Annotated in this window: 48 protein-coding genes; 17 read left to right on the top strand and 31 right to left on the bottom strand. The window is 72.3% G+C overall.

From position 1 onward, the window contains the following. The coding region (locus VMV22_02615) for a CPBP family intramembrane glutamic endopeptidase (protein HUY21213.1) at positions 1-348 on the top strand (348 nt) is incomplete at its 5' end. Here the strand turns inward: VMV22_02615 and VMV22_02610 are convergent. The 14 genes from VMV22_02610 to VMV22_02545 all read right to left on the bottom strand — a co-directional run bounded on the left by VMV22_02610 (position 309) and on the right by VMV22_02545 (position 14,032). Continuing rightward, positions 309-1,613 (bottom strand): hypothetical protein, encoded by a 1,305-nt coding sequence (locus tag VMV22_02610; protein ID HUY21212.1) that lies wholly within the window; start codon positions 1,611-1,613, stop codon positions 309-311. The two genes, VMV22_02615 and VMV22_02610, sit on opposite strands and share 40 nt — an antisense overlap. 590 nt (positions 1,614-2,203) lie before the next feature. After that, positions 2,204-3,910, bottom strand: coding sequence for a hypothetical protein (locus VMV22_02605; protein HUY21211.1), 1,707 nt, complete (start codon positions 3,908-3,910; stop codon positions 2,204-2,206). A gap of 328 nt (positions 3,911-4,238) precedes the next feature. Beyond that, the gene (locus VMV22_02600) at positions 4,239-5,039 is read right to left on the bottom strand and encodes a hypothetical protein (GenBank protein ID HUY21210.1); all 801 of its coding nucleotides are present in this window, start codon (positions 5,037-5,039) and stop codon (positions 4,239-4,241) included. Next, complete coding sequence (locus tag VMV22_02595; GenBank protein ID HUY21209.1) at positions 5,036-5,560, bottom strand: cytochrome c-type biogenesis protein; 525 nt, start codon at positions 5,558-5,560, stop codon at positions 5,036-5,038. Before VMV22_02595 ends, VMV22_02600 begins: the two co-directional genes overlap by 4 nt. Continuing rightward, positions 5,557-6,126: a TlpA disulfide reductase family protein gene (locus tag VMV22_02590; GenBank protein ID HUY21208.1), complete on the bottom strand. Its 570-nt coding sequence runs from the start codon at positions 6,124-6,126 to the stop codon at positions 5,557-5,559. Before VMV22_02590 ends, VMV22_02595 begins: the two co-directional genes overlap by 4 nt. A 107-nt stretch (positions 6,127-6,233) precedes the next feature. Next, positions 6,234-8,351 (bottom strand): cytochrome c-type biogenesis CcmF C-terminal domain-containing protein, encoded by a 2,118-nt coding sequence (locus tag VMV22_02585; GenBank protein HUY21207.1) that lies wholly within the window; start codon positions 8,349-8,351, stop codon positions 6,234-6,236. Next, on the bottom strand, positions 8,348-8,896 hold the full coding sequence (locus tag VMV22_02580) for a cytochrome c maturation protein CcmE (GenBank protein HUY21206.1): 549 nt from the start codon (positions 8,894-8,896) through the stop codon (positions 8,348-8,350). The genes VMV22_02585 and VMV22_02580 overlap by 4 nt, the downstream gene beginning before the upstream one ends. Next, a complete protein-coding gene (locus VMV22_02575) occupies positions 8,893-9,021 on the bottom strand; it encodes a hypothetical protein (protein HUY21205.1) in 129 nt (42 codons plus the stop codon). Before VMV22_02575 ends, VMV22_02580 begins: the two co-directional genes overlap by 4 nt. Positions 9,022-9,055: 34 nt before the next feature. Next, the gene (gene ccsA / locus VMV22_02570) at positions 9,056-9,862 is read right to left on the bottom strand and encodes a cytochrome c biogenesis protein CcsA (GenBank protein ID HUY21204.1); all 807 of its coding nucleotides are present in this window, start codon (positions 9,860-9,862) and stop codon (positions 9,056-9,058) included. After that, a complete protein-coding gene (locus VMV22_02565) occupies positions 9,859-10,530 on the bottom strand; it encodes a heme exporter protein CcmB (GenBank protein HUY21203.1) in 672 nt (223 codons plus the stop codon). The genes ccsA and VMV22_02565 overlap by 4 nt, the downstream gene beginning before the upstream one ends. Further along, positions 10,520-11,287 carry a heme ABC exporter ATP-binding protein CcmA gene (ccmA, locus tag VMV22_02560; GenBank protein HUY21202.1) on the bottom strand — a complete coding sequence of 256 codons (768 nt, stop codon included), beginning with the start codon at positions 11,285-11,287 and terminating at the stop codon, positions 10,520-10,522. The genes VMV22_02565 and ccmA overlap by 11 nt, the downstream gene beginning before the upstream one ends. A gap of 82 nt (positions 11,288-11,369) precedes the next feature. Next, a complete protein-coding gene (locus tag VMV22_02555; protein HUY21201.1) occupies positions 11,370-12,155 on the bottom strand; it encodes a cytochrome c biogenesis protein CcdA in 786 nt (261 codons plus the stop codon). A gap of 6 nt (positions 12,156-12,161) precedes the next feature. Next, positions 12,162-13,133 carry a GDP-mannose 4,6-dehydratase gene (gene gmd / locus VMV22_02550; protein HUY21200.1) on the bottom strand — a complete coding sequence of 324 codons (972 nt, stop codon included), beginning with the start codon at positions 13,131-13,133 and terminating at the stop codon, positions 12,162-12,164. A gap of 101 nt (positions 13,134-13,234) precedes the next feature. After that, positions 13,235-14,032 (bottom strand): enoyl-CoA hydratase-related protein, encoded by a 798-nt coding sequence (locus VMV22_02545; protein ID HUY21199.1) that lies wholly within the window; start codon positions 14,030-14,032, stop codon positions 13,235-13,237. Positions 14,033-14,144: 112 nt separating this feature from the next. Here VMV22_02545 and VMV22_02540 point away from each other — a divergent pair, with 112 nt between their 5' ends. From VMV22_02540 to VMV22_02530, 3 genes are all read left to right on the top strand, one after another. Continuing rightward, positions 14,145-15,194: a hypothetical protein gene (locus VMV22_02540; protein HUY21198.1), complete on the top strand. Its 1,050-nt coding sequence runs from the start codon at positions 14,145-14,147 to the stop codon at positions 15,192-15,194. 72 nt (positions 15,195-15,266) lie between these two features. After that, a complete protein-coding gene (locus tag VMV22_02535; protein ID HUY21197.1) occupies positions 15,267-15,914 on the top strand; it encodes a TetR/AcrR family transcriptional regulator in 648 nt (215 codons plus the stop codon). A gap of 106 nt (positions 15,915-16,020) precedes the next feature. Beyond that, a complete protein-coding gene (locus VMV22_02530; protein ID HUY21196.1) occupies positions 16,021-16,542 on the top strand; it encodes a DUF4395 domain-containing protein in 522 nt (173 codons plus the stop codon). Between the two features lie 297 nt (positions 16,543-16,839). Here the strand turns inward: VMV22_02530 and VMV22_02525 are convergent, their stop codons facing one another. The 5 genes from VMV22_02525 to cysS all read right to left on the bottom strand — a co-directional run bounded on the left by VMV22_02525 (position 16,840) and on the right by cysS (position 21,870). Beyond that, the gene (locus VMV22_02525; protein ID HUY21195.1) at positions 16,840-17,352 is read right to left on the bottom strand and encodes a hypothetical protein; all 513 of its coding nucleotides are present in this window, start codon (positions 17,350-17,352) and stop codon (positions 16,840-16,842) included. A gap of 40 nt (positions 17,353-17,392) precedes the next feature. After that, entirely contained in the window at positions 17,393-18,607 is a 1,215-nt protein-coding gene (locus tag VMV22_02520) for an acyl-CoA dehydrogenase family protein (protein ID HUY21194.1), read from the bottom strand. A gap of 187 nt (positions 18,608-18,794) precedes the next feature. Further along, positions 18,795-20,042, bottom strand: a complete 1,248-nt coding sequence (locus VMV22_02515) for an MFS transporter (protein ID HUY21193.1) — start codon at positions 20,040-20,042, stop codon at positions 18,795-18,797. 116 nt (positions 20,043-20,158) lie between these two features. Then, a complete protein-coding gene (locus VMV22_02510; protein ID HUY21192.1) occupies positions 20,159-20,365 on the bottom strand; it encodes a cold shock domain-containing protein in 207 nt (68 codons plus the stop codon). A 104-nt stretch (positions 20,366-20,469) separates the two neighbouring features. After that, on the bottom strand, positions 20,470-21,870 hold the full coding sequence (cysS, locus tag VMV22_02505; protein HUY21191.1) for a cysteine--tRNA ligase: 1,401 nt from the start codon (positions 21,868-21,870) through the stop codon (positions 20,470-20,472). A 21-nt stretch (positions 21,871-21,891) separates the two neighbouring features. Here cysS and valS point away from each other — a divergent pair, with 21 nt between their 5' ends. Beyond that, positions 21,892-24,507, top strand: a complete 2,616-nt coding sequence (gene valS / locus VMV22_02500; protein ID HUY21190.1) for a valine--tRNA ligase — start codon at positions 21,892-21,894, stop codon at positions 24,505-24,507. Between the two features lie 40 nt (positions 24,508-24,547). Beyond that, positions 24,548-25,225, top strand: a complete 678-nt coding sequence (locus VMV22_02495) for a maleylpyruvate isomerase N-terminal domain-containing protein (GenBank protein ID HUY21189.1) — start codon at positions 24,548-24,550, stop codon at positions 25,223-25,225. Between the two features lie 74 nt (positions 25,226-25,299). Here the strand turns inward: VMV22_02495 and VMV22_02490 are convergent, their stop codons facing one another. Continuing rightward, the gene (locus VMV22_02490) at positions 25,300-25,476 is read right to left on the bottom strand and encodes a hypothetical protein (GenBank protein HUY21188.1); all 177 of its coding nucleotides are present in this window, start codon (positions 25,474-25,476) and stop codon (positions 25,300-25,302) included. 233 nt (positions 25,477-25,709) lie between these two features. Here VMV22_02490 and VMV22_02485 point away from each other — a divergent pair, with 233 nt between their 5' ends. Further along, positions 25,710-26,672 carry a hypothetical protein gene (locus tag VMV22_02485; protein ID HUY21187.1) on the top strand — a complete coding sequence of 321 codons (963 nt, stop codon included), beginning with the start codon at positions 25,710-25,712 and terminating at the stop codon, positions 26,670-26,672. 72 nt (positions 26,673-26,744) lie between these two features. Here the strand turns inward: VMV22_02485 and VMV22_02480 are convergent, their stop codons facing one another. Next, positions 26,745-27,608 (bottom strand): amidohydrolase family protein, encoded by an 864-nt coding sequence (locus VMV22_02480; GenBank protein HUY21186.1) that lies wholly within the window; start codon positions 27,606-27,608, stop codon positions 26,745-26,747. Between the two features lie 165 nt (positions 27,609-27,773). Between VMV22_02480 and VMV22_02475 the strand changes: the two genes are divergently transcribed. Beyond that, entirely contained in the window at positions 27,774-28,643 is an 870-nt protein-coding gene (locus tag VMV22_02475) for an SDR family oxidoreductase (protein HUY21185.1), read from the top strand. A 51-nt stretch (positions 28,644-28,694) separates the two neighbouring features. On the opposite strand, the gene VMV22_02470 is transcribed toward VMV22_02475, so the two are convergent. The 4 genes from VMV22_02470 to VMV22_02455 all read right to left on the bottom strand — a co-directional run bounded on the left by VMV22_02470 (position 28,695) and on the right by VMV22_02455 (position 35,205). Next, the gene (locus VMV22_02470) at positions 28,695-30,275 is read right to left on the bottom strand and encodes an ATP-binding cassette domain-containing protein (GenBank protein ID HUY21184.1); all 1,581 of its coding nucleotides are present in this window, start codon (positions 30,273-30,275) and stop codon (positions 28,695-28,697) included. Beyond that, a complete protein-coding gene (locus VMV22_02465; protein ID HUY21183.1) occupies positions 30,268-32,193 on the bottom strand; it encodes an ABC transporter permease in 1,926 nt (641 codons plus the stop codon). Before VMV22_02465 ends, VMV22_02470 begins: the two co-directional genes overlap by 8 nt. 61 nt (positions 32,194-32,254) lie before the next feature. Beyond that, positions 32,255-33,409, bottom strand: coding sequence for an ABC transporter substrate-binding protein (locus VMV22_02460; protein HUY21182.1), 1,155 nt, complete (start codon positions 33,407-33,409; stop codon positions 32,255-32,257). A 521-nt stretch (positions 33,410-33,930) separates the two neighbouring features. Next, a complete protein-coding gene (locus tag VMV22_02455) occupies positions 33,931-35,205 on the bottom strand; it encodes an alpha/beta hydrolase (protein HUY21181.1) in 1,275 nt (424 codons plus the stop codon). Positions 35,206-35,312: 107 nt separating this feature from the next. On the opposite strand from VMV22_02455, the gene VMV22_02450 reads away from it, so the two are divergent. Beyond that, positions 35,313-36,839: a wax ester/triacylglycerol synthase family O-acyltransferase gene (locus VMV22_02450; GenBank protein ID HUY21180.1), complete on the top strand. Its 1,527-nt coding sequence runs from the start codon at positions 35,313-35,315 to the stop codon at positions 36,837-36,839. Then, positions 36,749-37,912: a Gfo/Idh/MocA family oxidoreductase gene (locus VMV22_02445; protein ID HUY21179.1), complete on the top strand. Its 1,164-nt coding sequence runs from the start codon at positions 36,749-36,751 to the stop codon at positions 37,910-37,912. Before VMV22_02450 ends, VMV22_02445 begins: the two co-directional genes overlap by 91 nt. 234 nt (positions 37,913-38,146) lie before the next feature. Here VMV22_02445 and VMV22_02440 read toward each other — a convergent pair whose 3' ends face one another. Beyond that, positions 38,147-38,584: a pyridoxamine 5'-phosphate oxidase family protein gene (locus VMV22_02440; protein HUY21178.1), complete on the bottom strand. Its 438-nt coding sequence runs from the start codon at positions 38,582-38,584 to the stop codon at positions 38,147-38,149. Between the two features lie 111 nt (positions 38,585-38,695). Here VMV22_02440 and VMV22_02435 point away from each other — a divergent pair, with 111 nt between their 5' ends. Next, the gene (locus VMV22_02435) at positions 38,696-39,250 is read left to right on the top strand and encodes a hypothetical protein (protein HUY21177.1); all 555 of its coding nucleotides are present in this window, start codon (positions 38,696-38,698) and stop codon (positions 39,248-39,250) included. Positions 39,251-39,345: 95 nt separating this feature from the next. Here VMV22_02435 and VMV22_02430 read toward each other — a convergent pair whose 3' ends face one another. From VMV22_02430 to VMV22_02420, 3 genes are all read right to left on the bottom strand, one after another. Beyond that, the gene (locus tag VMV22_02430; GenBank protein HUY21176.1) at positions 39,346-39,648 is read right to left on the bottom strand and encodes a chorismate mutase; all 303 of its coding nucleotides are present in this window, start codon (positions 39,646-39,648) and stop codon (positions 39,346-39,348) included. 84 nt (positions 39,649-39,732) lie between these two features. Next, complete coding sequence (locus VMV22_02425) at positions 39,733-42,057, bottom strand: heavy metal translocating P-type ATPase (protein HUY21175.1); 2,325 nt, start codon at positions 42,055-42,057, stop codon at positions 39,733-39,735. Continuing rightward, positions 42,054-44,528, bottom strand: a complete 2,475-nt coding sequence (locus VMV22_02420) for an HAD-IC family P-type ATPase (GenBank protein ID HUY21174.1) — start codon at positions 44,526-44,528, stop codon at positions 42,054-42,056. Before VMV22_02420 ends, VMV22_02425 begins: the two co-directional genes overlap by 4 nt. Positions 44,529-44,644: 116 nt before the next feature. Here VMV22_02420 and VMV22_02415 point away from each other — a divergent pair, with 116 nt between their 5' ends. Continuing rightward, positions 44,645-45,100 (top strand): universal stress protein, encoded by a 456-nt coding sequence (locus VMV22_02415; protein HUY21173.1) that lies wholly within the window; start codon positions 44,645-44,647, stop codon positions 45,098-45,100. Here the strand turns inward: VMV22_02415 and VMV22_02410 are convergent. Continuing rightward, positions 45,097-45,324, bottom strand: coding sequence for a hypothetical protein (locus tag VMV22_02410; protein HUY21172.1), 228 nt, complete (start codon positions 45,322-45,324; stop codon positions 45,097-45,099). The two genes, VMV22_02415 and VMV22_02410, sit on opposite strands and share 4 nt — an antisense overlap. Before the next feature lie 192 nt (positions 45,325-45,516). Here VMV22_02410 and VMV22_02405 point away from each other — a divergent pair, with 192 nt between their 5' ends. The 4 genes from VMV22_02405 (at position 45,517) to trxA (ending at position 49,088) form a co-directional block, all read left to right on the top strand. Then, positions 45,517-46,029, top strand: coding sequence for a MarR family transcriptional regulator (locus tag VMV22_02405; protein ID HUY21171.1), 513 nt, complete (start codon positions 45,517-45,519; stop codon positions 46,027-46,029). Further along, positions 46,019-47,629: an MDR family MFS transporter gene (locus VMV22_02400; protein ID HUY21170.1), complete on the top strand. Its 1,611-nt coding sequence runs from the start codon at positions 46,019-46,021 to the stop codon at positions 47,627-47,629. The genes VMV22_02405 and VMV22_02400 overlap by 11 nt, the downstream gene beginning before the upstream one ends. A 175-nt stretch (positions 47,630-47,804) precedes the next feature. Next, positions 47,805-48,548, top strand: a complete 744-nt coding sequence (locus VMV22_02395; protein HUY21169.1) for a DUF4389 domain-containing protein — start codon at positions 47,805-47,807, stop codon at positions 48,546-48,548. A 171-nt stretch (positions 48,549-48,719) separates the two neighbouring features. Further along, the gene (gene trxA / locus VMV22_02390; protein HUY21168.1) at positions 48,720-49,088 is read left to right on the top strand and encodes a thioredoxin; all 369 of its coding nucleotides are present in this window, start codon (positions 48,720-48,722) and stop codon (positions 49,086-49,088) included. Between the two features lie 19 nt (positions 49,089-49,107). Here trxA and VMV22_02385 read toward each other — a convergent pair whose 3' ends face one another. Further along, a complete protein-coding gene (locus tag VMV22_02385) occupies positions 49,108-49,815 on the bottom strand; it encodes a TetR/AcrR family transcriptional regulator (protein ID HUY21167.1) in 708 nt (235 codons plus the stop codon). Positions 49,816-50,081: 266 nt separating this feature from the next. On the opposite strand from VMV22_02385, the gene VMV22_02380 reads away from it, so the two are divergent. After that, entirely contained in the window at positions 50,082-52,049 is a 1,968-nt protein-coding gene (locus VMV22_02380; GenBank protein ID HUY21166.1) for a chloride channel protein, read from the top strand. Positions 52,050-52,693 lie beyond the last annotated feature (644 nt).

Genomic DNA, 52,693 nt, shown 5'->3' with positions numbered 1-52,693 from the left:
ACCAGTCTGCCGGCGGTGTGGTGGCGCATCCCCGTTCTCGTCCTCGTCGCCGTGGAGAACGGGGTGCTGGAGGAAGTGGTCGTGTGCGGCTTCCTGCTCCACCGGCTGCGCCAACTGCACTGGGGAGACGACCGCTCGCTGGTGGTCAGCGCCGCGCTCCGCGGCGCGTACCACCTCTACCAGGGCTTCGGTGGCTTCCTCGGCAACGCCGCCATGGGTCTGTTGTTCGGCCGTCTCTACCAGCGCCAGGGTCGCCTGGCGCGGCTGGTGCTGGCGCACAGCCTCATCGACGCCGGTGCCTTCCTCGGCTACGTGCTGCTGCGCAGCCGGGTGTCGTGGCTACCCTGAGACGACGTGACCGCCAGAGGCCGCGGCGTTTCGAGCGCCGACGTGCCCCACCGGGGCGTGCTCCGGCCTGGCGCACCGCGTGCGACGGCGAGGGTCAGGACCAACCCCCCGACCATCGCTCCCCACCAGGTCCATCGACCGTGCCACGATGCCTGTAGGAGGAATGTGAGCGCCGACGCGGCGACTGCGGTGGGGACGAGGCGGGACCAATGGCGAGTCGCGGCCGACATGGCCACAGCGAGGGTCGGCCACACGTAGTACGCGTTCATCACCGACTCGAAGACACAACGAAGTGACAGAGTGACCCCCACCCACCACAGCAGTTCCTCGAGTGCAAGGGGCGACCATTCGACAAGGCACCGTGCGGCTCGCCACCGACGCTCCAGCACGACAGCGCACCCGCACGCCAGGAGGATGGCGATCCCCCTGGCGGGGCCGGCCGCGATCGCGCCGTGGCCCATGTGCGGGGCGAGCGAGGTCCACGGAGTCGGGTGGTCGACCGCAGGCCAGTTGGGCTGGTTCGCCACCGCGGACAATGTGGCGCTCCAGTTCGCCGCAAGCGCGAAGCCGAGCAGCAGCGTGGCCGGCGCCGCCGCTCTTGTCAGGTATCCCGCCAGCCGCCGCGGTTCTACGACGACCAACAGGACCGGCATGGCGAGAAGGACCAGCGGTTGAACGGCGACTGCCGCACCAACGAACCATGCCGAGTGCTCAACCCTGGAGCCTGTCAGCGCCAGGATCCCGTACAGGAGCAGGGCCACCGCCAGCGCGTCCTCGGGATGACCCCAGCGCGCCGAGACACTCCAAAGCGCGATCGCCCCTGCAGCCGCGAGCAGAGCTCGCTTCGGTCGCGAAACTCCGAGACGTTCGGCTGTCGCATCGCCCGCAAACAGAGCAGTGGCGGAGAGGACGACCTCAGATGGCCCGGCGACGAGCCACGCCGCCGGATGAGCATTGTGAACGCCGGGTACAGCGAGCCCCATTCGCGCTGCGTCGATGACCGCGACGATCGGAGTGAGGATGACGGCTGCGCCCGGAAGCGATACCAGCCCGGTGGGCGCCGTGTAGAGCCCGCCCGGGTCCAGATGCAGAAGCCGTCGGGCGGCGACGAGCGTCCCCCAAAGGTCGTCGGGGAGTTGCCACGCAGGCTTGCCGACGAGATGGGGGCCCCACCACATCGAAGAGGCCATTGTCACGGCGACGAGAACCACCGTGGCCAGGAGCGGGAAGATCCTCCTCGCGAGCCACACCCTCAGGCCATTCACACCACGACGTTACGGCCCTGAGCACGCTGTCGCGGCTCGGAGGGCGGGAGGTGATGCCGAGGTGGAGGGAACCGGATGCCAACTCCGGCGAGCGGGATCACTAGCCGGCTTGCGGTGCCGGCCCACATCTCAGATCGTGGGTGATCGACCTTCCCGAATGGATCGTCACCGGCTGGACGCAGTCTCGGATCCCAACGGCGTCCAGGTCGTAGGTGCCGGACGGCTCGCGAAAATGGAACTGGTGATGCGGCTTCACTTGCGCGGTCGCCACGACACGGTCACCCGACCTCAGGTCCACTGTCAGCGTTACACCTGGGACGAGCCATCCGGCCACCGGATCCTCGACCAGAACCGACCCCACGAGAGAACCCGATCCGTTCCCGCATGCCGACATGAACAGTCCCCCGCACCCCACCGTCAGAACACTGGTCGCCACCGCGCCGAGACGCATGCGTCGGTATATGTGCCACTGCACTGGTCACGGCCTGCGTATCGCACGTTGACAGCCACAGCGCATCGTCCCGCATACGACCAAACGCGGGTGGGATGCTCGGGATTCGTGCGACGGTTGGACCTGTCCTTACCTGTTCCTACCCTGTCACCTTTGCCGCCGGGAAGCCGCCCGGGCACCACAGGTTCGCCGGCACGTTGGCACACGGGTTGGGCATCGAAGGCAGGCTGGGCAGAGGGTGCATGACGACGGCCGTCGGCTGTGGGTAGTGCGTCGACGCGCAGCCCGCCCCGCTGAGGACGCCGGTATCGCACTCCACCTGGCCGAGCAGGGTCAGATCAGTGTTGCTCCCGAGCAGTCCCGCCTTGGTCGAGCGCGCCCCACAGGTGGAGGGCGTCTGCCCCTGATAGGAGTCCGCGACGTTCGCATTCGTCGCCGGTCCCAGCTGGTTGGTGAACGTGGAGTCCCATTCGGTGTTCCCCGAGAAGCAGTTCACCGGCTCGTGCCCGGAGATGAGCAGGTTGCCGAAGTCGGCATTGCTCGGGTTGCCGAACGTCCCATTGCCGGAGAACTTGTTGTTCACCAGGTGGTCACCCTGCGGGTCGAAGAGGCAGGAAACACCCGCGATGCCCAGGCCCGTAGCCACGATGCCCTTCTGGCTCTTGCAGGTCTTGCCGTTCGAGGTGGTGTTGGCGTCCGGATAAGGAAGGAACAGGATGCCCCAGGCGCCATTGTTGAGGAACTCGTTGTTGGCGATGACGTCGTTGCGTCCACCCGAGACCGTCATGCCGGTGCCCGTCGGCCCGAGGCCGGCGGTGCCGGCGATGGGCACGTTCGGGTTGTTGTTGTTCTCGACAAGGTTGTTCTCGAAGATCCAGCACGATTTGGTCCCCGGATACGGTGTCGCGGACTTACCGGCGCAGCGGCCGTCCTGGGGCGGGGGCGGGTCGCCCGTGAGAGCGGTGTTGGTGTCGAAGCCATCCTTGTTGTTGTTGAAGGTCGAGTTCTGGACGATGATCTGTCCGCCGGAGTTCGTGCCCGAGTAACCGAGGGCGTTGTTCTCCATCGTCGCCTTGTCGATGGTCACGTTGCATGCTCGCTTGCACGCGCCCACGTAGATACCCGAATCGGAGAAGTTGTTGGCGTAGAGCTGAGTCAGGGTCGCCGGCCCCTGCGACGCCGACGAGAAGATGCCGTAGAGGGCGCACGTGGCGCAGACGCTGGGGTTGCTCTGGGAACTGCCGGAGAAGTACGTGGACGTCGCCGTCAGGTAGCTGCCGGAGTATCCCTTGATGCCCATCTTGCCCTTCGCATTGGCCTCGCCGTTCCACCAGATCTCATTGCCGGAGTCGCCGGAACCGGCGAGGAAGTTGCACACGGTGAGGTTGTCGATGCTGACGCCGTTGGCCTTCCACACGAGGATGCCGTTCCGCCCGTCGCCGCCGAGGAAGTTCTGGTCGGCGGGAGACGAGCTGCACGGTGTAGCTGCCGAGGACAGCGTGCCGTCGACGATCACCGAATTCCGGTCCATGCCGCGAAGGTGGATCCCCGGCGTTTCGACGTCGACGCCCCCGTACCATCCGGTGGAGAGGTCCGAGGGGCTTGGCGCGTTGGCGCCCATGTCGCCGGCCTCGTGGTAGTCGCCCGGTGCGATCAGGATCCAGTCACCCTTCTGGGCGGCCTTGACCGCATCCTGGATCGTCGAGAACGTCACCGACGCTGGGGTGACGATACCGTGGAACGAACCCACATAGAGGGCCTCGGGGATGTGCGCCTTGGCCGAAGCGGCCGGTGCACCGACGCCGGCCAAGCCCGCGCACAGCAACGCGCCGGCGATGCCGGCCACCCCGAAACGGTGGCCCCGCAGCAGTCCTGAACGCATGTCCTACATCCCTTCAGAGAAGAAAGTTCCCCTGCCCCGCGACCCGTGACGTCGGGTGGTAGCCAATCAGAATGTCAACGGTCGCAGCATCCTCACAATTGACGATCTCGAGCTGACGCCTCGGATCGTCAGATCTACCCGGGGATGAGGCTTGTCCCATCCTCAGGCGGCGTCCGGCAAAGCTGTTGCCTCTCTCTATTGTCCTATTGTCACGAGGGAAATCGATGACTGCACCTGCCGGCGCACCGATCGTACGGCCGAGCCCGGCCCGGCCGGTGGGGAGGGCTGCGCCCTATGAGCCCGAGCCCCCGGTGGGCATGGCCGGGACGGGCTGGCCGACCTGTGTGAACGCCCGAGCGATGAACGGCTTCGCCGCCACAACCTTGTCCTGGGGCGGTCCGTCCGCCAGGAACTGGCGGTACTGCGTCACTGCTCCCGGCGCGTTCCCTTCCGCCAGGAGCATCGAGCCCAGGTAGAGGTGGGGTGCGTAGGCGCCGGGGTCCGACCGTTGCGCCCGCTGCTCGAGTTGGAGCGCTTCGGTGAGCACGGCCGAGCTCTGCGCCTGGGCACCCGCCTCGAACTCCAACCACCCGGACTCGGCCAGCGCGTCGACCTGGTCGGGCTCCTGGGCGAGCACCTGGTGGTAGAGGTGCAGCGCACCGGCGGCATCACCCGAGGTCTCGAGCGTCTCGGCCTGCGCCAGAGTCCGGCGGATCTGCTCCGGCTTGCTCAGGCTGACCGAGCCCGTGGCCGTCTGGCCCGGGAGCCGCGACCCGGTCTGCGTCTCGACCACCACGGCCGACACGGCCACGAGCACCGCAAGCCCGCCCACCACGGCCAGGAGGTGCCGTCGCCGTGCGCGGGTCGACGACGGCTGAGGAGCCCCGGCCTCACGTGCAGGAACCGGTGCTTCAGGCTCGGCGGTGGTGGCGGCGTCGAGCTCGCGCAGGACGTCGGCGGCGCGCCGCGTGTACCGGTCGCGCAGGGCCTCGTAGTCGGCGTCGGAGAGGTCGCCCGCGGCATGCTCGCGCTCCAGGTCCTCGAGCGAGGCCAACAGGAAGCCACGTTCGTCGTCGAGGTCGGTGCGCGTCACCGGTCGCCGGCCATTTCGTGGTCGGCTCCGCCTCCGCCGCCGGATCGTGACGAGCGCGCCGCCAGCGCCTGCGCCACCAGGGCGCGGTCCTCCTCGGTCACCGTCACCCGCGCCGGGTGCCGGCGGCGCCAGAACACCACGGCGAGCCCCACCAGCCCCAGGGCCAGCGCCGCAGGCGGGAGCACCCACACCCACGCCGTCCCCCCGCGCACCGGTGGCCGGAGGAGGATGCTCGGGCCGTAGCGGCTCACCAGGAAGGCGTCGATCTGCGCGTCGCTCTGCCCGGCCCGGACGCGGGCGGTCACCGCCTCCCGGATGGCGACGGCCGTCGACGCCGAGGAGTCGGCGACCGAGATGCCTTCGCAGCTCGGGCACCGCACCAGCGCGTCGATGGCCACGACCCGCTGGGCCACGCCGGGAGGCGGTACGCCGGGTGACGCCCCCACGCCCAGGGCGACGCCGACGACGAGCACGAGGACCACCCACGTCCAGCGTCCCCGACGAGCGGGCATGGAGCTCATGCACCACCGGCCGAGGCCCGCCCGAGCCAGTAGTCGAGGGCTGCGCTGGTCATGGGCCCGTCGAAATGCGCGACCACGACGCCGCGCGGCGAGACCAGGAACGTCTCGGGCGGCCCCCGGACGCCGTAGTCGAGCCCGAGTTGGCCACCGGGATCGACCACCGCCGGCCACGTGGCGCCGGTCGACCGCATGAAAGCGCGCGCCGTCGAGGCCGAGTCGTCGAAGACGACACCGACGAGCGCGGGATCAGTCGGCAGCCGGTGCGCGTAGGCAAACGCCACCAGCTCGGGCTGCTCCTGCTGGCACGGGGTGCACCAGCTGGCGAAGAAGTTGACGACGACCCAGCGGCCCCGCAGCGCGGACAAGTCGAACGTACCGCCGGCGAGCGTCGTGCCGGCGATGCGCGGCGCGGCCTGGCCCACCAGGGGCGTGGCCACCTCGGTTGCGGTCTGGGGCGGGCGCGTGGCGAGCAGCAGCACCAGGCCTGCGCCCACCACCAACGCGGCAGCGGCCGCCCACCTCGCCGTGTGCCGGCGGCGCGGTGCGGATGCCTGCGGGTCGGGCACGGCATCCGGATCGACACCTGCCGGGCCCGCGGTGCGGGGAGCTCCGGCGCGACCGCCGGTGCCGGGGGCTCCGGCGCGGCCGGCTCCGGCGGCCGTCGTCGTCCCGGTCACGGCGAACCGGCCGGCACGGGCTCGTCGGCGCGCTCGTGGCCGTCGGATGGCGCCGCCCCGGTCGGTGGCGTCGTCGAGGTGGGGGGAACCCCGTCGGGTCGGGCGCCGACCGGCACCCCCGTGTCCGGAGGCCGGGCGTCACCGCCGTCGGCGGCGCGCGCCGGCACCGGCGCCGAGACCGGATCGGTGGGACGGCGCCTCCTGCCGGGCACGGCGGCCAGTGCCGCCCCGACCACGAGCAGCGCACCGCCACCCCACAGCCAGGCCACCAGGGGCTGGATGGTGACGCCGATGGTCACGGGCCCCCCCGCCTTCACCGGCAGGGCGTCGACGGTGAGGTAGACGTCGTCTTCGAAACCCGACCTGATGGCGGGCGTGCCCACGGCCTCCGTGCCCTGGCCGAACTGGCTCACCGCCGGGCGCAGCGGGCCGTGCCCGTCCACCAGCACGAGGGCTTCGGTGGCGGTGCGCGCCGGCGTACGGAGGTGGACGATGCCCACGAACTCGATGCGGTGGCCGTCGAAGGTGGCCGCCGCGCCCGGGCGCAGCTGGACCTCCCCACGGTGGCCGAACGACGTTGTCGCCGCCAACGCCACCGCCACCACGACGACACCGAGGTGCACCACCATGCCCCCGTTGGCGCGCCCCACCAGACCGCGCCACGCGCCGGCGCCGCTCGCGTGCGCCCGGCGCGACGACAGGACGAGCTGGCGGGCGTTGGCGGCGGCGGCGAAGGCGCCCAGGCCGAAGGCGGTGAGCGGTGCGAGCCCGCGCACGCCACCGGCCACGCAGCCCACGATGACGAGCGCCCCGACCCAGGCGGGGACGGTCAGCCGGTCGCGCAGGGCGCCGGCGGTCGTCTTGCGCCACGGCAGCGCCGGCCCGATCGCCATCAGGAACAGCAATGCCAGGCCGATGGGCATGGTCATGACGTTGAAGTACGGCGCCCCGACGGTGACCTGCTGGCCGCGGAACGCCTCGTAGAGCAATGGGAAGACCGTCCCGAGCAGCACCACGAAGGCGAAGCCCACGAACAGGAGGTTGTTGAGCAGGAACGCGCCTTCGCGGCTCACCGCCGAGTCGATCCCGCCGGGCGACCGCAAGCGGTCGCCGCGCCAGGCGATGAGGCCCACGCCCGTGGCGAGGACGGCACCGAAGAACCCGAGCAGCAGCGGCCCGATGTCGGAGTCCGAGAAGGCGTGCACGGACGCGATGACCCCGGACCTCGTGAGGAAGGTGCCCAGGATGGTGAGGCTGAAGGTCGCGATCACGAGCGACAGGTTCCACACCCGCAACAGGCCACGGCGCTCCTGCACGAGCACCGAGTGCAGGTAGGCGGTGGCGCACAGCCACGGGAGGAACGAGGCGTTCTCGACCGGGTCCCACGCCCAGAAGCCGCCCCACCCGAGGACCTGGTACGACCACCACGCGCCGAGGACGATCCCCACCGTCAGGAATCCCCACGCGAACAACGCCCACCGCCGGGTGGCGAGCTGCCAGCCCTCACCCACCCTCCCGGTGACGAGCGACGCCACCGCGAAGGCGAACGGGATCGTGAACCCGACGAACCCGAGGTAGAGGATCGGCGGGTGGAAGGCCACGAGCGGGTTGTCCTGCAACAGCACGTTCGGCCCGAGCCCGTTGGCGGGAACGGGCCCGGCGACCGTACGGAACGGGTCGGCCGGCCCTGCCATCAGGGCGAAGAAGAAGGCGGCCACGGCGAAGGTGACCAGGGTCGCCCAGGCGACGAGCGGGTCGGCCGCCTGCCGGCGGAAGCGCCACACCATCGCCGCGATGTAGCCGGCGAGGATGAGCCCCCACAGCAGGATCGACCCGGCGAGCGCCGACCACATCCCGGTGATGGCGTAGAGCAGCGGCGTCGACCGGCTGTTGTTGGCGGCCACGAAGGCGAGCGAGAAGTCGTGGGTCACGAGCGCGCGTTCCATCGCCACGGTCCCGACGACCGCGCCCAACAGCACCAGCCCGGCGTACATGCGACCGGCGCGCGCCGTGTCGGCGCGCCCGCGCGCCAGCCCGTAACCGATCACCGCCACCCCGACGAGCGAGGCGACCAGGCTGAGCAGGACGCCGGCGTGCCCGAGGGCGGCGTTCACCGAGTGGTCCCGTTCGGCGCCCTGACTCGGTCGGGATGCTGCTGGACGTACTGGGCGCTGTGGTCGACGATCACCTGGTCCGAGACGAAGGTGCTCCCCGAGAAGTGGCCGACGACCACGACCGGGATGTTCGGCTGGAACAGCTGGGGCGGGTTGCCGTGGTTGACCACCGCCACGCGGTGCCGGGTGCCGGCGGCCACGAAGCGGACACCGCCGGAGTCGCGGTGCACCGTCCCGGGGACGACGACGCCTTCGAGCCGGAAGGTGCGCGCCCCGAGCGCGGTCTTGTGCGCGACGGCCTGGTCCACCGTCTCGAAATAGTTCAGGGAGCTGCCGAGCCCCTTGACGAGCAGGAACGCGAACGCCGCCACCAGCACGGTGCCGACGACCCACAGGCGGGTGTTCCTCCGGCGCGGGCGTACCGGCCCGCCGGGCGCGGCACCCGGTGCGGCACCGGGCGCGCCGGGCGCCGCCTCCACCCCCGCGACGACGGCCGTGGCGCCGGCGACGCCCGACGGGGACGCCGCCGTGAACGGCTCGCTCATGGCGAGGGCTGCTCGGGCGAGCGCTCCACCCACCGCTGTAGGCGCCTCCGGCGACGCACGAGAACGGCGGCGTACGCGGCGAGGACGGACAGGGCGACGGCGTAGCCCGCGTCGATGTACCTCACCGCGTGCTCCTCACGGCGCTCCTCACGGTGCTCCTCACGTCAGGACCCCATCGGGCTCGCGCGTCACGTGCTCGGCGCCTTCCGCCCACCGCTCGTGCAGCGCCACGTCGAGCTCGGACTCCTGGACGAGCTCCGACAGCACCTCGATCCGGTAGCGCACGGCCAGCATCCAGGCGAACAGCAGGGTGAACGCCACGAACCCGACCAGCAGCGTCCACGCCATCGACCCGTGGATGGTCGGCGACAGGTTGGCGTTGAGCACGGTGGCGTCCTGGTGCAGCGTCCGCCACCAGTTGACCGAGAAGTGCACGATGGGGACGTCGGCGGCGGCCACGAGCGCGACCGCCGCGCAGCGCCGGGCCCGGGCGTCCGGGTCGGCGGGAACACGGCGCATGGCCAGGTATCCGAGGAGGAGCACGAACAGCAGCGCCGTCGAGGTGAGGCGCGCGTCCCACACCCACCACACCCCCCAGGTCGGCCGGCCCCAGATCGAGCCGGTGACGAGCGTGAGCGCGGTGAAGACGGCCCCCACCTCCACGGAGGACGCCGCCAGGCGGTCCCAGAACGGGCTGCGCGTCCGGGGCCACAGCCACAGCAGGCTCGACACCGCGGCGACACCGAACGCGAGGTAGAGCGACACCCACGCGATGGGCGGGTGCACGTAGACGAGGCGGACCAGGTCGTGCTGCGTCTGGTCGGGTGGCGTGATCCACAGCCCGAGCCACACGGTGACGGCCACGGCGACCGCCGCCGTCAGGCCGAGGCCGCGCACGACCCACGTGGCGGCCGGTCCCCACCCGGGAACAGCCGGGCGCGCCGCGCCGGGGCGGGGTGCGTTCACGGGGCCTCCTGCAGCGGCCCGAAGATGACGACGCCGAGCGCGAGGTAGACAGCGGCGAACACGAGCAGCAACCGGAGCCAGGGGTCCCCCGCGCTGCCGGCTCCGATGCCCATGGCCGCCTGCCATGCCCGGGTGCCGGCCAGCAGCACGGGCGCGGCCACCGGCAGGAAGAGGAAGGGCAGCAGGGTCTCGCGGACGCGCAACCCGGCGGCGAGGGCGCCGTAGAGCGTGCCCGCGGCGGCGAGGCCGGCGGTGCCGGCGACGCTCGCCACCACGATGTCCCCGAACGAGCGGACGTGGGCGCCGTAGAGCACCACGACCCCAGCGGTCAGCACGACCTCGACCACCACGAGCTGTACCGCCACCGCGGCCGCCTTGCCGAGGAAGACCCCGGCCGGGTCGAGACCCGACAGGCGCAGCCCGTCGCGAGCACCCTCGGCGGACTCGACGGCGAAGCTGCGCTGCACGGCGAGCACGCTGGCGAAGAGCACGGCCACCCAGAACAGCCCCGGAGCGGCGCGCACCATCGGCGCCCGGTCGGGCCCCAGCGCGAAGGCGAACAGGACCAGGACGAGGACGGCGACCGGCGCGACCTGGTGCAGCACCACCCGCGACCGGAGCTCGATGCGGAGGTCCTTGCCGGCCACGAGGACGGTGTCACGCCACATGGACACCTCCGGGCACCACGTCGCGCCGCACGCCGCCGTCCGGCGCGCCCGCGGCCGGCGCGCCCGCGTCCGGCGCGTCCGCCGCGCCCGGGCCTTGCGGCATGGCGCGCAGGGCGCGTTCCCCCACCACGCGCCCCCCGGCCAGCGAGACCACCCGGTCGGCGAGCGGCAGCGACTCCTCGGGCTCGTGCGACGCCAGCAGCACCGTGGCCCCCGACGCCGCCACGTCGGCGACGATCTCCCCGAGGACGGCCCGGGCACCGGCGTCGAGCCCGGCGTGGGGCTCGTCGAGCAGCCAGAGCTCGGGCCGACGGGCCACCAGGACGGCCAGGGCCACCCGGCGGCGCTGCCCGGCCGACAGCCGGCCCACGGGGGTGCGCCGCAGGCGCCCTCCCAGCTCGAGCCGGTCGAGGGCGGCGTCGGTCCCCGAGGCGGTGCCCCCGGCGGCGCGCACCGCGAATCGCACGTTCTCGGCCACCGTCAGGTCGTCGTAGAGGGCGGCGGCGTGGCCCAGCATGCCGACCCGGCGCCGGACGGCGGCGCGGTCGCGCCCCAGGTCGCACCCGAGAATGCTGGCCTGCCCCCCGGTCAGGGACAGCAGACCGGCGCACACCCGCAGCAGGCTGGTCTTGCCGGCCCCGTTGGGCCCTTCGAGCACGACCACGTGGCCCTGGGCGACGACGAGATCGACGCCGGCCAGGGCCGGGAACCGCCCGGTCACGCAGACGGCGGCACGGAGGAGGACTGCGGGGGCCATGGCCTGCGCCCCATGCTACGGGGGACCCCGTCCCCGGTTCCAAGCGGCCCCCGTCCCCGGCGGGGCCGGGGCGGCGGCGGGGTCAGCTGACCGACAGCCGGCCGAGGCCGAGGGCGCGCAGCGCGTCGGAGGCGACCGACGACACCCAGTGGAGGTTGTTGCTGAGCAGCAGCACGCCGAAGGCCACGAGGGCCACCCCCGAGACGAGGTCGACCACGAACAGCCGCCGCCGCACCCGGGCCAGCAGGGACGTGAGCCGTCCGAACGCCAGCCCCGTGGCGAGGAAGGGCACCCCCAGGCCGAGCGAGTACGCCACCAGCAGCATGACGCCGGACCCCAGCGTGGCCCGCGTGGCGGCCAGGCCGAGCACGCCGCCGAGGACGGGCCCGACACAGGGCGTCCAGCCGAAGGCGAACGCCATCCCGAGGATGGGCGGCGCCCACGCGCCGAGGCGCGACGGACGCGGGTGGAACCGGCGCTCGCGCAGGAACGACGTCGGCGCCCCCATCCCCGCCAACCACACGCCGAAGAGGACGATGAGCGCCCCCGCCACGATGTCGAGCGTCCGCTGGTGCCCGAGCAGGACGCGGCCCAGGCTCGACGCCGCCGCGCCCAGCGCGGTGAAGACGACGGTGAAGCCGGCGATGAAGCCGAGGACGCCGCGCAGCAGCGGCACCACCTGCTGGGGCCGGCCCTCCTCGATCTCCGCCACCGACAGCCCCGACACCATGGAGACGTAGCCCGGCACCAGGGGCAGGACGCACGGCGACAGGAACGACAGCATGCCGGCGCCGAACGCCACCAGCAGGCCCAGCGGGTCGGCGGAGATGGTGGCGTGCACCCCGAGCACCGCCGGGGACGTCACCATCGGGGATCAGTGGGCCCGGCCACGCAGGAGCTCGACGTCGGCGTCGACCATCATGGCGATGAGCTGGGCGAAGTCGACGGTCTGCTCCCACTTGAGCTCTGTCCGGGCCTTGGTGGCGTCTCCCACCAGCAGGTCCACCTCGGCGGGCCGCAGGAATGCGTCGTCCACCACCACGTGGTTCTGCCAGTCGAGGCCGGCGTGGGAGAAGGCGATCTCGCACAACTGGCGCACCGAGTGGGTCGTGCCCGTAGCCACCACGAAGTCCTCGGGCTCGTCGCGCTGGAGCATGGCCCACATGGCGCGCACGTAGTCGCCGGCGAAGCCCCAGTCGCGCTGCGAGTCGAGGTTGCCGAGAGCGAGCTTGTCGTCCATGCCGCACGCGATGCGCGCCACGCCGTGGCTGACCTTGCGGGTGACGAACTCGAGCCCGCGCCGCGGGCTCTCGTGGTTGAACAGCATCCCCGACGACGCGTGCAGCCCGTAGCTCTCGCGGTAGTTGACGGTGATCCAGTGGCCGTAGACCTTGGCCACCCCGTAGGGGCTGCGCGGGTAGAAGGGCGTCGTCTCGTTCTGCGGGACCTCGTGGACCTTCCCGAACATCTCGGAGGACGACGCCTGGTAGAAGCGGATCTCGGGGTCGACGATGCGGATGGCGTCGAGCACGCGGGTGACGCCCAGCGCCGTGGTCTCGCCCGTGAGCACCGGTTGGGTCCACGACGTCTGCACGAAGGACTGGGCGGCGAGGTTGTAGACCTCGGCCGGCCGGTGCTCGCGCAGGATGCCGATGAGCGAGACCTCGTCGAGCAGGTCCCCGGCCACGAGCGTGACGCGGTCCTGGATGTGGGCGATGCGCTCGAAGTTCAGCGTCGAGGATCGCCGCACCATGCCGATCACCTCGTATCCCTCCTCGAGGAGGAACTCGGCCAGGTAGGAGCCGTCCTGGCCGGTGATGCCGGTGATCAGTGCCCGTTTGCGCATCGTGTCTGCTCGCTTCGTCCGTCGCTAGGTCGGTGGCCCGGTCTTGGCCTCGTCGCCTCCCCCGGCGCGCGACCGCCGCGGTACGGGTCGGCGCCGATCGCTCAGCGCCCCCGCCATCGGGGCGGGCGCTTCTCCAGGAAGGCGGCGATGCCCTCGGCGGCGTCCTCGGTCTGCGCCGTGAGCGTGAGCATGGCCTGCAGGTGGGCGAGGGCCTCGGGCGCCGCCATGTCCCACACAGCGTAGAACGCGTCGCGCCCCAGCTTCATCACGGCCGGGGACTTGGCCGCCAGCGTGGCCGCCAGCTCCTCCACGGCGGCGTCGAGGTCCTCGGGGGGTACCACCCGCGTCACGAAGCCCAGGCGCTCGGCCTCGGGGGCGCCGACCACGCGCCCGGTCAGCATCAGCTCGAGCGCCTGCTTGGGAGGCATGGACCGCACGAGGGGCACCGTGATCATGTACGGCCACAGGCCGACGTTGACCTCGGGGGCGCCGAAGCGGGCACGCTCGGACGCCACCACCAGGTCACACGCCAGGGCCAGCCCGAAGCCACCGGCCAGCGCGAACCCCTGCACGCGGGCGACGGTCGGCTTGCCGAGCTTCCAGAGGGCCTCGAACACCTGCGCCAGGACGCCACGGGACTCGTGGACCGAGAGCAGGTCCGACTCCGGGTCGTCGTGGCCCGTCATCGACCCGAGGTCGGCCCCCGCGCAGAAGGCCTCGTCACCGGCGCCGGCGAGCACCACCACCCGGACCGCGGCGTCCGCGCGGGCCGCCGCCAGTGCCTGGTGCAGGCCGCGCATGGCGTCCCAGGACAGGGCGTTGCGGCGCTCGGGCCGGTTGATGGTGACGCGGGCGATCCCGTCGGCGACCTCGTACCGCACGGTCGGGGTCCCGGTCACGCCATCCTCGGTGGTCGACGGGCCCGGCACCGGGCCGACGGTAGCGCCCGCCCCCCGCCGCCGCCCAGCCCGGGGGTCGTGACGGCGGCGCCGGCAGTAGCCTGGCTGGCCCGTGGCCCGGCCGGTCGTCGCCATCGTGTCGTTCCGCCTCGGCGGCTCCGACGGCGTGGCCGTCGAGGCCCGGAAGTGGGCGGGGGCCCTGTCGACGCTCGGGTTCGACATCCGGACGGTAGCGGGCGAGGGCCCCGTGGACCGCATCGTCCCAGGCCTGGGCATCGCCGCCCCGGAGCCGCCCGCTCCCGACGCGGTCCGCGCCGCGCTCGACGACGCCGACATCGTCGTGGTCGAGAACCTGTGCTCGCTCCCGCTCAACGAGGCGGCCGCGGCCGTCGTGGCGCACGCCCTGCGCGGTCGGCCGGCGCTGCTCCACCACCACGACCTGCCGTGGCAGCGCCCGCAGTACGCAAGCCACCCGCCGCCGCCCGACGACCCCACCTGGGTGCACGTCACCGTGAACGACCTCAGCCGCCGCCAGCTGGCGCACCACGGCATCGCCGCCACCGTCGTGCGCAACGCCTTCGACGTCGACGGCCCCGCCGGCGACCGGGCCGCCACGCGGCGGTCGCTCGGCCTCGGCCCCGGCGACCGGCTCGTGCTCCAACCCACCCGGGCCATCCCCCGCAAGAACGTGGCCGGCGGGATGGCGCTGGCCCAGGCGCTGGGGGCGACCTTCTGGCTGCTGGGGCCGGCCGAGGACGGTTTCGGGCCCGAGCTCGAGCGGCTGGTGGCGGCGGCAGGCCCGCCGTGCATCCTGGGGCCCGGGGCGACCGCCGCCGCCACCGGGGTCGAGCATGCCTACGCCGCCTGCGACGTGGTCGTGCTCCCCTCGACGTGGGAGGGCTTCGGCAATCCGGCGCTCGAGTCCGCCGTCCACCGGCGACCCCTCGCCGTCGGCCCGTACCCCGTGGCCGCCGAGTTGGCGGCCTTCGGCTTCCGGTGGTTCGCCCACGACGACGCACCCGGCGTCGGGGCATTCCTCGACGCGCCCGACGCGTCGTTGCTGGAGCACAACCACGGCACGGCGCGCCGGCACTTCGCCCTGGACGACCTCCCCCACCGGCTGGCCCGGGTCCTCGACGCGGCGGGGTGGGCCCTGCCCTGACTGTGAGGATCACGGACCGGGCTCGCGCCGGGTCCTCCTGGGCGGGAGGGCGGCGCCCGGTACGATTCGGGCATGGCGACCCGTCCGACCGCAGCCACCGTGAGCGGCGGCGGCACCGCCAAGCGGTTGACCGCCGACCGGCGTCGCCAGCAGCTCCTCGACGTCTCCCTGACGCTCTTCGCCGAGCGCGGCTTCAACGCCACCACCATGGACGACATCGCCGAGGCCGCCGGCGTCACCAAGCCCCTGCTCTACCAGCACTTCGTCTCCAAGCGTGCCCTGTACCTGGAGCTCGTGGACTCGGTGGCGGGCACCATGCTCGACGCCATCGGCAAGGCCGTGGCCGCCGCCGGGGGCCCGCGCCAGCAGGTCGAGGGCGGGTTCGCCGCCTACTTCCACCTCGTGGTGACCAACGCGGACGCCTTCCACCTCCTCTTCGGCAGCAACGTCCCCAACGACCCCGAGCTGTCGCGGGCGGTGCGCCACGTCGAGGAACGACTGGCCGGGGCCATCGACGTCCTCATCGACGCCGGCCTCGACGAGGACCACCGCCGGCTCCTGGCCTACGCCATGGTGGGCATGGCCGAGGGGGCCAGCCGGCACTTCCTCGCCACCCGCGACCCGAACGGGAGCGACCCGCACGAGTCGGAGGCCGTGCGCCTGGCCCGGCGCCTCGCCGACCTCGCCTGGGCCGGGCTGCGCTCCGTGCACCGCGACTGACCCCGGTTCGTGCCGGCCGGGGGCCCGGAGCGAAAACCCGACCTGAGAGGTAAGCTTTCGGGCGTCTCCGGGCACCGGGCCCGGCCACCACGACGAGGTGCACGCCATGCAGGCACGGATCAGCTCGGTGTTCGGCTTCCCCAACCCCGTGAACGAGGTCGCCGCCCGGGTGGTGGCCGGCGGGGTCGTCCTGCTGTGTGCCCTCGCCATCGCCCTCGGCCAGCCGTGGCTGCTCGTCCCCCTCGCCTACGGCTTCTGGGCCCGGATGCTCACCGGGCCCAGGCTCAGCCCCCTGGGCCAGCTGGCGACGCGGGTGGTCGCCCCGCACCTGGCGGCCCCCCGTCACGTGAGCGGGCCACCCAAGCGCTTCGCGCAGGCGATCGGGGTGGTGTTCTCGTCGACGGCGATCGTGCTCTGGTTCGGCGCCGGGGCCCGCACGGCGGCGTGGGTGGTCGTCGGGCTCCTGGCGTGCGCGGCGTTCCTGGAGTCGGCGTTCGGGATCTGCCTGGGATGCCGGGCCTTCGCGCTGCTCATGCGCGCCGGGCTCGTCCCCGAGCACGTGTGCGAGGCCTGCAACGACATCACCCTGCGCCATCCCGAGCTGCGCAAGGAGCCCGTCCCGGTCTGACGGTCGCCGACCCGGGGTCCCCGGGGCTCTGCACGCCGACCCGGAGTGGCCGGAACGCACTCTTCGGGCATCACGGGCTCTCTTCGGGCAGTCCGGAGTTGCTCTCGCGTATAACCCCAATGGACCCCCATCGCGGAGGGACCCCGGGACGGGAGCGCCCATGCCCGGCTGGCGTCGATGACGGCGCCTGCGCCGGTGCCGGCCTGCCCGTTCGTGCCGCCTGCCGGTTCGTGCCGGGCCGCGCCCACGCACGCGCCCTGGGCCGGGGCCGGACCGGAGCCGAGGGTCAGCCGAGGGTCAGCCGAGGCGGGGCGCCAACTCGCCGACCAGCGCGGCGACCTCCCGGGCACAGGCCAGGTAGTCCTCGTCGCCGCCCCCGGCGGGGTCGGCGACGTCGCCCTGGACGGCGGGATCGACTGTCGCCAGCCCGAGAGTGCCGACGCGCTGCGCCAGCGGCCCGATGCCGGGCGGCAGGCGGGGCGCAAGGTACGGGAGCGTGGCCGTCCGGTCCGCGCCCGCACCATGGCGCCGGCGGACGTAGAGGACGTGCTCGGCGGCCATGGCGACCACCAGGTCGGCGGCCCCGACCTCGTCGTCGGTCAACTGGCGGCTGCGGTGCCTCGGCGCCTCGAGGCCGAGGGACCGCAACGCATCACGCGTCCGGACGCTGATGGGCTGGTGCTCGACCACGTGGGTGCCGGCGGTGGTGACGCGCACCGTCGCGCCCTGGGCCTCGAGCATCGCTCCCGCCATCACCGAGCGCGCCGCGTTGCCCGTGCACAGGAACAGGACGCGCGGGGTCACGGGCATGGCGGGGTGGCACCGCGCTCGGCGCGGCTGCGCAGCGCGATCAGGGGATGTGGATGCCGGAGATGGCCCGGGCGATGATGAGGCGCTGGATCTCCGAGGTCCCCTCGAAGATCGTGTAGATCTTGGAGTCCCGGTGCCAGCGCTCGACGGGGTGCTCGCGGATGTAGCCATAGCCGCCCATGATCTGGATGGCCTGCTCGGTCACCCACACCGCCGTCTCGCCCGCGTAGAGCTTCGACATCGAGCCCTCGCCTGCCGAGAACGTCTTGCCCGTGCGCCCCATCCATGCGGCGCGCCACACGAGCATCCGGGACGCGTCGATGCGCGTCTTCATGTCGGCGAGCTTGAAGGCGATCCCCTGGTTCTCGATGATGCGGCGGCCGAAGGCCTTGCGCTCTTTGGCGTACTCCAGGGAGTACTCGTAGGCGGCGCGGGCGATGCCGAGCGCCTGCGCGCCCACCGACGGGCGCGAGGCCTCGAAGGTGGCCATGGCGGCCTGCGAGTTGGACCGCTTCCCCTCCCGGGCGCGGGCCAGCTTCTCGTCGAGCTTCTCCTTGCCGCCGAGCAGGCACGACCCCGGGACGCGCACGTCGTCGAGGATCACCTCGCCGGTGTGCGACGCCCGGATGCCCATCTTCTGGAACTTCTGGCCGGCCGACAGGCCGGGCGTCCCGGGGGGCACGATGAAGCTCGCCTGGCCGCGCGACCTGAGGTCCGGGTCCACGGCGGCGACCACCACGTGCACGTCGGCGATCCCCCCGTTGGTGATCCACGTCTTGGTGCCGTTGATCACCCATTCGTCCTTGGCCTCGTCGTAGACGGCCCGGGTGCGCAGCGAGCTCACGTCCGACCCGGCGTCGGGCTCCGACACGGCGAAGGCGGCCATCTGGATCTTGTCGGGCGTGCCGAAGCACTGCGGCCCCCACTCGAGCAGCTGCTCGGGCGTGCCGTTGGCGACGATGCCGGCCAGGCCGAGGGCGCTGCCGAAGATGGCGAGGCCGATCCCGGCGTCACCCCACGCCAGCTCCTCGTTGGCGATGGGGAGCAACAGGCCCGCCGGGTCGAAGAAGCACTGGGTCATGAAGTCGAACGAATAGAGGCCGACGCGCGACGCCTCCTCGATGATGGGCCAGGGAGTCTCCTCGCGCTCGTCCCACTCGCGCGCGGCCGGGCGGATCACCTGTTCCGCGAAGTCGTGCACCCATTTCTGGATCTGCACCTGGTCTTCGCTGAGGTCGAGCGAGAACTCCGACATGTCCTCCCCTTGGTCGAGGTCCGGATCCGGGCCCCAGGGTCCCGGTCGGCATTGCCCGTGGGTGGCGGGCGGCGGCACCGAGCCCCCGCGCTGCGTGCGGGCCGCCGCTCCCCGTCCCCCGTTGTTACTCAACGGTAACCTATGGCCGGCCGATTCGACAACCGATCCGGGCCGATTCGACAGCCAATTAGGCGATCGGCGCCATCGCCCTCCGCCTGACCAGGGACAACGCCAGGGCGGCGGCCACGACGGCCGCCCCGCCGACGAAGGCGGCGCCCGTCCCCAGCAGGCCGTAGGCGAGCCCGCCCAAGGTGGGGCCGAGCACGCGGGCCAGAGCCGAGCACCCTTGCTGGGCGCCGAGCGCCGAGCCCCGGTCGGCGTCGCCCACCCGGGCCACCACCAGGGCGTTCAGGGCGGGCGTGCACAGCCCCTGCCCGGCGGTGACGAGGGCCAGCGGCACCACCAGCTCGGGCCGGGTGTGGACGACGGCCAGCGACGCCAGCCCGAGCCCCTCGGCCACGAGCCCGGCGCGCAGGCAGCCGGCGTCCCCGATGCGCGCCGCCAGCGGGCGCACCACCCCCCCCTGCACGATCGCGGCCACCACGCCGACCATGGCGAACACCGCCCCGATGCCGGCCAGGCCGAAACCGAGCCGGCGCTGGCCGAAGAGGGGGAAGGTCACCTCGAAAGCGCTGAAGGCGCCGACGAGGAGCACGGTCACGCCCGCCGGCACGGCGATGGCCCGCAGGGCCGCGACGATCCCGCGGCCCGGGCGGCCGGCGGCGCCGGCCGGGGCGGCGCCGGCCGGGGCGGCGCGGGCCGCGGCCGGCCGGGTCTCGGGGAGCCGCCGGAGGGCCACGGCGGCGTTGAGCCCGGCGATCCCGGCGGCCACGAAGAACGGCAGGCGGGTCCCGCCCAGGGCGGCCAGGCCGCCGATGGCGGGGCCGATCACGAAGCCGACCCCGTACGCCGCGCCGAGCAGGCCGAACACCCGAGTCCGCTCGGTCGGGCCCACGAGGTCGGTGGCCGATGCCTGCGCCACGGCCACGCTGCCCCCCGAGGCGCCGTCGAGCACGCGTGCCACGAACAGCAGCCACAGCGAGCCGGCGAGGCCGGTCAGGAGGCTGCCGGCCGCCGTGCCGACGAGCGACACGACGAGGACGGGCTTGCGCCCGACGCGGTCCGACAACCGTCCGAGCAGGGGCGCGCACAGGAACTGCGCGGCCGAGAAGGCCGCCAGGAGGAGGCCGATCGACGCCGGGCCCGCCCCCAGATGCCGTGCGTACAGGGGCAGGAGGGGGACGACGATCCCGAAGCCGAGCAGGTCGACGGCCACCGTGGTCCACAGGACGCCGAAGCCGGCGGGCAGGCCGTGCCCGACCGACGCCAGGGGTCCGGCCCGTGCGCCACGCCCTGGCACCGGGGCGTCGGACATGGTCAAAGCAGAGGGCAGGGCCTCCGCGGCGTCAAGTCAGGCGCGCCCGGCCGCCGACCGGGGAGGTCGGGAACGGACAGCGCGAGGGCTGTGCGGGGAACGGTGGAGCGGAAGCGTCAGGCGGTGACGGGCCGCACCTCGACGGCCTGGAGGCCCTTCGGGCCCTCCTTCAACTCGAACTCCACCGACTGCCCCTCCTCGAGGCTGCGGTAGCCGTTCATCTGGATGGCGGAGTGGTGGACGAAGACGTCCTCGCCGTCCGTCTGTGCGATGAAGCCGTACCCCTTCTCCGAGTTGAACCACTTGACCGTTCCCGCCGGCACGTTGTTCTCCCCTCTGGTCCGCTGCACCCCCTGCGAAAAAAACGTAGCAGCGGCGCCGCCGCGGCCCGCGGTTCCGCCCGGGGTGGGGAGCCGGGGACCGAGGGCTACATCCCCGGTCGGCGGTGCAGGCGGGTGCCGGCGGGCGTGTCCTCCACCGTCCAGCCCTCGGCCCACAGCTCGTCGCGGATGGCGTCGGCCCGGGCCCAGTCCCGGGCCGCCCTGGCCTCGTCGCGCCGGGCCGCCCTGGCCATGGTGTCGGCGTCGGCGTCGGCGTCGGCCGAGGCGTCGGTGAGCCGCAGCCCGAGCGCGCCGCACAGCACCGCCACCGTGACCGCGGCGCGCCGGCTGTCGTCCTCGTCGCCGGCGTCGGCGGCGGAGTGGGCCCGGCGGGCGAGCTCGAAGACCTCGGCCAGGGCGCCGGGCGTGTCGAGGTCGTCGTCCATGTGGCGCCCGAACGACGCCACCGCGTCGGCGTCGGCGCCGGCGGCGACGGCGCCGGCGGCGGTCACCTCCGCCAGCGCCGGAGCCAGTGCGAAGCGCCGCGCCAGGTCATCGAGCCGGGCGAGACCGCTCTCGGCCTGCTCGACGGTGGACGGCGTGACCTCGATCGGCGAGCGGTAGTGGGCCCGCAGCACGAGCAGGCGATAGGCGCGGGCGTCGGCCCGGGCGAGCAGGTCCGTCAGCGACGTGTAGTTGCCGAGCGACTTCGACATCTTCTCGCCACCGACCATGACCCATCCGTTGTGGACCCAGTGGCGGGCGAAGGGGCGGTCGAGCCCGACGGCCTGGGCACGCTCGTTCTCGTGGTGGGGGAAGGCGAGGTCGATGCCGCCCCCGTGCAGGTCGAAGCCCTCCCCCAGCAGGTCGAGGGACATCACGACGCATTCGGTGTGCCACCCCGGGCGGCCCGGTCCCCAGGGCGAGGGCCACGTCGGCTCACCGGGCTTCGCCTTCTTCCAGAGCACGAAGTCGAGCGGGGAGCGCTTCTCCTCGCCCGGCTCGACACGCGCCCCCGAGCGCAGGGAGTCGAGGCTCTGGCGCGCCAGGAGCCCGTAGCCGTCGATCCTGTCCACCGCCAGGTAGACGCCGTCGGAGGTCTCGTAGGCGACGCCCCGGTCGACCAGGGCGCCCACCAGCGCCACCATCCCGGCCACGTACTCCGTGGCGTGGGGGGTGGCCGTCGGCCGGCGCACCCCCAAGGCGTCCATGGCGTCCCACCACACCGCCTCGTACTGCGACGACACCTCGGACTCGCTGCGGTGCTCCTCGGAGGCCCGCGTGATGATGTGGTCGTCGATGTCGGTGATGTTCGACACGTAGCGGACCTCGAGGCCCGTGAACTCCAGGTAGCGGCGCAGGACGTCGAACACGAGGGCGAACCGGCCGTGGCCGAGGTGCGGCACGTCGTAGACGGTGGGCCCGCAGACGTACATGGAGACCCGGCCCGGGTCGCGCAGCTCGACCGGCCGTACCGTGCCCGTCGCCGTGTCGTGGAGCCGCAACACTCGGAGTACGGTAACCGGACCGTGGACGCCACCGGGACGACCACCGTGCACCCGCCCGACCTCGAGCCGTCGCGGCCGCCGGTCGTGCCCGACCGGCCCTCGCTCGAAGGCCTCGAGGCCAAGTGGTCGGCCCGCTGGGAGGAGGCCGGGACCTACCGCTTCGACCGGTTCGCGCCCCGCGCCCGCGTCTTCGCCGTCGACACACCGCCCCCCACGGTGTCGGGGTCGCTGCACATCGGCCACGTCTTCTCGTACACCCACACCGACGCCGTGGCCCGGTACCGGCGCATGCGCGGTGCCGAGGTCTTCTACCCCATGGGCTGGGACGACAACGGCCTGCCCACCGAGCGTCGGGTGCAGAACTACTACGGCGTGCGCTGCGACCCGAGCCTGCGCCACGACCCCGACTTCGAGCCCCCGGAGACGCCGGGCCGCCACCCCGTGGCCATCTCGCGGCCCAACTTCATCGAGTTGTGCGACCAGCTGGTGGCCGAGGACGAAAAGGCCTTCGAGCACTTGTGGCGGACCCTGGGCCTGTCGGTCGACTGGAGCCAGACCTACGCCACCATCGACACCACGGCGCGGCGTGTCTCCCAGCGCGCCTTCCTCCGGATGCTGCGGGGGGGCCACGCGTACTCGTCCGAGGCCCCCACCCAGTGGGACGTGGACTTCCAGACGGCGGTGTCGCAGGCCGAGATGGAGGACCGCGACCTGCCCGGGGCCTACCACCGCGTGCGCTTCGCACGCGGTGGGGCGGACGGCGCGGTGGAGATCGAGACCACCCGCCCCGAGCTGCTGCCCGCCTGCGTGGCCCTGGTCGCCCACCCCGACGACGACCGCTACCGCCCCCTCTTCGGCCACGAGGTGGTGACCCCGTTGTTCGCCGTGCGCGTCCCGGTCCTCGCCCACGAGCTGGCCGACCCCGACAAGGGTTCGGGCGTCGCCATGATCTGCACCTTCGGCGACTCGACCGACGTCACCTGGTGGCGCGAGCTGTCGCTGCCGACCCGCACGGTGGTGGGGCGCGACGGGCGCCTGCGCCCGGTGCCGTGGGGCGAAGAGGGCTGGGCATCGGAGGACCCGGCCGCGGCTGCGGCCGCCTACGACGAGCTCGTCGGGCGCACCGCCGCCCAGGCCCGGGCGCGGGTCGTGGAGCTCCTGGCCGAGGCGGGTGCGCTCGTCGGCGAGCCGAAGACGATCACCCATCCCGTGAAGTTCTACGAGCGCGGGGAACGACCGCTCGAGATCGTTTCGAGCCGCCAGTGGTACGTCCGGACCCTGGTGCTGCGCGACCGCTTGCTGGCGAGGGGGCGCGAGCTGCGCTGGCACCCGCCGCACATGGTCCACCGCTACGAGGCATGGGTGGAGGGCCTCAACGGCGACTGGAACATCAGCCGGCAGCGCTTCTTCGGCGTGCCCTTCCCCGTCTGGTACCCGGTGGGCGACGACGGCGCCGCCGACTACGACCACCCGATCGTCGCCGAGGAGGACCGCCTGCCCGTGGACCCCTCCAGCGACGCCCCCACGGGGTACACCGAGGAGATGCGGGGCGTTCCCGGCGGCTTCGCCGGCGACCCCGACGTCATGGACACCTGGGCCACGTCGTCGCTCACCCCCCAGATCGCCGGGCGCTGGGAAGACGACCCCGACCTGTTCGGCCGCGTCTTCCCCATGGACCTGCGGCCACAGGCCCACGAGATCATCCGGACGTGGCTGTTCTCGACCATCGTGCGCGCCGAGCTCGAGCACGGCTGCCTGCCGTGGACCGACACCGCCATCTCGGGCTGGGTCCTCGACCCCGAGCGCAAGAAGATGTCGAAGTCGCGCGGCAACGTCGTCACCCCGTTGCCGCTGCTGGAGGCCCACGGCGCCGACGGGGTGCGGTACTGGGCGGCGAGCGGCCGGCCGGGTGTCGACACGGCGGTGGACGAGGGCCAGATGAAGGTGGGGCGGCGCCTCGCCATCAAGGTCCTGAACGCTTCGCGCTTCGCGCTGTCGCGGCTCGGCGAGCAGGGGGCGTCGGGCGCCGAGGCCGTGAGCGCGCCCCTCGACCTCGCCATGCTCCGGCGGCTGGGCGACGTGCTCGCCGAGGCCACCGCCGCGTTCGACGCCTACGACTATGCGCGGGCCCTCGAACGGACCGAGGCGTTCTTCTGGTCGTTCTGCGACGACTACCTCGAGCTGGTGAAGGCGCGCGCCTACGAGGATTCGACCGCGGCGGGCCCTGCCTCGGCGCGCGCCGCCCTGGCGACCGCCCTGTCGGTGCAGCTGCGGCTGCTGGCGCCGTTCCTCCCCTTCGTCACCGAGGAAGTGTGGTCGTGGTGGCACGCGGGCTCGGTGCATCGCTCCCCCTGGCCCGACACGGCCGAGCTCCCGGCGGCGACCCGGCAGGGCGACGCCGCCGTGCTCGACATGGCGGCCTACGTCCTCGGGGAGGTCCGCCGGGCGAAGACGGCGGCCAAGACGTCGATGCGGGCGACGGTGGCGCGGCTCGTGGTGGTCGACGACCCCGAGCGCCTGGCCCTGCTGGCCGAGGCGGAGGGCGACCTGCGCGAGGCGGGCGGGGTCCTGGAGCTGGCGACTCGCCCGGGACCGCCCGAGGTCGTCGTCGAGCTGGCGGTCGACGAGGCCGGCTGACCGTGGCCGACCGGCTGACCGTGGCCGAGGCTGGTTGACGGTGGCCGAGGGCCCGGCGCGCCCCGACGACGAGCTGGCGTTCACCGTCACCGGCTGCCGCGCCTCGCACGGCCGGCTGCTCGCGACGTTGGCGGGGCTCGACGAGGAACTGGCACGCCGCCCGAGCCGGCTGGAGGGCTGGACGATCGGGCACGTCGCCACCCACCTCGCCCGCAACGCCGACTCCCACACCCGCATGCTCGGCGCCGCCCTCGCCGGCGACACCGTGGAGCAGTACGCCGGGGGGCGCGAGGAGCGGGTGGCGGCCATCGCCGCCGGTGCGGATCGCGGTGCCGGCGAGCTGCTCGACGACGTGCGGCGCTCCACGGCCGCGCTCGAGTCGGCCTGGGCGGCGATGACGCCCGAGGCCTGGGACGGCCACGGGCTGGCGAGGGGCCGCCCGTGGCCGTGCCGGTCGCTCCCGTACTCCCGCTGGCGCGAGGTCGAGATCCATCACGTCGACCTGGGCCTCGGCTACGAGGTCGATGACTGGCCCGACGGCTACGTCCGCCGGGAGCTCTTCCGGGCGCTCGCCACCGTCCCCGATCGCCTGGCTGCGCCGGGCGAGCGCAGCCGGCTCCTGGCCTGGCTCGTCGGGCGGGCGGCGTCACCGGGCGAGCTGCACCTCGACCACTGGGAGTCGCGTCCGTCGCACTACTTCAGCGGCATGTCGGACTGACCGAACACGGCCGCCGGCATTCATAGCCGGCTCCCAGCCCGTGCCGACGTCGGCCACAGGTCGGCGGTCGAGGATCAGGGTATGAGCATGAGCGGCATGAGCGGCATGAGCGGCATGAGCGGCATGAGTGGCATGAGTGGCATGAGCGGCATGAGCGGCATGCGCGGCACGAGCGCCACGAGCGGGCACCGGCGCAGCCGGATGGCGACGATCGTCCTCGGTGTCGCGCTCGTGGGCGGAGTCATCGGCATGGACGGCGTCGCCGCCCATCTCTCGAGTGATCGGGCCACGTCACACCGAGCCACTGCCGCGACCACACCCGCCGTGGCAGGCACGGGCATCGGGTCCGCGCCCGGGGCCCGGTGACCGGATCTGCGCCCGGGGCGCGGTGACCGGATCTGCGCCCGGGGCCCGGGGGCGGGCCGAGCTTCCACGGGGATCTTCATGCCACGGTAAGGGGTGGGAGTAGACCATTGCCCCGACGGTGACCAGCGACGCCCACCCCCACTCCCGCAAGGCGGCCGCCGTCCTCGTCGCACTGGCGTTGGCCGCATGTGCCGCGACACCGGCGGCTCGTCGGCAGGAGCCCGGCAGCGCACCCCGGCCCACGGCGTCTTCGCCGCACACCGCGCTGCTTCGGCCCGTGGCGACGACCGCCGTCCCGGCCGAGCCCGGGTGGACGCCGGTGAGCACGGTGGCGACCGGGGTGGCCATCGACGAGCAGTCCACGACCACCGCCGACGGCGCCCGGGTGACCCTGATCAGGTTCCGCGCCGGGCAGGTCGGATTCGCGCTCCACGCCGGGAGCCAGGACCCTCCGACGTCCGGTGTCCCGTTGGGCCCCGACGCCCAACCTCAGGTCTCGGCGCCGGAACGCACGGTGCTGCTCGCTGCCTTCAACGGCGGGTTCAAGGTGTCGGGCCACGCCGGAGGCTCGGAGATCGACGGCCACGTCCTGTCACCGCTCGTCGCCGGCATGGCCAGCCTCGTGATCGACGCCGACGGCTCGGCGCACATCGGCGTGTGGGGACAGACGGTGCCGCTCCCGGGCGAAGTCGTGACGAGCGTCCGGCAGAACCTCCCGCCCCTGGTGGTCGGCTCGCAGCCGAGCCCGGCGGTCTCGTCACCGTTCGCGTGGGGCGATCCCCTGCACGAGGTCGCCCTGACGGCCCGCAGTGCCCTGGGCCAGGACGCCGCCGGCGACCTGATCTACGCCGCCAGCATGCACGCGCTCCCGCTCGACGTGGCCACCGCCCTCCTCGGGGCCGGGGCCACCGTGGCCATGGAGCTCGACATCAACCCGGAATGGGTCCAGGCCGACGTCGCCCCGTCTCCGGGGGGGCCCTTGGCGGCGGCGATCGCCGGTCAGAACCAGCCCGCCGACCGCTACCTGCAGGGGTGGACGCGCGATTTCGTCACCGTGGATGTCGGCCGACGATTCCCGTGACCGTGGGCGAACGGTCACCGTGCGGGGACGTCGACCATCCCCGAGTGCCCCCCGGACGCGCCATGCCGACCGTCAGGCGTCGAGCTTGAAGACCCGCATGGCGTTCTCCCGGAGGAACTTCGGCCACACGTGGTCGCGCAGGGGAACGCCGGGCAGCTCCGCGAAGATGCGCTCCAGGGTGAGCCCCATGGGGTAGTAGCCCGCGTACATGATCTTGTCCGCTCCGCGGGTGTTGGCGTAGTCGATGATCGCCCGCGGGTAGTACTTCGGGGCGAAGGCGCTCGTCATGTAATGCAGGCCCGGCCACTTGAGCATGAGCTTCACGGCCAGCTCCTCCCAGGGCTCGGCCCCGTGCCGCATGACGATGCGCAGCTCCGGGAAGTCGTAGCAGACCTGGTCGAAGTGCATGACGTCCTGACAGGCGGAGGGGACGCGCGGCCCGGCGATCCCGGCGTTGACGACGATCGGGAGGTCGAGGTCGATACAGGTCTGGTAGATCGGGTAATAGCGGCGGTCGCTGACCGGCACCTGAGGGTTGCACCCCGCCGGGAACGTCGTGACGGCCTTGATGGCGCGCCCGGCGTGCGCCTGGCGGATGGCGCGCACCGTGCCGGTGATGTCGTTGGGGTCGACGGCCTCGAGGTTCGCCTTGAAGCGCTCCGGGTGCTCGGCGAGGGCGCGGTCCACGAGCGAGCCCGCCAGGCCGACGAGGCCGATCTCCACGCCGAAGCGGTCCATCTCCCCGAGGGTGACCGCCACCGGGTCGTCCTCCTCCCCGACGCGGTTGGGATCCTCCTTGAACATGTAGGAGATCGGGGACCGCGACGACGCGCTCTCCTCGTCGTGCAGCTGGGGCTTCAGGAAGTCGAATTTGCGGGCGGGCTTCGTGCTCGGGAACCCGATCATGCAGTCGACCACCCCGACGTCGCTTGGCATCGGCACGGCCCGCCACCGTACAGGCGCTGGCGTGGTGTCGCCGAGCCGGTCAGAATCCCCGGGCGGGCCCCGGTCGCACGGTCGGGCCCGGCGGGCAGGCCGGGGCGGCCCGGCGCGGCGAGGCGAGGCCAGGGCGGCCCCGGCATCGACACTGGAGGTAGACCTGTGGACGTCCCCGACATGACGGGCAAGACCGTCGTCGTCACCGGTGGCAACTCGGGGATCGGGCTCGAGACGGCGGTCGCCCTGGCCCGGGCGGGGGCGACCACGCTCATCACCGCCCGGGACCCCGCCCGAGGCGCCGCCGCCGTCGCCGACATCCGGGCGCGTGCGGGGAACGACGCCGTCGACGTCGTCCTGTTCGATCTCGGCAGCATCGCCTCGATCCGTCAGGGCGCCGCCGACATCCTGGGTCGCTGCCGCCGGATCGACGTGCTCGTGAACAACGCCGGCCTCGTCCTGTCGGACCGCCGCGAGACCGAGGACGGGTTTGAGGCCACCTTCGGGGTCAATCACCTCGGGCCCTTCGTGCTCACCCGGCTCCTGCTCGACCGGATCACCGAGAGCGCTCCGGCGCGCATCGTCAACGTCGCCTCGACCGCCCACAAGGGTGCCCGGCACGGGCTCGACTTCGACGACCTGCAGACGACGCGCGGGTACGGGGGGATGCGGGTCTATTCGAAGTCCAAGCTGGCCAACATCTACTTCACGACCGAGCTGGCCCGCCGGCTCGAGGGCACGGGCGTCACCGTGAATTGCCTCCACCCCGGGACCGTGTCCACCGGCTACGGCCGCGACGGTGACGCGTCGGGATTCCTCGCCTTCGGGGTCAAGGTGATCAGACCCTTCATCCTTTCGCCCGAGCAGGGGGCCCGGACGTCGGTCTACCTGGCGTCGTCGCCCGAGGTGGCCGGCGTCAGCGGTGGCTACTTCGTGAAATGCAAGGCCCACACCCCTTCGGCGGCGGCCCGCGACGACCAGGCGGCGCGTCGGCTGTGGGAGGCGAGCGAGGCGCTGACCGGCCAGAACGGTTGATCGCCCAGAACGGTTGATCGCCCCGAAGGGCCGATCAACCGGAAGGGCCGATCAGCCCACCTCGCCCATGTAGGCGCCGAGCAGGTGGTCGCCGACCTCCTCGGGCGTGCCCGAGCGCACGATGCGGCCGTTCACCATCACGGCGGCACGGTCGGCGATGGCCAGGGCGGTCTGGGCGAACTGCTCCACCAGGAGGATCGTGATGCCCTCGTCGGCCACGGTCTGCGCCACGAGCTCGTAGAGCTCGGCCACCACCAGCGGGGCGAGGCCCATGGAGATCTCGTCGAGGAGCAACATGCGCGGGTTCGTGAACAGGGCGCGGGCGAGCGCCAACATCTGCTGCTCACCCCCCGACAGGCGGCCGGCGAGCTGCTTGCGCCGCTCCCCCAGCACGGGGAACCGCGCGTAGCTCTGCTCCTCGAGATCCGCGGCCTTGGTCGACCGGCCGCGGTAGCTGTACATCAGGATGTTCTCGGCCACCGTCAGGTTGGGGAAGACGGCGCGGCCCTCGGGCACGGCGCACAGGCCCCTGCGGGCCAGACGGTCCGGCATGGGCCGGCGAATCGGCTCACCGTCGAAGACGACCGACCCCGTAGTGGCCGGCATCCGGCCGCTCGCCACCTTCAGCAGCGTCGACTTGCCCGCCCCGTTCGGGCCGAGCAGCGCCACCACGGACCCCTCGGGGACATCGAGCGACACGCCGTGGACGACCTCGATCCGGCCGTAGGCGGCACTGACGTCGGTCATGGAGAGCATCGTGGTGACGGGTTGGGCGGGGTCCGCGCCGGGGGCGGGGGTGCCGGGGGGGGCGGCGGCACGCGCCGGGAAGGCGATCGCCGTGCCCACGCCGGCCGGCGTCGGCGAACGGACCGCGTGGCGGCCGGCGGGTGGGGTGGGGGGGCTGACGTCCTCCTCGGCGGCGCCCAGATAGGCGGCCTGCACCGCCGGGTCCGCCTGCACCGTGGCCGGGTCCCCGTGGGCGATGACGGCGCCATAGTCGAGGACGCTCACGTGGTCGCAGATGCTCATGACCAGGCTCATGTCGTGCTCGACGAGAAGGACCGCCATCCCCCGGGCGGCCAGGTCGGTGAGCACCCGGCCCAGGTCGACGGTCTCCTCGTGGTTGAGGCCCGAGCTGGGCTCGTCGAGCAGGAGCACCGACGGACCCGTCGCCAGGGCACGGGCCAGCTCGACCAGGCGGGCCAGTCCTGTGGGCAACAGGTCGGTGGGCTCGTCGGCCACCGCCGTCAAGCCGACGTGGTCGAGGATGATGTCGGCCTCCGTCCGGGAGCTGGCCCCCGTCGGGCGACGGCGCCTGGTCTCCGCCGCCATCTGCACGTTCTCGCGGGCCGTCAGGGTGCCGAACAGCTCGAGGCGCTGGAAGGTGCGGGCGACGCCGAGCCGGGCGCGGTGGTGCGGCCGGGCGCCCGTGATGTCGGTGTCCCCGATCCGGACCCGGCCCCGTGTGGGCGGCTGGAGCCCGGTGATGACGTTGAACAGCGTGGTCTTGCCGGCGCCGTTGGGCCCGATGAGCCCGTTCACCGCTCCCGCGTACACCTCGAGGTTGACGTCCTGAAGCGCCTGCAGGCCCCCGAACCGCACCGCGACCTCCTCGACGGTGAGCTCAGCCAACGGACCGGACCTCGGGCTCGAAGGCCCCGGCGGCGGGGAGCTCGGCGATCTCCTCCACCGGCCCGCCGCCGCGGCGCCGGTTCCAGAAGTCCGAGACCTCGGCGTAGAACCGGCCGATCCCGTTGGGGTTGCGGCCGATGGTCACGACCCCGAACCCGAGGAGCAGCTGCGTGAAGTTCGGGACCTGCGGGATGTGGGCGCCGATGACCGGGCCGATGGCGATGAAGACGCCCGCCAGGACGGCGCCGGTGAGGAGGTTGACGCCGGCGAGCGTGACGGCCACGAAGATGGCAATGCTCTCGAGGAAGGCGAACTGGGGCGCGCCCACCGAGGTGCTGAGCCCGCCGTACAGGGCGCCGGCCAAGCCGGCGAGCCCGGCCGAGAAGGCGAACACGGCCAGCTTGGTCACGGTGAGACTCAGCCCCACGGTGCTGCACGCCGCGGGCGAGTCGCTCATGCCCACCAGGCGTCGACCGAAGGCGCCGCGTCGCAGCGCCCCGATGCCGACCAGGCAGGCGGCCAGGACGACGGCGAGCAGGACGTCGAAGGCCCGCTCCGTCGTGAAGTGCATCCCGAAGATGTCGGGCCGGCCCACGGGCACGCTGCCGCCGACACCCATGACCGAGCTCGACTGGAAGAAGATGTTGTCCATCAGCACGGCGAACGCCAGCGTGGCCAGCGCCAGGTAGAGGCCACGCAGGCGCAGTGCGGGCAGGGCGAGGACGGCGCCGACGCCCGCGCACACGCCCACGGCGGCCAGGATGCCGAGCACGGAGTCCCCGCCCGCCACCCAGTGCATGGTCACCGCCCCGATGCCGGCGAAGGTGAACTGGCACAACGAGACCTGGCCGGCGTAGCCCGACAACGGCACGAGGCTCAGCGCCAGCAACGCCAGCACGAGGGCGTTGCCCATCGTGAACAGGTTGTTGCCCTTGAGCACCGCCCCGAGGGCGACGACGGCGACCACGATGAACGCCCCGCCCGCCAGGGTGGTCCGCGCGCTCGCCACCCGCGGGGGCCGGATCCGGACCACACGGCCGATGGTGAGGCGCACCTCGGGGATGAACAGCAGCGCCAGGAAGAGCATCGCCATGGGAAGCGCCTGGTCCACGTCGGTCTCCGCCCCGGACGGGACGTAGCCGATCGCCATGGAGTTGGCGATCCCCAGGATCATGGCGCCCAGGAACGTCATGGGCAGGCTGCGCAGCCGCCCCACCACCGCGGCGGCGTAGCCGTAGATCACGAGCAGCGTGAGCTGCAGGATGTCCATGCCCTGGACGCTCGGCGCCAGGAGGATGCCGCCCAGTCCGGCGAAGAAGACGCCGATCATCCACGCGTAGGACGAGATGCGCCCCGACGGCGCCCCCGACAGCGCGGCCAGACCGGGGTCGTCCACCACGGCCCGCATGGCGACCCCGGTGCGCGTGCGGCGGAAGAACACCCGCAGGAACACCGCCGCCGCGATGGCCACGCCCACGGTTATGAGCTGCTGGTACGAGATGTTGACGCCACCGAGCGAGATGGGGTTCCCGCTGAAGAACTCCGGCGTGTCGTAGGTGTTGGCGGTGGGGTTCCACACCGCCCCGGCCGCGGCCACGAGCACGAGCAGCAGGCCGAGCGTCACCGCCAGCCGGATGCCCATGGACGCGCCGTACAGCGGGCGCATGACGACCCGTTCGACCACGACGCCGAGCAGCGGCGCGGCGACGAAGAGGACGATCGCCAGCGACACCAGCTCGGGGAGGCCCCACGACTGCCACAGCTGCCAGTAGAGGTAGGCGAGCACCATCCCCATGGCGCCGTGGGCGAAGTTGAAGATGCCCGTCGTGTTGTAGGTGACGACCAGGCCGCTGGCGCTCACCGCGTAGATCGCACCCGTGACGACGCCCGCCACCAGGAGGCTGAAGAACTCGCTCACGGCACACGCCTCGGCGAGCTGTCGCCCGGAGGCCGGGCCGTCCGGCGGTCCACCTGCTCCCCTAGGACGTGGGCCGCACGATCGGGTGGTAGCCGGGAGCCGTCACGTAGCCGCTCGACCCGCAGTAGAACCCGGTGCTCGGCGTGGGCGCCACCCGCTTGATCTTGCCGTTCTGCACCTGGGCCATCAAGAAGCACCCCGACGGGATGGCCGCGGCGGGATTGCTCGGCGGGATCAGGCCGCCGGCGTTGAACAAGGTGACCTGGTTCAGCGCGGCGATCAGCTTCGCCCGGGTCGGGTTCTTGCCGGCGGCCCGCAGGGCCTGGGTGAACAGCTCCGCCGACGCCCACCCGTACACGGCCTCGATCTCGAAGTTCGGGTTGGAGTCGACCTTCCTCATCCACGTGTCGAAGAGCTTCACGGCGGGGACGGTGTTGGCGTCCTGCCCGAGGTACAGGGCATAGCCCTGCTCGATGTACATGTTGTTGGCGGCGCTGCCCGCCAGCGCCAGCAGTTGGCTGGAGTAGGCGGCGCCCTCGATGTGGACCGGCTTGAAGTTCTGCTGCTGCATCTCCTTCAGCAGCTTGGCGGCGTAGTTGTCGGGCAGCTCCGTCGAGAAGAACATCTTCACGCCCTTGTTCTGCATGGCGATGATGTCCGACAGGAAGTTGGTGTCGAAGGGCCCGGCGCCGCGGTCGTAGACGATCTGGAACCCGGCCGCCTTCATGGCGTTCTCGAAGGCGTGCTCGGAGGACGTCGTCGAGGCGGTGGCGTTCTCCCAGATGATCCCGACCTTCTTGACCGCCTGGGGGTACGCCTTCTTGAGGTACTTGAAGACCCCGAGCGGGTAGTTGTTCACGGGGTTCGGGAGCGGGCTGTAGAGATAGGGATCGCTCGACAGGCCCGGGTCGAGCGAGAACCCCACGTCGGGCACGTGACCGAGGTCGATGAGCGGCTTCTCGGCCGAGTCGAGCAGCGAGAAGCCGCCGACGAGGGCGAAGTCCTTGAGGATCTGCGCTCCCGTCGCCGTGGCCACCTGGCCGGTCTGGAAGGCGCTGTCCTGGGCGTCGAGGACGAGCTTGCGGCCGTACACGCCGCCCTGGCTGTTCACGTAGGCGAAGTAGGCCTTGGTGCCGTCCTCGGCCCCCTTGAACAGCCCGGGGATCGGCGAGGACAGGTCGTCGACCTGGCCGACGGTCACCGATTTGGCCGTCACGCCCGGCGTGGGCCCCGAGGAGCCCGGGCCGGTGCTGCCGGTCGAGCCCGATGATCCGGAGGAGCCCGCCGGCGTCGACGAGGTGGAGCTCGCGTCGGTGCTCTTCGACGAGCACGCAGTGAGGCCCACTGTCAGCACGGAAAGCGCTATCGCCATTGCCGTGCGTGGCGTGAACCGCCAACCGCGCCGGATCCGGCGCCCTCGCACCGGCAGCGCCTCTCGGTTCGCGTCCACTACGCCCCCCTCCGTGTCCCCGACCCGCGTGGGGTGTGACCGCCCCCAGGTCGTATCCAGCTTGCCACGTCGCCCTGAGCTGCCGATGACACCCACGGACAGGCCCACCGGTCCGACCCGCGGGCCGGTCGCCCGGGAGCCTGGCACGGCACGGGAACGTGTTCTAGTGATGCTACGTCAGATGCCGGGGTTGTGCACCCGGCCGGCCCGGTCGTGGATGGCCGACCGGGCCGGGTTGTGGATGGCCGGCCGGGCCGGGTCGTGGATGGCCGGCGGGGCCGGCGGCGTCAGGACGCCCGGGGTGCCCCCCGGTGGGGCTGCTCGACCGAACGGCGGTGGCGCACCCCCTCGAGGAACCGCACCACGGCGGCCACGGCGTGCGCGCTGCGGACCGACGGCAGCACGTCGAAGGCGTGCTGGGTGTAGGGGAGCTCGGCGTAGAGGACGGGGGCCTTCGACACCGACCGCAGGGCGGTGACGAAGGCCCGGGCCTCGCCCACCGGCACCAGGGTGTCGTTCGTGCCGTGGATCACGAAGAACGGCGGCGCTCCGGCGTGGACGCGGCACACCGGCGAGGCTGCCTCGAACACCGAGGGGTCGTCGGCCAGACGGCGCTTGAACACGCGCCGCTCCAGGAGCACGAGGAGCCCCTCGTCGTACCCGGACGTCCCCCGGCCGGCGGTCATGTCGTAGACGCCGTAGAAGGGCACGCACGCGTCCACCGAGGCGTCGTCGTCCTCGAAACCGGGCTGGAAGGCGGGATCGCCGATCGTGAGAGCCGCCAGCGATGCCAGGTGGCCGCCCGCCGAACCTCCCGACACGGCGACGAACCCGGGGTCGCCGCCGTACTCGGCGATGTGCTGGCGGACCCAGGCGAGCGCCCGCTTGCAGTCGACGATGTGGTCGGGCCAGGTGGCCCGGGGGCTCAGCCGGTAATTGATGGTCACGGTGACCCAGCCCCGGCGGGCGAGCTCGTGGAGGAGCGGGAGCCCCTGCTCGCGCTTGTCCCCGATGACCCACGCGCCGCCGTGGATGTACACGAGCACCGGCGCGCCGGTGGGCGGGTCCACCCGCCGCCGGATGACGTCCAGGCGATGGCCGCGGATGCCGTCGCCGGCGTAGTCGATGTTGCGGATGGCCTGGACGGAGCGGGCCGGACGCGGCAGCGGGTAGACGAGCCGGGGGAAGCGCCACATCGTGTGGCCCCCGTGCAGCGGGAGGTCGCCGGCGTGGGGTGCCGGGAGCGGCGTCTCCGCCTCGGCCCGGGCGAAGACGTGGCGGGCCCCGTCCGAGATCCGGGCGTGGGCGACGAGCCCCGTCCACGCCACCAGGTTGACGGCCAGCCCCACCCATCCCGGCCACGACCCCAGGGCGCCCTCGAGGGCGAAGGCCACCGTGGCGGCCACCTGCCAGACGACGTGCCAGACCGGCATCTCGCCCGTGTACCAGCCGGCGAAGAAGCTCGGCACCAGGAACAGCTCGTGACGCAGGGGCCGGAAGGCGTTCAGGACGAACCAGGCGCCCACCAGGCTCACGGCCAGGTACACCCACGACCACGTCATGGCACCATCCTCGCTCACGGTGGGAAGATGGCGCACGCTGGGGACGGCGGGGCGTCACTGCGGCGTCGGGGGGCAGGCACAGGCCGACGAACGAGGGCGAGACGACCATGGAGCAGCTCACCGGACTGGACGCGACCTTCCTGTACCTGGAGACGCCGAGCCTGCACATGCACGTCTCCATGGCGGCGGTCTTCGACCCCTCGACGGTGCCGGGCGGGTACTCGTTCGACAAGCTCCGCGACCTCGTCAGCTCGCGCCTGGCTCTCGCACCCATCTTCCGGCGGCGGCTCGTGGAGGTCCCCTTCCGCCTGAGCCACCCCTACTGGGTGGACGACCCCACGTTCGACATCGACTACCACATCCGCCGTCGCGCGCTTCCCGCCCCGGGCGGCATGGACGAGTTCGCCGGCCTCGTCGGGGATGTCTGCAGCCGGCAGCTCGACCGCACCAAGCCGTTGTGGGAGATGGTCATCGTCGAGGGCCTGCGCGACGGGAGGATCGGGCTCGTCACGAAGATCCACCACTCCACCATCGACGGAGTGTCCGGCGCCGAGCTGCTCGCCCAGCTGTTCGACCTCGAGGCCGACCCGGCCCCGCGACCCGCGCCGGCGGGGCCCCCGGCCGCCGACGAACGCCTGCCGTCGGACCTGCGTCTCGTGGCCCACGCGCTCGGCACCCGCATGACGCGGCCCCTCGACATGACGAAGCTGCTCTGGCGCACGGGGCGCGCCGTGCTCGACGTGTGGCAGGTCCGGACGCGGGGGCCGGGCAAGGCCGCGCTGCCGCTCACCACCCCCCGGACCTCGCTCAACGCCGCCATCACGCCGCACCGGCGCGTCGCCTTCTCGTCGATCGCGCTCGAGGACGTGCAGGGGATCAAGCGCGCCTGCGGCACGACGGTGAACGACGTCGTGCTGGCGTTGTGCGCCGGCGCGCTGCGGCGCTACCTCGTCGAGGGCGACGAGCTCCCCGACGACCCGCTGGTGGCGACCGTACCGGTGTCGGTCGCCCCCGCCGTCCCGAACCACCGGGGCGTCAACAAGGTGTCAGCCATGTTCGTGGCGCTGCCGTGCCAGATCGCCGACCCGGTCGAACGCCTCCTCGCCATCCGGGACAGCACCAAGGGGGCGAAGGAGGAGCACAACGCGCTCGGGGCGGACGTGCTGCTCAATTGGGCCGAGCACGCCACGCCCAACGTGTTCTCGGCGGCGGCACGCGCATACACGCGCCTGAAGCTCGCCGACCACCACCGGCCCATCCACAGTCTCGTCATCTCCAACGTGCCGGGGCCCGGCTTCCCCCTCTACCTGGCCGGGGCCGAGCTCGTCGCCGGGTTCCCCCTCGGCCCGGTCATGGACGGCGCCGGGCTGAACGTCACCGTCATGAGCTACCGCGGCACCCTCAACTGGGGCTTCATGGCCTGCGCCGAGACGGTCCCGCGGGTTGCCGAGCTGGCGGCCGCCGTCCCCACCGCCCTCGACGAGCTGCTGGCCAGCGCCGCCCTCCCCCCGGCGCGGCCCGTGGGGGTGGCGCCGGCGCGGGCGTGGGCGCGGACCGGGCGGGCCCGGAAGGCCACGCGGGCGCCGGTGGAGCCGACGGTGGAGGCGACGGGGCCCGACCGGTCCGGGGCGTGACGGGGGCGCCGCTGCGAGTCGGTCTGATCGGCTGCGGCATGATCGGCCAGATCCATGCCGACGGGCTGCGCACGTTGTGCGAGGACGGCGAGGCCGTGGCGGTGGCCGCCGCCGACCCGTCGGAGGAGGCTCGGGCGGCCGTGGCGCGCAACTGCGCGTTCGGCACCCTCACCGACGATCCCCGCCGGGTCATCGACGACCCCGGCGTCGAGGCCGTCATGATCACCTCGCCGACGGCGACACACCGCGATCTCGTCCTGGCGACGCTGGCGGCGGGCAAGCCCCTGCTGTGCGAGAAGCCGCTGGCGCCCACGTTCGACGACGTCCGTGCGCTGTGCGACGCCGTAGCGGGGTCGGGCCTCGTGGCCCAGGTGGGCTTCCACTCCCGCTTCCACCCCATCGTCACCGAGCTCCGGCGCATCGTGGGGTCGGCGGAGCTGGGCGCGCCGATGGGCTACACGCTGCGCGACGACCAGTACTGGCCCACCGGCGCCGTCGTGCCCGGGCACAGCTCATGGCGCTCGGAGCGCGCCCACGCCGGTGGCGGCGCGCTGCTCGAACACTCCATCCATGCCGCCGACATCGTGTGCTGGCTCTTCGGCCCCGTCCGGCGCGTGTGGGCCATCACTCGCTCGGTGTTCGGCTTCGACGTCGAGGACGTCGCCGCCCTCACCGTCGAGCACGAGTCGGGGGTCGTGGGCACCCTGCTGAGCGTCTTCAACGGGGTGCGCGGCCGCGAGGAGCGGCGCTTCGAGGTGTTCTTCGAAGGCGGCGCCGTCGAGGCCACCACGGACTTCATCGTCGGCGCCGAAGAGGACGGCCTTCTGGTGCAGCGCCCCGACACCAGCCCCGTGCGCCCCGACCTGGTCGCGCTGCGCGAGGCGCACTTCGCCGCGCTCGGACTCCCCCGTCGTGACTTCGTCTTCTACACGTACCCGGCGGACCGGCACTGGGCCCGCACCGTGCGGCAGGGTGCCACGGCATCACCGGGCTTCGACGACGCCTTGCGGGCCCACGAACTGGTGGACGCCGCGTACCGGTCGGCGGCGTCGGGCGCCGCCGTGGCACCCTGACCGGCCGCGTGCAGGACTCCCCGGCGCAGGGGGCTCCGTCGCGTCCATGTCCCCTGTCGGGATGCACCCCGTCGACGAGGCCCGGGTTCCCGGCGGGTCCTGCCCGACGCCACCGTGGTGCGGGCGCTGCTCGTGCCCGCCCTCGTCAGCGTGTCCGGCAGCTGGAACTGGTGGATGCCGACGCCGATGGCCCGCATCCTCCTGCCCGGCGGGGGCTCGGGCGAACGCCGGTGATCACCCGGTCCGACCGTCGCCCGCTCCCGGCGCCGGGCCGACCACCCGTCCGCTGACGAATTCGAGGGCCACGGCGATGTAATGGTCGGGGACGCCGGCACGGTTGAAGGCGGGCAGCCCGAGGGCGCGGGCCCGGACCAGGCCCTGTTCGCCGTGGATCTCGGTGGCGCGGCCCTGCACCATCACGCTCCAGCCGCGCCCGTCGTCCTCGTGCCGGTCGACCTCGAACGCCACCACCGAGCCGGCGATGGCCGCGCTCAGCTTCGTTCCTGCCACGGTGCGGATGACGACGGCCTCCCCGTCGAGGGCGAAGTACACAGGGAGCACGACGGGGAGCGCCTGAACGGTCATGCCGATCCGTCCCATGGTCGCCGACGCCAGGCGCTGGCGGCACTCCGCCGGTGTCAGGGCGGCGACCATCATCTCCTCGTGTGACACGTGCCCTCCCACGGTGACCCACCTTGGGGGGCGCGCCGCGGCGGCGACAGGGGCGAAGGTCACATTTCACGCACGGCGCGGCCGGCCGGGGCGCCGGGCATGATGCTGCCCATGACCTCCGACGCATCGCCAGACCCACCTCCTGACGCCTCCCCCGGCCGGGCCCGGCGCCTGGTGGCGAGGTTCGGGCGGTGGGTCGATCCCGAGGACAACCCCCAGGGGCTGGTCTACGGAACGCTGGCGGTGAGCGCGGTGCTCGCCGCCGAGAGCACCCGCCGCGAGACCTTCGCCGACACCGTCGGGGCCACCGCGCTGGTCCTCACCCTCTACTGGCTGGCGCACGCGTACGCCAACGTCGTGGGACGCCGGCTCGAGCGGCAGGAGGGCATGTCGCTCGGAGGCCTGTGGCAGGCGCTTCGCCACGAGGGGGCGATCGTCAAGGGCGCCGCCATCCCGATCGCCGTGGTGGTGGCGCTCTGGGGCGCGCGGGTGACCCTGGCCACGGCCGTGAACGCCGCGCTGTGGACGAGCGCCGTCGTTCTCGCCACCTTCGAGATCATGGCCACCGTGCGCAGCCGGGTGACGAGGGTGCAGATGGCCGTGCAGGGCACCGTCGGCCTAGCCCTCGGCGCCGGCGTCCTCGCCGTCCGCCTCATCCTGCACTGAGTCATCGACCGGCGGGGACATCGACCGGCGGGCACTTCGGCGGCGGGGACATCGACCGGGTGGAGGCGCCCGATGCCGGCCGGGAGCGCGGGCGCTCAGTCGTCGGGGCCCAGCTGCTCGACCTCGAGCAGCGTGAAGGCGTCGATCACGGCGCGCAGGACCCGGCGCGCCACGCGGGGGTCCAGGCCCTCGGACGCGGCGACGGACTCGATGCTGTCCAACATCTCGTCTTCGCGTCGCCGGTCGACGACCGCCATGCCCTGGGCGCGCTTGAAGGCGATCACCTCGCCGATCAACCGGGCCCGCTCCGCCAGGACCTGCACGAGCCGGCGGTCCACGGTGTCGAGCTGTTGCCGGATGTCGTCGAGCGCGCCGGACGCACCTGCCTCGGGGGACATCCTCCCATCATGGCGCGACGGACCTCGGCGGGTGCACGAGAGGATCCCGACGACGCCGTCCGAGTAGCTCGGCGCCACCCGCGGTCACGGTATGTGCTCGGCAGGCACCTCGTCGGCCAGTGACAGGAACCCCTCGTCCTCCTGGGCGGTGTGGAGGCGCAGGATGGCGTGCAGCCCGTAGAGGAGGCGGCGCAGCTCGGCGACGTCGGCGTCGTCGGGACCGGAGGGATCGATGTCGTCGAGGAGCCGACCCAGTCGCCGGATCTGGTGACTGATCTCGACATGGGCTCGGCTCATCGTGCCGGTCGGGTCGACACCGCCGAGGGCACGGGCGAGCGCCGGGTAGAGGATGGCGTCCTCGGCCTCCTCGTGGGGCAGCACCTCGTCGACGAGCATGCGGCTCACGGCGCGGATGTCGGCCACGACGAGGCTCGGCTCCTCGGTCGCCAGCGCGTCGGCCACGGTGCGGAGTCGCTCGATGTCCGCCTTGATCGCCGTGTGTTCCGCGCTGAACCTGCGGGCGATCTCGGCATCCTGGGCGTCGAGACGGCCCGGGCGCGCCCGCGGCCGGAGGGCGCGCAGGGCGTTCACGATCGCGGCCACGTCGATGCCCTCCTGGGCGATGGCTCCCCAGGTCGGTGCCAGCAAGCCCACGCCGGCCACCGCCATGGCCACCACCGAGAGGCCGATACCGAGCAGCACGCTCTGCAGGGCCACGCTGCGGGCGTGCCGGGCGATGACGACGGCCTCGCCGAGGCGCTCGAGGCGGTCGACGGTCAAGACCACGTCCGCCGCCTCGGACGACGCCGTCGCCCCGCGTGCCCCCATCGCCACACCGACGTCGGCGGCGGCCAAGGCAGGGGCGTCGTTGATGCCGTCGCCGACCATGATCGTCGGGGCTCGCCGGTGCTCGACGGTCACCGCCTCGACTTTCTCCGCCGGCGTCCGCTCGGCGAGCACCTCGTCGACCCCGATGACGGCCCCGACGGTGTCGGCGACCTCGGCGCGGTCCCCGGTCACCATCACGACCCGGTCGATGCCGCCTCGCCGCAGGGCCCGGATCGTACGGGCGGCGTCGGCCCGCACGGGGTCGTCGAGGACGAGCGCACCGGCGGCCACCCCGTCGACCTCCACGAACACCGTCAGCGCCCCGTCGAGCTCGGCCCGGCGGCGCGCGGCGCGTACCCACGGCGCGCCGGTGTCGAGGGCCAACCACGCGGCCTTGCCCACCGCCACCGGGTGGCCGTCCACGATCCCCCGGACGCCCCGTCCCGCCACGTCCTCGACCGCGACGGGCAGATCGAGCGCGAGATGCCGGTCACGGGCCGCCTTCACGATGGCGGCGGCGAGCACGTGGGGCGACACCTGGTCGAGAGACGCCGCGTACCGCAGCACGTCGTCGGCGGGCAGGCCGCCCGCGGGCACGACCTCGGCCAGGGCCGGACGGCCGACGGTGAGGGTCCCCGTCTTGTCGAACAGGAGCGTCCGGCACCGGGCGAGCTGCTCGAGGGCCGCCCCGCCCTTGACCACCACGCCCCGCCGCGCCGACAACGACAGTCCCGACACGATGGCGACGGGGACGGCGAGGACGAGGGGGCACGGTGTGGCGACCACCAGCACGGCGACGGCCCGGGTGAGCTGCCCCGAGACGGCCCACGCCGCACCGGCACCGGCGAGGCTGACGGCGAGGAACCACCCCGCATAGCGGTCGGCGAGCCGGACCGAGGGGCTGCCCGCCGCCTGGGCGTCGCGCACCAGGCGGACGATCCCCGCGTAGCTGCTCTCCTCGGCCGTGGTCGTGGCCCGCATGTCGAACGGTGCCCCGGCGTTGACGACCCCGCTGCGGACCGGGTCCCCTTCGGCCCGCTCGACGGGGAGCGACTCGCCGGTGAGCGCGGACTCGTCGAGCACGGCCGCCGCGCTGACCACGGTGCCGTCGACCGGGACGATCTCGCCCGACCCGACCAGCACGAGGTCTCCCGGGCGCAGCTCGTCGAGTGCCACCGTGGCGAGCGTGCCGTCACGGTGGAGACGGGCCGAGCGCGGCGCCCGCTCGAGCAGTGCCCGCAGCTCGCGGCGGGCGCGGTGGGCGGCGCGCGCTTCGAGCGTCCGGCCCGTGGCGAGCATCACGCTGATGACCGCCCCGGCGAGCTCCTCCGCCACCACCAGTGCGCCCACGAGGGCGAGCAGGGCGATGACGTCCACGCCCAATTGGTGCTGGCGGGCACGGGCCACGATCCACCACATGCAGGCGGCGATGCCCGCTCCGGTCGTCAGGGCCCAGACCACGTGGCCGCCGGTGCCCGCCCCCGCCAGGTGGAGGACGCCGCCGAGCGCGAGCCCCGCCACGGTGGCCACGAGGAAGATCGTGTTGCCGCGGGACACCGCCCACGCCCACGGGCGAGTCATCGTGCCCTGCTCCTGACGGCGCGCACGAGCACCGAGATGGTCGCGGCACCACCGGCGGCGATCACCAGGGCGGTCACGAGCACGTGGACCGGGGGGGCGTCGAGCGCGAACAGACGGCTGGAGAGCGGCACCACCATGGCGAGGACGCCCGCAGCGGCCATGCCGAGGACGAGCCCGATCCGCGAAGGGTCGAGGGGCCGGCTCAGCAGGCCGAGCACCCACAGCCCCAATGCGAACAGCACGATGGCCGCGGTCGTGCGCGCCTGACCGCCCGACGTCTGGGTGTCGGCGCGCGCCATGGCGTACGCGGCGAACGTCGACGCCGCGGCCACCGCCCCGGCCGGGACCGTGAACCACGCCACCCGGCGGACGTAGCCGGGACGGGCGCGGGGCGCACCCGCCGCCAGCGCCAGGAAGAACCCGGGCACGCCGATGGTGAGGGTGCTCACGACGGTGAGGTGCCGTGGATAGAAGGGGAACGGGACGCCCAGCACCCCGACGGCGACCGCCAGCACGGCGGCGTACACGGTCTTGGTGACGAACAGGTTGGCCACCCGTTCGATGTTGGCGATCACCCGCCGGCCTTCGGCCAGCACGCTCGGGAACGCGGCGAACGAGCTGTCGAGCAGGATGATGCGCCCGACCGACCGGCTCGCCTGGCTCCCCGTCCCCATGGCGATGCCGATGTCGGCCTGCTTGAGGGCGGGGACGTCGTTGACGCCGTCGCCCGTCATGGCGACGACGTGGCCGGCGGCCTGCAGGGCCTCGACCATGGCCCGCTTCTGGTGGGGCTGCACGCGTCCGAACACCGATGCGGACTCGAGCGCGGCGGTGAGCGAGCCGGGGTCGTCCGCCAGCAGCCGGGCGTCCACCGGTGCGTCGGCCCCCGGGATCCCGACCCGGGCGGCGATGGCCGCCACGGTCCGAGGGTCGTCCCCGGACAGCACCTTGGGCGCCACGCCCTGGTCGAGCAGGTACCGGACCGTCGCCGCGGCGTCGGCCCGGACCTGCTCCTCGAGCACGACGACGCCGGCCGGTTCGAGCTCGTCGGGGAGGTCGCCGGCGGCGAGGGCGACGGCGTCTCGCGCCGGGGAGCCCGTGCCGGCCACGAGCAGGACGCGCCGGCCGGCCTCGCTGTGGCGCTCCACCGCCGTCGCCGGGAACGTCCCCTCCCGGACGTTGGCGTACAAGACGTCGGGGGCGCCGAGGACCCAGGTCCCGCCCACGGCGAACTGCGCCGCGCTCCACTTCCGGGCGGACGAGAACGGGACGCGTGCCACCGGGCGCCACCCCGGCGGCGACGGGCAGGCGGCGGCGATCGCCTCGAGGGTGGCGTTGCGCGCCGGATCGGCGCCGGCCACCGCACCGAGGACGTCGCGGAGGAGCGAGTCGGCGGTGGCACCGAGTGGCTCGACGGCGCGCACCACCATCCCGGGCTCGGTCAGGGTGCCGGTCTTGTCGATGCACACGACGTCGACGCGTGCGAGTCCCTCGATGGCGGCCAGCTCCTGGACGAGGACCCGTCGCCCTGCCAAGCGGATGGCGCCGAGGGCGAAGGCGATCGTCGTCAACAGGACCAGGCCCTCGGGCACCATGGCGGAGACGCCGGCGACGGAGCTCCGCAGCGCGTCGGCGAGGGACTGGCCCGAGCGCAGGAGCTGGCTCGTGACGAGCAGCGCGGCCGCGGGGACCATCACCCACGTGACCACGCGCAGGATGTGGTTGGTGCCCTGGACGAGCTCGGAGCGCACCACGTCGAACCGCCGGGCGTCGGATTGCAGGCGCTGGGCATAGGCGTCGCGTCCCACCCGCGTGGCCCGCATCACCCCCGTGCCGGCGACGACGAAGCTCCCTGAGCGCACGTCGTCACCGGGCGCCACCGGGACCGGTTCGGCCTCACCGGTGAGAAGGGACTCGTCGACCTCGAGCCCGTCGGCGACCAGGACGGCGCCGTCGACCACCACCTGGTCGCCGGGGTGGAGCTCGAGCACATCGTCCTCGACCACCTGCTCCACGGCGAGCTCGACGGGCAGGCCCGCCCGCCGGACATGGGCCGTCGGGGCCGTCAGGACGGCCAGACGATCGAGGGCGCGTTTGGCCCGGAGCTCCTGGCCGATCCCGATGGCGGCGTTCACGACGAGGACGACCCCGAAGAGCCCGTCCTGGGGAGGTCCGACGAACGCCACCACCACGAGGAGGCCGCCGAGGATGGCGTTGAAGCGGGTCAGGACGTTGGCCCCCAGGATCTGCGGGATCGTGCGGGACGGCCCGCCCGGCACGGAGTTGGCCCGGCCCGCCAGCACGCGGGTCCGCACCTCCTCGTCGGTCAGCCCGCCACCCGCGACGTCGCCGCCGGCCCCGGGGCCGGTGGACGGCGGCGCCAGAGGGAGGTCGTCCGCGGCGGGGCGGGACGTCACCGCAGCGCCCGAGCCGACGGGCGCGCCACCCAGGACGTGGTGCGTGCCACGCATCTAGCCTGCAGTGTGGGCGCACGACCCGCCAGGGCCCCAGGTCCCAGGTGGCGGCGGCATTGGCGCGGTCGTGGAGTCCGAGCGACCGTGGACCCGGACCGGACGACAGGAGCACCATGGACAACGGGACCTCGCCCGGACCGACGATCGTCGTCGGCGTCGACGGGTCGGACTCGTCGGTCGTAGCCCTCCGGTGGGCGGCGCGCCAGGCCCGCCTGGCCGGGGCGGCCCTGTCGGTGGTGGCGGCGTGGGACTATCCGGAGCATCCGACGCCGTTCGGGATCGTGCCCGACCTCCCCGCCAGCTTCGACCCCGTCGACGCCACCCGACAGGCGCTCGACGCCCTCGTGGAGAACGTGCTCGGTGCCGATCCGGGGATCGACGTCCGGTGCACGGTCATGCATGGGGCACCCGCACCCGTTCTGCTCGACGCCGCCAAGGCCGCGCAGCTCCTCGTCGTGGGCGGCAGAGGCCGGCGTTCCCTGACGGGAGCGCTCCTCGGCTCGGTCAGCCGGCACTGCGTGACGCACGCACCGTGCCCCGTGGCCGTTATCCGTGGGTCGGGCTCTTAGCCCGGAGGCCGCAGCGGCCTGCGCCCGGGTGACCGCCCGGACACCCGCCCGAGCACGACGAACGCCACCGCGGCGGCGAGGAACACCGCCGGGAGGACGCTGAACTCCCCGATGACGGCGACCTCCACGACGATCCACCCAGCCAGCAGGACTCCGGCGACGGTGGAGACGGCGGCCTCGGCCGCGAGCCCGCTCTCGGGGACCGACCGGTACTCGTTGACCATGACGACCGCCTCGGGACCACATCGCTTCCCCCCAAGGGTCGCTCCGCCCGGTACCGGCCGCCAGGGGCCAATTCCCCTTGTCGCCGGCGGTGCCCGCGCCGGTCACTGCGCCTGTCGGCGGGCGTTGGCAACGTGGCGACAACTCTCCCCGGCGGGACGAGGGCGGCGGCCGGGTCGATATGATGTCGTTATATGTTGAAAGCAACTATCTCGCCCGCCGCCACCGGCGGTGCCGGGACAGCGGACGACCTCGTGGGCCAGGTCCAGGCCGCCCTGCAGGTCGTGGCCCGTTCGATCACCCAGGTCAGGGTGCACGAGCGCCTGCTCCGGGTGGCGGGGGTCCGGCTCGACCGGGCCGGGGCCGCCCTGCTCCACAAGCTCCACACCGGGGGTGAGTCGCTCCGGGTGACCGTCCTGGCCGAGCAGCTCGGGGTGGACGCCCCCACCGTGACCCGCAAGGTCCAGCAGCTCGAGCGCGACGGCCTCGTGACCCGGCATGCCGACCCCGACGATCGGCGCGCCACGCGCATCAAGCTGACGGCGGCCGGGCGCCGCACCCTGGAGAAGGTCCTCCGGGCGCGGCGCGAGTGGCTGGCACAGCTCCTCGACGGGTGGGACGACGCCGAGTTGACGGCGTTCGCATCGCTGTTGGGCCGGTTCGCGTCCACGTTGGAGCACGACGTGGAGGCCGGCCGTGTCGACTGATCTCGCCACCGCCCCACCGACGCCCGAAGAGCAGGAGTTCACCGCGGCCGAGCACCGCCGCATCCTCGTGATCCTCAGCGCGCTGATGCTGGGCATGTTCCTGGCGTCGCTCGACCAGACCATCGTGTCGACGGCACTGCCGACCATCGCCGGCGACCTGCACGGCCTGAACCACCTGTCGTGGGTGGTCACCGCCTACCTGCTGACCTCGACGATCTCCACGCCCCTGTGGGGGAAGCTCGGCGACCTCTACGGCCGCAAGAACCTCTACCAGCTGTCGATCGTCCTCTTCCTGACGGGGTCGATGCTCTCGGGCCTGTCGCAGAACATGGTCGAGCTCATCGCCTTCCGGGCGGTGCAGGGGATCGGCGCCGGGGGCCTCATGGTGGGGGCGCAGGCCATCACCGGCGACGTCGTCCCCGCCCGCCAGCGCGGCAAGTACATGGGGTACTTCGGCGCCGTGTTCGGGATCACGAGCGTGGCCGGGCCCCTCCTCGGTGGTCTGTTCACCCAGCACCTGTCGTGGCGGTGGATCTTCTACATCAACGTGCCCATCGGCGTCGTCGCCCTGTTCGCCATCGCCGCGGTCCTCCACGTCCCGGTCGAGCGGGTCCCGCACAAGATCGACCTGGCCGGCACGGCGCTCTTGTCGGCGGGCGTCACCGCCGCCATCCTCCTCACCACCTGGGGCGGGGCGCAGTACGCCTGGGGATCGGGGACGATCATCGGGCTGGGTATCGTCGGCGCGATCCTCCTCGTGGCGTTCTGCCTGGTGGAGGCGCGGGTGGCCGAGCCCGTCATCCCCCTCGGCCTGTTCCGGGTGCGCACCTTCTCCGCCGCGTCCGGGGTGGGCTTCATCGTCGGCTTCTCGATGTTCGGGGCCATCGTCTACCTTCCGCTGTACCTGCAGGTCGTCCACGGGGCCACGCCCACCACCTCGGGGCTCGAGCTGTTGCCCATGGTCATGGGCATGCTGACCACCTTCATCACGAGCGGCCGCCTCGTGACGAGCACCGGGCGGTACAAGATCTTCCCCATCGTGGGCTCGCTGGTGCTCGCCGGCGGCCTCCTCCTCCTGGCCCGGGTGGGACCGGACACGCCGTACGCGGCCGTGGCGGCCTACATGCTCGTCGTCGGGCTCGGCGTCGGGCTGGTGATGCAGGTCCTCGTGGTGGTCGTGCAGAACTCGGTCCCGTACTCCCAACTCGGCACGGCCACGTCGACGGCCACGTTCTTCCGCACGATCGGGGGCGCCTTCGGCGTGTCGGTGCTCGGCGCCGTGTTCAACAACCGGCTGATCTCGGAGCTCAGGGCGCACTCGTCACCGACCGCGCAGAAGCTGTTCCACGGAGGCAGCGTCACCGCCAACCCCGCGCAGATCAACCACCTGCCCATGGCGCAGCGCATCGTGTTCGTGGACGCCTTCAGCCATGCGGTCCAGCTCGTCTTCCTGGTGGCCGTGCCGTTCGCGCTCTTGGCCTTCGCCCTCGGCTGGCTGATCAAGGAGATCCCGCTGCGAACCACCACACAGGGTCCGGGCCCGATCGAGGCCGACTCGACCGACGAGGTCGGCGACTCCGCCCTCTCCGCGCCGCTGTAGCGGTCGGCGGCGGGCCGTCGACGGTCGCTCGTCGATCGGTCGGTCGTCGTCGGGGCGGGGGGTCCGCCCCGCGGGGATCCCGTGACCTTCGCCTCTACTCGGGGGGAGGCCGTTCGCGTTGCAATTAGTGCGAACACGTCGTCGCCCGAGTTCGGTGCGAAGCGGAGGCCCGGCCATGGAGACGAGAACCCTGGCTGCTCACGAAGATGCATACCCGGTACGCCTCGACGGTCGGCTCGACCCGAACCTCAGCCGATGGCTGTGGCTGGTGAAGTGGGTCCTGGTGGTGCCGCACGTCATCGTGCTCGCGTTCTTGTGGCTGGCCGTCAGCGTCCTTACGGTGGTCTCCGGCTTCGCCATCCTGTTCACCGGCCGGTACCCGAGGTCGATCTTCGACTTCAACGTCGGCGTGATGCGCTGGACCTGGCGGGTGTCCTTCTACGCCGTGAGCGCCTTCGGCACCGACCGGTACCCACCGTTCAGCCTGGCGCCGGACCCCACGTACCCGTCCGACTTCGCCGTCGACTACCCCGAGGGGCTGTCGAGGGGGCTCGTCCTGGTGAAGTGGTGGCTGCTCGCCCTCCCGCACTACCTGATCGTGGCGATCTTCGCTGGCGGGTGGGGGGTCGGTTGGAACGGCGCTTGGCGCCTGGCGGGCGGCGGCGGGCTCATCGCCCTGCTGGCGATCGTCGCGGCCGTCGTCCTGGCGGTGCGGGGCGATTACCCACGGTCGGTCTTCGACTTCGTGATGGGCATGAACCGATGGTGCTACCGGGTGCTGGCGTACGCCGCGCTCATGCGCGACGAGTACCCCCCGTTTCGATTCGACAGCGGTGGCACCGACCCCGGCAGCCTGCCCGTGACCCCGCCCGGGCCGGCGCCCACCACCAGCCCGGGTGTTGTCGGCGTCAGTCGGTGACCTCCCGGCAGTGACGCGGGCGGCGATCTACGAGTGCGGCGAGACGCGTTGAACGTCTGCCTTGCCTCGCGTTATGCCCCCCGGGGGATCGGTTCCTGTCCTGGGAGGGAATGACGTGGGGTGGCCGATGGTTGCACTACATACCCCAGGGGGTATCGTAGAGGAGCGTAAATGGCCACGGTGACTGTTACCAAAGAGGATTTCGCCACGCTGGTGACCAGCAAGGACATCGTACTGGTGGACTTCTGGGCGTCATGGTGCGGACCCTGCCGGGCGTTCGCCCCGGTCTTCGAAAAGGCGTCAGAAACACATTCGGATCTGGTGTTCGGCAAGGTCGATACCGAGGCCGAGCAGGAGTTGGCCGCGTCGTTCGGCATCATGTCGATCCCGACCCTGATGGTGCTGCGCGACAACGTGATCGTCTACATGCAGCCCGGAGCACTTCCGGCTCCGGCCTTGGACGAACTGATCAGCAAGGTGCGCGACCTCGACATGGACGAGGTCCACCGCCGTATCGCCGAGACCGAAGTCGCCTCATGACGGCCGTATGTCACCGTATTCACCGTTGTCTCGATGACCTGCGTTGCGTGGCTCGTGAGAGCTCGGCGCCCACCCGGGCTCTGGTTCCTCGGACTTCTCGCTCGATTCCCTCGAGGAGATAACGCAACCCCGCCGAGAATTGCGCGGGGGTTACGTACCCGGCGAGCTCCTCGGCGAGGCCGATGGATTCGTCGTTTGTCGGCATCCACCCAGAGCGGGAGGCCTCCAGGGCCGCGAAGCCCAACGTGTACGTGTGGATGGCGGCGTAGGCCCGCCGGGCCACCTCCTCGTCGACGGTGACGTTTCGGAACACGTCCATCATCGCGTTCATCCGCTCGATTGCTGCCGGAGAGACCACCGGGTGCTGCAAGTAGACATGCAGCGCGGCGGGTTGGTCGGTCAGAAAGGAGCGGAGCTTCTCGGCCGCCTCCGCCACCCAGGCCTGCCAGTCGGCGCTCGATGCCGAGGGTTGCCACGCCTTGGCGAGCAGCCGGTCGACGACTTCGTCGAGCAGGTCGTCCTTGTCGCGGACGTGGCGGTAGAGCGACATCGGAGCGACGCCCAAATCGGTCGCGAGGCTCCGGATGGTCATCGTCTCATAGCCGCCCCTCTTGACCACCCGCGTGGCGGCGGCAACCACCTGTTCACGAGAGATCGTCCCCCACGGCACGCGGCGGGGAGTGGCCGCTGCCGTCCGGCCCCGGTTCGCGGTGGATCGCGGCGACATGACCTCATCGTACCAAGTTGCGTACCAGTACGCTACCTGGTAGCTTGCGTACGGATACGCATTGTCCACAGAGGAGAGATCGTTGGGTGATACGCAGCGGGGAAGCGGTGTCTGAGGTAGGCGAAGAGATACGTGACGGGCAAGACGGCGACCCTCCTGCTTGCCGGTCATCGCTCCCCGGTGGCGGCCGGCTCACGGCATCTGCCGGTCGACTATTCAGCCCCGCCTCAGCGTGGCTGCGGACGTCCCGCCTGGGAATGGTGGCGATGGCGCTCGGCATCGGGCTGGGCGCAGGGCTCGGGGCGGTCGCCTTCCGATGGCTCATCTTCGGCGTCACCTGGCTCGTCACCGGTCACGACCAGTTTGGCCAGGCGGGCAGGGTCGCGAGCCTCCACCTCCCATGGCTCGGCATCTGGTTCGTCCTCCTCGTGCCGGTCCTCGGTGGTTTGCTCTACGGCCCACTCATCCAGCGCTTTGCCAAGGAGGCCCGCGGGCACGGCGTCCCCGAGGTGATGATCGCCGTCGCCGAAGACGGCGGCCGCATCCGCCCTCAGGTCACAGGGGTCAAGGCGCTCGCCTCGGCGCTGTGCATCGGGATCGGGGGTTCGGTCGGGCGCGAAGGTCCGATCGTGCAGATCGGCTCCGCCTTCGCGTCGAGTCTCGGACAGTTCGTCCACATGTCCGAGTCCCGGCTGCGGATCCTCGTCGCCTGCGGTGCCGCAGGCGGCATCTCCGCCACCTTCAACGCCCCCATCACCGGGGTCTTCTTCGGCTTCGAGCTGATCCTGCGCGAGTTCTCGATCGACGCCCTCTTCCCCATCATCATGGCCGCCGTCATGGCCGACGTGATCGGCCAGGCGTTCTTCGGTAGCGGCCCCATCTTCAGCGCGATGCCTCACAACCTCGTGATCCCCCACGACGCCGACTACCTCCTTGTCGCTCTCCTCGCGGTGGGCGCCGCCATCATCGGCGTCGGGTTCAAGACCGTGCTCTATCGCACCGAAGACGTCTGCGATCGCTTGTGGAAAGGCCGCCCGGAGTGGTGCCGGCCGGCGGTCGGAGGCATCGTGCTCGGCGGCGTGCTCCTCGCTCTCCCCCAGCTCTACGGCGTCGGCTACCCGGTGATGAACAAGGCGGTCGCTGACCACTACGTACTGTGGTTCCTCGTCCTTCTCGTGCTCGGCAAGATTGTGGCGGCGAGCCTAACGATCGGGATCGGCGGCTCGGGGGGCGTGTTCGCTCCGTCGCTGTTCACCGGAGCCATGGCCGGAACCGCATTCGGTGTGACCGCACACCACGTCTTCGGATCGGCCGTGGGCTCACCCGCAATCTACGGGGTGATCGCCATGGGCGCGGTCTTCGCCGCTGCCGCGCAGGCGCCACTCACCGCCATCGCCAGCGTGGTCGAGATGACCGGTAACTATGCGCTGACCCTTCCCGTCATGCTCGCCGTGGGCCTTGCGGTCGGCGTATCGAAACGGCTCACCTACGGGACCATCTACACGACGAAGCTGCTTCGTCGCGGCACTGACATCGATCGGCCCAAGCCGTCGTCGATGCTGCAAGTGCTCACCGTCGGCGAGGTCATGCAACCTCTGAGCACCGTCAACGGGAGTACCACCTTGGCACCACAGGGCGACGACTCAAGGTCAAGCAACGCCGCCTCGCCCGCAGTGTGGGTTCCCCCGTTCGGTGACTTGGTCGACCGTCGCCGGCCGCAGGCGCTCTTCGGCGACGAGACCCTCCAACAGGCCCTTCGCCAACTCGTGCTCTACGGCCCAGACGGCCTCCCCGTCGTGTCCCCAGACCGTCACCACGTTGTCGGATGGATCACCAATCGCGACGTGGTCCGCGCCATGGCTGCACGCACCACGGCCTCCGACACCGAAGTGGCAGAGGGGACCCTTGCCGCCGAATGGGCAGCTCCTGATGCGAGAGAGCACCTCCACGTCGCTCGCGCTCCGCTCGAGGGCTACGACCTCATAGAGATCCGAGTCAGCGACAACACTCCAGCCGATGGGCGGCGAGTTGACGGGATTGACCTACCAACCGGAGGGATCGTTGCCGCAATCACCGTGGGTCGACGAACGCTCGCGGCCCGGAGTGACGCAGTGCTTCACGCCGGGGACCGTCTTCTGTGTCTCATCCCAGCTTCGGCCGAACGCTATCCGGACAGAACGAGTCTCGACACGACGGTCCCCAAGACGGCGACGGCGAGTGAGGAGCCGGGTTGAACAGGGGTGTTCAACCATGAGGACGCGGATGACCGAAACGCTCCACAACCTCCACAACGTCGCCGACGCCACTCGCTCCCAGTACCGACCGGACTTCTACTAACCCGACATCGACGTCTGGCACGAGCACTGGGCCCTCGGCCGGGACGGCAAGCCCCCGGCGGAGTTCCGCGGCTACGAGCAGGGCATCACCTGGAAGCGCCGGACCCACGCCCGCTATGGCACCACCCTCATCGAGACACCTCGTCGGCACCGTCCGGTCGCAGTGGAACACGGCTGCCGACCATGCTCGTCTCTCCGCCGCAGATCGGCAGTGGCTGTGGGGCACCCAGATCCTGAACTCGTCGATCTTCTACGCTGACTGAGACCTGGCGGTACGCGCCGTCTGTCTCCTCGCCTTCCTTGTTCATCAGCGGTGGTATCCCTCGCTGTCGACGACCTTCTCGCAGCGGGCTCAACCGCTGACTTGGCTCGTGGAAGGTCGACGGTGTCAGCCAGTGAAGGTCACCGAACCCGATCACCAGATGTCGAGCCGATCTGCCATACGTCGCCGCCTCACTTCAGGCGTATCGTTCTGTGGACGCCGTCGTCATCTCCGCCGAGACCGAGATGGCAGCGTCATGACCTACGTCGACATTGATCAG

The organism is Acidimicrobiales bacterium, assembly GCA_035531755.1.
Classification (GTDB): Bacteria; Actinomycetota; Acidimicrobiia; order Acidimicrobiales; family UBA8190; genus DATKSK01.
The sequence above is the reverse complement of the archived record's forward strand: the minus strand, read 5'-3'. Positions and strand labels throughout refer to the sequence as shown.

Coding starts and splice junctions, on each gene's coding strand:
- VMV22_02595 (HUY21209.1), bottom strand. CDS start 5,560: ATGAGCTCCATGCCCGCTCGTCGGGGACGCTGGACGTGGGTGGTCCTC.
- VMV22_02435 (HUY21177.1), top strand. CDS start 38,696: ATGACCTCCGACGCATCGCCAGACCCACCTCCTGACGCCTCCCCCGGC.
- VMV22_02405 (HUY21171.1), top strand. CDS start 45,517: ATGTTGAAAGCAACTATCTCGCCCGCCGCCACCGGCGGTGCCGGGACA.
- VMV22_02515 (HUY21193.1), bottom strand. CDS start 20,042: ATGTCCGACGCCCCGGTGCCAGGGCGTGGCGCACGGGCCGGACCCCTG.
- VMV22_02410 (HUY21172.1), bottom strand. CDS start 45,324: ATGGTCAACGAGTACCGGTCGGTCCCCGAGAGCGGGCTCGCGGCCGAG.
- VMV22_02385 (HUY21167.1), bottom strand. CDS start 49,815: ATGTCGCCGCGATCCACCGCGAACCGGGGCCGGACGGCAGCGGCCACT.
- VMV22_02535 (HUY21197.1), top strand. CDS start 15,267: ATGGCGACCCGTCCGACCGCAGCCACCGTGAGCGGCGGCGGCACCGCC.
- VMV22_02555 (HUY21201.1), bottom strand. CDS start 12,155: ATGGTGACGTCCCCGGCGGTGCTCGGGGTGCACGCCACCATCTCCGCC.
- VMV22_02480 (HUY21186.1), bottom strand. CDS start 27,608: ATGCCAAGCGACGTCGGGGTGGTCGACTGCATGATCGGGTTCCCGAGC.
- VMV22_02425 (HUY21175.1), bottom strand. CDS start 42,057: ATGACTCGCCCGTGGGCGTGGGCGGTGTCCCGCGGCAACACGATCTTC.
- VMV22_02420 (HUY21174.1), bottom strand. CDS start 44,528: ATGCGTGGCACGCACCACGTCCTGGGTGGCGCGCCCGTCGGCTCGGGC.
- VMV22_02395 (HUY21169.1), top strand. CDS start 47,805: ATGGAGACGAGAACCCTGGCTGCTCACGAAGATGCATACCCGGTACGC.
- VMV22_02450 (HUY21180.1), top strand. CDS start 35,313: ATGGAGCAGCTCACCGGACTGGACGCGACCTTCCTGTACCTGGAGACG.
- gmd (HUY21200.1), bottom strand. CDS start 13,133: ATGCGCAAACGGGCACTGATCACCGGCATCACCGGCCAGGACGGCTCC.
- ccmA (HUY21202.1), bottom strand. CDS start 11,287: ATGGCCCCCGCAGTCCTCCTCCGTGCCGCCGTCTGCGTGACCGGGCGG.
- VMV22_02520 (HUY21194.1), bottom strand. CDS start 18,607: ATGTCGGAGTTCTCGCTCGACCTCAGCGAAGACCAGGTGCAGATCCAG.
- VMV22_02490 (HUY21188.1), bottom strand. CDS start 25,476: ATGCCGATGACTCCGCCCACGAGCGCGACACCGAGGACGATCGTCGCC.
- VMV22_02380 (HUY21166.1), top strand. CDS start 50,082: ATGGCGCTCGGCATCGGGCTGGGCGCAGGGCTCGGGGCGGTCGCCTTC.
- trxA (HUY21168.1), top strand. CDS start 48,720: ATGGCCACGGTGACTGTTACCAAAGAGGATTTCGCCACGCTGGTGACC.
- VMV22_02530 (HUY21196.1), top strand. CDS start 16,021: ATGCAGGCACGGATCAGCTCGGTGTTCGGCTTCCCCAACCCCGTGAAC.
- VMV22_02415 (HUY21173.1), top strand. CDS start 44,645: ATGGACAACGGGACCTCGCCCGGACCGACGATCGTCGTCGGCGTCGAC.
- VMV22_02430 (HUY21176.1), bottom strand. CDS start 39,648: ATGTCCCCCGAGGCAGGTGCGTCCGGCGCGCTCGACGACATCCGGCAA.
- VMV22_02525 (HUY21195.1), bottom strand. CDS start 17,352: ATGCCCGTGACCCCGCGCGTCCTGTTCCTGTGCACGGGCAACGCGGCG.
- VMV22_02455 (HUY21181.1), bottom strand. CDS start 35,205: ATGACGTGGTCGTGGGTGTACCTGGCCGTGAGCCTGGTGGGCGCCTGG.
- VMV22_02580 (HUY21206.1), bottom strand. CDS start 8,896: ATGAGCGAGCCGTTCACGGCGGCGTCCCCGTCGGGCGTCGCCGGCGCC.
- VMV22_02565 (HUY21203.1), bottom strand. CDS start 10,530: ATGTGGCGTGACACCGTCCTCGTGGCCGGCAAGGACCTCCGCATCGAG.